Source organism: Virgibacillus sp. NKC19-16, assembly GCF_021560035.1.
GTDB lineage: Bacteria > Bacillota > Bacilli > Bacillales > Amphibacillaceae > Virgibacillus_L > Virgibacillus_L salidurans.
The window spans coordinates 2,133,103-2,190,773 of record NZ_CP074373.1 but is presented as its reverse complement, the minus strand read 5'-3'; the positions used below and the strand labels follow the sequence as shown (position 1 = coordinate 2,190,773).

Sequence of the window (57,671 nt, the reverse complement as noted above, 5' to 3'; positions counted from 1 at the left end):
TCGATGAGGAAGTAGTAGCGGGAGAAGTAAAATCAATGATTGAAGAGGTAGGGGCCCCGCTTGTAAAAAATGTACAGATTTTTGATGTTTATCAAGGGGAGAATGTACCTGAAGGCAAGAAATCGATTGCCTATAGTCTACTTTATCAACATCCCGAAAAAACATTGCAAGATGATGAGGTAGAGCGGTCATATCAAAAAATTGTTGAAAAAGTAAATAATGAATTTGGCGCATATGTGAGATCTTAGGTAAAGTATCTTTTGTGTCAAAAGCAGCAATCTTTTAGAAAACAGCCTAGGTAGAAAAAACGATACGGTGTTGCTCACCGTATCGTTTTTCTATATATATATTCTTGCCTTTTTTGTGTTGGCGAAATGTGTTTTTGCGCATGTATTCAATATTGTTTCACCTTTTGAGCTGATTATTTTTGCTATGGTTTGGTCCACTTTTTTGGAGGCACCTTTTGGTATGGTGATCCCCATTTGTTCTGACAGTTTATCCATTTCGCTTAGAAAACTTGTTCTTGCGATGATGGAGCCAGCAGCAACAGCGATCGAGTAGCTTTCTGCTTTCGTCATAAAATATGTATTTTCAGCCAGTGTTAGATTTTCAGATGAAATATGTTTTTTATAGACTGCCGGCTCACAAAATTGATCAATGATGATGCCGTCCATTGAATTATTACCTATTTTCTTCAGCAGATTATTTATGACATGCTGATGCAGAACTGCTTTCATTTTTCCTTGGGTCCATCCCTGACGCTGCAGCTTATTATATTTTTCATTATGCAAAATGAGTAAGGAATAGGGGATGTTGAGTTTTATGATTTCCTTGGCCAGTTTGCGGATAGTAGTGTCAGTCAGGTTTTTCGAATCCTTTACGCCCATGTTTTTTAATTGTTCGATTTGATGGTCTTCAACAAAAACACCTGCAACTGTAATAGGGCCAAAATAATCCCCTGTGCCAGCCTCATCAGAACCTATATGATTACTTTTGAATAATGTAGGTGGTGGAGCATATATTGTTCCTTCTTTCTTTGGTTGTTGTGCTTTTGCGCCTGGATCCGCTATCCACTTTTGAGCCTCAATCTCTGGTGTACTTCCTTGAAACAGTACTTTTCCGGATTTATAGGCAGTTACAGTGGCATTTTCTGTTTTGGCTCTAAAAATGGCCCCTTGAGGTGTGGACGTCAATGCGCTTCTGTAAAAATATTTCATTTTGTTAATTGTTTCCTGTGGTACTACATCCACACGTTGTGGCATAATGTCCTCTCCAATCTATTCCAATATGTAAACTATAGCAAACTTTAACCTTTATTTAAACGGGTAAAGTGCCAATACATCATGTGCTTCGTAGTTTCCTAATCCCTTCACTTCATGTTACTATAAAGTGAACAATATTTCTCAGGCAGGAGGATTTCTGTGTGGCTCATACTAATAAAGAACGCATAACGGTGGAAATACATAATAAATCATATACAATAATCGGTGAGGAACCTGCATCTCATGTTCGGATGGTCGCGAGCCTGGTAGATCAGAAGATGAGCGAAATTCATGAACAGAATAAGCATCTTGATACGACAAGACTTGCTGTTCTTACTGCTGTAAATACAATGAATGATTATTTGAAACTGAAAGAAGACTACGCTAAGTTGGTAGGTTCACTTAATAGGAAAGAGGATAAATAAAATATGTTTGACGTCATTTTAATCATATTCTTGATTTTTGGTTTTTTAATTGGTTTAAAAAGAGGATTTATTCTCCAACTTTTTCATTTAGTCGGGTTTATTGCAGCGTTTATAGCTGCAATACTTTACTATGATGATCTTGGAGCAAGGCTTTCCTTATGGATTCCATATCCGGAATTATCAGACGGCGCATGGGCTGACTTTCTTGAATCCTTACCCCTTGAAAACGCGTTCTACAACGCAATTGCATTTGCCATCATTTTCTTTGCTGTAAAAATAATATTACAAATTATTGCCTCCATGCTGGATTTTGTAGCATATTTACCAATTTTAAAATCAGTTAATAAGATACTGGGAGCCGTATTAGGATTTATAGAAATTTACCTGATACTTTTTATTGTGTTGTATATCCTGGCGTTAACACCTATCGACACGATACAATCCTGGATAACGAACTCGTCTATAGCAATGTTTATAATCGAGAACACACCGTATTTTTCAGGTAAAATAACCGAATTATGGTTCGAACATGTAGCTGGTCTATTTAATGGATAGCTGCCATAAAGTAACCCAAATATTTCAAATCGCCTCCATAACAGAGGTGAAAGTCAAGCAGGTGGTAAACAATGAAGCTAAATAAAAAAGATGTTATAAAACAACTGGAAACGATTGCCCTTTACATGGAATTAAAAGGAGAGAATTCGTTTAAAATTTCTGCTTACCGTAAAGCGGCTCAAGCACTTGAGACTGATGATCGGTCGTTAACAGATATTGATGATTTTACAAAGCTAAACGGGATTGGCAAAGGAACGAGTACGGTCATTGAGGAATATATACAAACCGGAAGATCAGAAACATTATTGGAACTAAAAAAGGAAGTGCCAGAAGGCCTGGTGCCATTACTTGATCTTCCTGGTTTAGGTGGAAAAAAATTAGCGAAACTATACAAAGAACTTGGCGTTTCGGATGCGGAATCGTTAAAAATTGCATGTGAAAATAAACAGGTGGAGCGTCTTGCAGGGTTTGGCAAGAAGACAGCAGATAAGATTCTAATCTCACTTGAGGAAATGAATAAGCGACCGGAACGATTACCAATTGCCATAATGCTTCCCATTGCTGAGAGAGTAGAAGCGTATCTTCAGGGGATTGCTGAAGTGGATGACTATTCGCGTGCCGGGAGTCTGCGCAGGATGCGGGAGACGATTAAAGATATTGATTTCATCATCGCAACAGAACAACCGGAAAAAGTTCGTGATTCCTTGTTAGAATTGCCTGATATTAAAGAGGTAATTGCGAAGGGAGATACAAAAGTATCCGTAACATTGCAGGATATTTATGATATTAATGTTGATTTTCGTCTTGTAAAAAGGGAAGAGTTTGCGTCAACATTACATCATTTTACCGGATCAAAAGAGCATAATGTAGCGATGCGTCAGCTTGCAAAATCACGTGGTGAAAAAATCAATGAATATGGAATTGAAAAAGAAGAAACCAATGAGATTTTCACCTTTCCAACGGAGAAGGAATTTTTCAATCATTTTGGATTAACCTATATTCCACCAGAGGTTAGAGAAAATGCGGGAGAAGTCGAAGCTTTTGAAGAAGAGGTTCCCTTGATTGAGTTAGGCGACATTCGAGGCGATTTGCATATGCATACAACCTGGAGTGATGGTGCACAGTCACTGGAAGAGATGGCGAACCAGGCGCGTGCTAAGGGATATGCGTTTATAGCAATTACCGATCACTCCAAATATTTGCGAGTTGCAGGAGGTCTGGATGAAACGAGACTAAGAAAGCAACGCGAGGAAATCGGAAAACTAAATGAAAAATATAGAGATATCCATATATTTTCCGGTGTAGAAATGGATATTTTACCAAACGGGAACTTGGACTTCTCAACAGATTTCTTGCAGGAAATGGACTTTGTAATCGGAGCTATCCATTCGAGTTTTAATCAGGAACAGGATAAAATAATGGATCGGTTATATGCAGCACTTGAAAACCCATATGTCTCTTTGATTGCACATCCTACTGGAAGGTTAATTGGGCGACGAAATGGGTACAAGGTTGATTTGGAAAAATTGATTCATAAGGCTAAGGAAACGAACACAGCACTAGAAATAAATGCAAATCCAAACCGTTTGGATATTTCACCGGAATGGGCACGTAGGGCACATGCTGCTGGTGTTACGCTTTCGATCAACACAGATGCACATAGTTATCCCATGCTGGATCATATGGAATATGGTGTTGCCTCAGCAAGAAAAGGCTGGATCCAAAAAGAAACCGTAATGAACACCTGGTCAACAGAGAAATTAATAAATTACTTTCGGCGTAATAAGTAAACAGATTCACGCGTCCTAAAGGAGTATGAACGTATGAACGATAGAATTCTCCGTACAATGGAATTTGAAAAAATTATCGAACAATTGAATAACCAGGCGGCCACTTCATTGGGAAAAGATCTTGCTTTCGGGCTTCGACCATCTACGGATATAAGTGAAGTGAAGATGTTACAACGTGAAACGGATGAAGCCATGCAAATTATACGCTTAAACCTGTCTATTCCTTTAGGGGGGGTCGCTGACATTCGAGCAAGCCTAAAACGAAGCGTTATTGGAGGCATTCTTTCAACAAGCGAAGCGTTGGATGTTGCAACTACCATTTATGGTGGCCGACAAGTAAAGACTTTTATTGAAAGTCTGGAAGAGGATCTCCCTATTTTAAAAGAGCTTGTGATGCAAATTACACCACTTAGAGATCTGGAAACACATATAAAGAGCTGTATTGACGATCATGGACATGTGATGGATAGTGCTTCTGAGAAATTGCGCGGAATTCGTTCATCTATTCGTACATTTGAAAGCAGGGTGCGTGATAAACTAGATAGCTATACAAAATCAAACAGCAATATGTTGTCTGATTCAATTATCACGATAAGAAATGAACGGTATGTGCTTCCAGTAAAACAAGAACACCGAGGCTCCATTGGGGGGATTGTTCATGATCAATCTGCTTCCGGCCAGACATTATTTATGGAACCAAAGTCTGTCGTCGATCTGAATAATCAATTACAGGAAGCAAGAGTCAAAGAAAAGCAGGAAGTTGAGCGGATCTTACAAGTTATAAGTGAACGCATTTCAGAGCAGGAGGCATTTTTACAGGATAATGTTACTGTTTTAGCTAAAATCGATTTCATGTTTGCCCGTGCTAAACTGGGCAGACAAATGAAAGCAGCAATGCCGATCATGAATGAGCAAGGCATTATCAAAATGTCTCAGGCACGTCATCCGCTCATATCAAGCGATGAGGTAGTCGCAAATGATGTGGAGATTGGTGAAACATATACGGCAATTGTCATTACAGGACCGAATACAGGCGGAAAAACAGTTACATTAAAAATGGTCGGCTTATGTACATTAATGGCCCAATCCGGCTTGCAAATCCCGGCACTGGACGGCTGTGAAATGGCAGTATTTGAAGATGTTTTTGCAGATATTGGTGATGAACAATCAATTGAACAGGATTTAAGTACTTTTTCTTCCCACATGACGAATATTGTAGAAATTCTAGAAAATGTAGATCATAAAACATTGGTATTATTTGATGAGTTGGGTGCTGGAACAGATCCACAGGAAGGTGCGGCATTAGCCATGTCTATTCTGGATGACGTTGTATCCAGAGGCGCCCGCATTATTGCTACGACCCATTACCCGGAACTTAAAGCATATGGCTATAACAGAAACAATGTAGTTAACGCATCTGTGGAATTTGATATGGAGACACTTCAACCAACCTATCGTTTACTGATAGGTGTGCCCGGCAGGAGTAATGCGTTTGATATATCCAAACGTTTAGGTTTAAGTGATTCTGTTATTGAACAAGCTAGGAGTCATATTGGCGTAGACTCTACAAGTGTTGAAAATATGATTGCTTCATTGGAGAAGTCTCAATTGAATGCAGAGAAGGATTATCAGGAGGCTCATCAGATTTTACTTGAAAGTGAAAAGCTTCGGGAGGATATGGAGAAGCAGTGGAAGCAATTTGATCAAAAACGGGAAACATTATATAAAAAAGCGGAAGAAAAAGCAGAGAAGGCATTAAATAAAGCGCGGGAAGAAGCAGAATTAATCGTAGATGAAGTCCGTTCGATGAAAAACAACACCCAAATAAAAGAACACGAGTGGATTGAAGCGAAGAAAATGCTCGAGGAAGCCAGACCCAATCTTTCACAGAAACAAGATACAAAAAAAGAATCACCATCTGTCCGAAACAATACAGCATTACACCCAGGTGATGAAATTAAGTTAACCACTATAAACCAGCAAGGTACTGTGCTGGAAAAAGTGAATGAGCACGAATATCTTGTACAAGTAGGAATCATGAAGGTAAAGGTAAAACGCGAGGACCTTCAATTAATCGGTAAACAAAAAGAAACGGTCGAGGAGCCGGTAGCAACGATCAAAGGATCGAACTACCATGTGAAAACAGAGCTGGACCTACGGGGAGAGCGTTTTGAAGATGCAATGTCAAAACTGGAAAAATATATGGATGACGCATTGCTCGCGGGCTATTCCAAGGTATCCATAATCCACGGAAAGGGTACAGGCGCGCTTCGTAAGGGTGTACAGGAATTTGCACGAAATCATACAAGTATTGCCTCATCAAGACCCGGTTCCTCCGGTGAGGGAGGCAGTGGTGTTACGGTAATTGAATTTCGTTAAATGCCGGTCTTTTTAAGTATAATGATGCCCTGTTTTAGAATATTTCAGGGTATCATTGCAATGCGTATTCAGGGAGTATAAAAATTTTATAGAAGGGGAGAAGATGTTGGAAACATTAGCTAAAGTATGTATCATTGTGGCAGTTATTTTTGTAATTGTAGGGGTCGTATATTTAATTTGAAAAAAATACAAGCTCAAATTTCAAAAAATAGAAATTTATCGGTATAATGAGTTATAATATAGTAGTATAGGAGGAGATATCATGGACCAAGAGAAAAAATGGCAAAAGCATTATCCATCAGAAATACCGACCACGATTGGGTATGATGAAAAGCCCTTGCATGCATTTCTGGCTGAGAGTGCTCAGCGCTACCCAGAAAAGAAAGCGCTTCATTTTATGGGGAAGGAGATAACATACAACGATCTTTACACCCAAACAAGGAAAATGGCAAATTACATGCAGTCCTTAGGGTTAAAAAAAGGGGATAAAGTTGCTGTGATGCTGCCAAATTCACCTCAGGCAGTTATTAGTTATTATGCTACACTCATGGCAGGAGGAATTGTTGTACAAACAAATCCCTTATATAAAGAGAGGGAACTGGAACACCAATTGAAAGATTCAGGTGCAACATTTATTGTTTGTCTGGATATTTTACTGCCAAGGGTCACAAATGTACACGCTAACACAAATTTGAAACATACCATTGTTACAGGGATTAAAGATTACTTGCCGTTTCCGAAAAATCGCTTGTATCCATTTATTCAAAAAAAGCAATATAATATGGTTGTGAAGGTGGAGCAAAGCGAAGAAACGCATGTGTGGCAGTTAATGATGGATACATCCGCTGCCCGCTATAAAGAAGTGGAGGTCGACCCGGTAAATGATTTGGCATTATTGCAATACACTGGTGGAACAACAGGAAATCCAAAAGGGGTTATGCTGACACACTATAATTTAGTAGCAAATGTACAAATGTGCAGGTCTTGGTTATATAAAACAAAAGAAGGGAAGGAAGTCGTTTTAGGTGTATTACCATTCTTCCATGTATATGGTATGACAACAGTAATGAATATGTCCGTTATGCAAGGGTCAAAAATGATTCTGTTACCTAATTTTGATGCTGAAAAGGTTTTAAAAACGATTCAAAAGCAAAAACCAACGTTATTTCCAGGAGCTCCAACTATTTATGTTGGTCTTTTAAATCATCCGGACATAAATAAATATGATTTGTCTTCCATTCAGGCTTGTATAAGTGGTTCAGCCCCATTGCCTATTGAAGTACAGGAACAATTTGAAAAAATTACAAATGGAAGTTTGGTAGAAGGATATGGACTGACGGAATCCTCTCCGGTTACACATGCTAATTTTATTTGGGGAAATCGGGTGAATGGCAGTATTGGTGTACCTTGGCCTGATACAGATTCTAAAATTTTTCGTCTGGAATCCGATGAGGAAGCGGATATAGGTGAAGTTGGAGAAATTGCTGTAAAGGGTCCGCAAATTATGAAAGGTTACTGGAATAATCAGGAGGAAACAGATAATGTATTGAAAGATGGCTGGTTATACACAGGTGATCTCGGGTTTATGGATGATGAGGGTTATTTTTATGTCGTGGATCGCAAAAAAGATGTCATCATCGCTGGTGGATTCAATATTTATCCAAGAGAAGTAGAAGAAGTTCTTTATGAGCATGAAGGAATTCAAGAAGCAGTTGTGGCAGGTATACCGGATGCCTATCGTGGGGAAACAGTGAAGGCCTATATCGTATTAAAGGACGGATACGAGATTAGAGAAGAAGAATTAAACACCTATTGCAGAGAGCATCTAGCCACGTTTAAAGTGCCAAGAGCCTATGATTTTCGAGAAGAATTACCAAAAACAGCTGTAGGCAAGATTCTAAAGCGCCAATTAGTTGAAGAAGAAAAAGGAAATCAACAAAAAGAAAGCACCCTTTGAGCTTAGGCTCTTTTTTCGAAAATAATCGAACAAGCTTCTCTTGACATAATGAAATTGGCTCGTTACAATAAAATTATGAATGATTATTCATTCACTTTGTAATAGGTTCAAGGAGAATATTATGAAAAAAACGAAGCCAAAGTATAACCAAATTATTGAAGCAGCAGTAGAGGTGATTGCAGAAAATGGATATCACGGGTCACAGGTTTCCAAGATTGCTAAAAAAGCAGGTGTAGCTGATGGCACAATCTACCTTTATTTTAAAAATAAGGAAGACATCCTGATTTCTGTTTTTGAAGAAAAAATGGGGCAATTCATTGAGCGAATTATTGAAAGTATTCATGACAAGCAAAGTGCAAGTAGTAAATTACTAACATTAATTGAAATGCATTTCAGGCAGCTTTCTGAGAATTATCATTTAGCAATTGTTACTCAGTTGGAATTAAGGCAGTCAAATGCAGCCTTACGTTTGCAAATTAATAAAGTTTTAAAGCCATATTTAGCCGTCATGGACGATATTGTTAAAGAAGGTATGAGTGAGCATATATTCAGGGATAACTTGAACGTTCGTCTTGTACGCCAGATGATGTTTGGAACGTTAGATGAAATTGTTACAAACTGGGTAATGAAAGAGGGAAGGTATGATTTAGTTAGTCAGGCGCCTGTTGTTCATGATTTACTAACGAATGGTCTTACAGCAAAAAGTTAAGTTAGTTTTCAAAATTTGAATTTTAATTTATACTTATGCAAAGGAGGTTTATTATTTTGGCTATAGCATATGAATCTAAAAACAATGTTGCTTATTTAACGATCCAAACCCCCCCGGCAAATGCATTATCTAGTACACTATTAAACGAACTTGCTGAACAACTTGATGGTATTGAGCAGGATACTACTATTAAAGCGGTTGTTGTACAGGGCGAAGGAAAATTCTTCTCTGCTGGTGCAGATATTAAGGAATTTACATCATTGCAAAATACGTCAGATTTGGAATCGCTATCAAGTAGGGGACAACAGCTATTTGATCGGATTGAAAACTTTTCCATTCCAGTTATTGCGTCGATTCATGGCGCTGCTTTAGGCGGGGGACTAGAGCTTGCAATGGCGTGTCATATCAGAATTGTTACCGAAAACGCCAAACTGGGTCTGCCGGAGGTTACGCTGGGGATTATTCCAGGATTTGCGGGAACACAGCGATTACCTCAATATGTTGGGGCGGCGAAAGGTTATGAAATGATTCTAACCGGAGAGCCGATTCTTGGCACCGAGGCGCAAGCTTTTGGTCTCGCTAACCAAGTAGTAACAGAAGAAGAGCTTGGATCTGAAACTAGTAAACTGGCAGAGAAAATTGCTGCTAAAAGTAAGCTTACAATAAATAGTGTTATGCGCCTCATTCCATATGCAAAAACAGAACGATTCTCAGAAGGAGTGCAAGCAGAAGCCAAGGATTTTGGGAAGATATTCGGTTCTGAGGATGCAAAAGAAGGTATACAGGCTTTTATTGATAAGCGTAAACCCAGCTTCCGGGATAAATAACATATTTCTAAGGAGGATACGTCCCATGAATATTTATGTATTATTAAAGAAAACGTTTGATACAGAAGAGAAAATCAATGTATCAGATGGTCAAATTGAAGATGATGGCGCAGAATTCATCATAAATCCATATGATGAATATGCAGTTGAAGAAGCAATTACGCAACGAGACGTGCATGGTGGAGAAGTTACCGTGGTAACAGTTGGAGACGAGGAATCGGAGAAACAATTACGTACAGCCTTGGCTATGGGCGCAGATAAAGCAGTTCTAATCAATACAGAAGATGATCTCGAAGAAGGAGATCAATATACAACCGCGAAAATCTTAGAAGCTTTCTTTGAAGAGAAAGAAGCGGATTTAATTCTTGCAGGTAATGTCGCTATCGATGAAGCGAGTGGTCAAGTTGGTCCAAGATTAGCGGAGAGCTTAGGGTTCTCATATGTCACTACGATCACAAGCTTGAAAATCGATGGAGGGACAGCTCATATTGAAAAAGATGTTGAAGGTGATGTAGAAATTTTAGAAACCAGTCTTCCTGTACTTGTCACTTGTCAACAAGGCTTAAATGAACCTAGGTATCCTTCATTGCCTGGTATCATGAAGGCTAAAAAGAAACCGTTGGAAGAACTCGAAATTGATGACCTTGATTTAGATGAAGATGATGTAGAAGCAAAAACGAAAACAGTTGAAGTATTTCTACCACCAGAGAAAGAGGCAGGCAGAATGCTGGAAGGTGATGTAGAGGATCAAGTCAAAGAATTAGTATCCCTGCTGAAAAATGAAGATAAGGTACTGTAAACATTCCAAACAGAAAGGAGAAATGTTACGTGAGCGATAAATTACTAGTTATTGGTGAAAATAAAGAGGCTTCATTGCGTAATGTAACGTTTGAAGCAATTGCAGCTGCAAAAAAAATAGCTGCTGATGGAGAAATTGTTGGAGTCATACTTGGTGATGAAGATTTAAATAATCAAGCGCAAGAAATGATTTATTATGGTGCAGATCGTGTGGTTACAGTTAAACATGACAACTTGAAAACATATACATCGGAAGGTTACGGACAAGCATTAATGACTGTTATTAATGAGGAGTCTCCGGATGGAATTGTGATGGGTCATACATCTATAGGTAAGGATTTAACACCGAAGCTTGCGAGTAAATTAGAATCCGGGTTGATATCAGATGCAGTGGAAATCAAAGCGGATGGGGATAAGGCAGCGTTCATCAGACCTATTTATTCCGGTAAAGCGTTTGAAGAAAAAATAATTACAGATGGCTTAACTTTTGTAACAATAAGACCTAATAATATTTCTGCTCTTGAACGTGATGGAGGTCGTACAGGAGATATAGCTGAAAAGGATGTTGATGTTACAGACATCCGGACTGTTATTAAGGATGTAATCCGTAAAGCTTCTGAGGGGGTAGATTTATCTGAAGCAAATGTGATTGTTGCGGGTGGACGTGGAGTGAAAAGTGAAGAAGGCTTTAAGCCACTATATGAATTAGCTGATGTATTAGGAGGAGCAGTTGGAGCCTCACGTGGTGCGTGTGATGCGGAATATTGTGATTACTCACTGCAAATTGGTCAAACAGGTAAAGTTGTAACACCTGATCTTTACATTGCCGTTGGAATCTCCGGAGCCATTCAACACCTGGCTGGAATGTCCAATTCGAAAGTCATTGTAGCCATTAATAAAGATGCCGAATCAAACATCTTTAATGTAGCTGACTATGGCATTGTAGGTGATCTGTTTGAAATTATTCCTACGTTAACAGAAGAAATTAAAAGCCTGAAGCAGTCAGTAAGCTAGAGGTGGAGGCCTGATCATTATATGGTCAGGTCTTTTAATTTGCGTATAAGCATTGTATTAGCATGGATAGAATATCGATGATATACTCATTATAAGATTTAAGATGAATAAGGAGGAATAATGAATGGCTATAGTACATGTGTCAGATCAAGATTTCACGAAGGAAACTTCTGAGGGGTTAGTGCTAGCTGACTTTTGGGCACCATGGTGTGGACCTTGCAAAATGATTGCACCAGTATTGGAAGAAATCGATGGCGAAATGGAAGAAAAAGTTCAGATCGTTAAACTGGATGTAGATGAAAATCAGGAAACAGCTGGTAAATACGGTGTGATGAGTATTCCAACATTATTATTATTCAAAGATGGTGAAGTTGTAGATCAGGTCATCGGCTTCCAACCGAAAGAAGCACTTGTTGATTTAATTAACAAACATGCATAAAATATAATTAGATAGTAAAATACGACTGAATCCCTTGTTGCGCCATGTAGCAAGGGATTATCTTTAGTTAATCAGAATTAAAGCCGTTCTCTTTTACTAGTTGAACCTGAAGGAATGGAGATACAATGAACCAAATTATAAAAGAAAAATTAGCCGTACTCCCCACGCAGCCGGGCTGTTACTTAATGAAAGATAAACATCAAACAATCATATATGTGGGAAAGTCTAAGCTGCTAAAGAATCGTGTGCGTTCTTATTTTACGGGTGCACATGATCGTAAGACGCAACGTTTAGTACAGGAAATAGAGGACTTTGAATATATTGTGACAACATCGGAAATTGAAGCACTGATTTTAGAGATGAATTTAATAAAAAAATATGATCCAAAGTATAATGTGATGTTAAAGGATGATAAAACATATCCATATTTAAAAATAACTTCTGAGCGGCATCCTAGATTATTAATTACCCGAAATGTTAAGAGGGACAAGGGGAAATACTTTGGTCCATATCCAAATGTGATCGCCGCAAGAGAAACGAAAAGACTACTCGATCGATTATATCCATTAAAGAAATGTAATAATCAACCGGGCCGCCACTGTCTTTATTATCACATGGGTCAGTGTTTAGCATGCAGTGAAAATCCACCTTCCGTGGGGGAGTATAAAGCTATTTCCCAGCAGATCACCTCATTTTTAAATGGTGGTTATAAAGAAATTAAGAAAAAATTAAACACGAAAATGCATGAAGCCAGTGAACAGCTCAATTTCGAAAGAGCAAAGGAATTACGAGATCAAGTGCAGCATATTGAAGTAGTCATGGAACAGCAGAAGATGACGTTAAATGACCGTTCAGACAGGGATATTTTCGGCTATAGCTATGATAAAGGATGGATGTGTATCCAAACATTTTTTATCAGACAAGGAAATCTGATCGAGCGAGATGTAGCCATTTTCCCGTTTTTTGATGAACCGGAAGAATCTTTTATTAGTTATATTGGCAGGTTCTATCTCCATCAGCATCATCCAAAGCCAAAGCAAATTTTACTCCCGATCGGAGCAGATAATGAGCTGGTAAAAGAACTGCTCGAGGTTGATGTTCATACGCCATTCCGTGGACGCAAAAAAGAATTGGTTGAGCTGGCAATGAAAAATGCAAAAATCGCTTTGGAAGAAAAATTCTCCTTAATAGAGCGGGATGAGGCGAAAACGGTTTTAGCAGTGGAACAGCTTGGTGATGTGCTTCATATTGAGACACCAAACCGCATTGAGGCTTTCGATAACTCAAATATCCAGGGGGTTGACCCTGTTTCGGCTATGGTTGTTTTTATTGACGGCAGGCCGAATAAAAAGGAGTATCGTAAATTTAAAATAAAAGACGTACAAGGTCCTGATGATTATGAGACAATGCGGGAGGTCATCCGAAGAAGGTATAAAAGGGTGTTAAAGGAAAATTTACCACTACCTGATCTTATCATGGTCGATGGCGGTAAAGGACAAATGAGCGCTGCTTTAGATGTATTGGAAAATGAATTAGGTTTGGATATACCTTTATGCGGATTGGCAAAAGATGATAAACATCGAACCAGTGAATTATTATATGGTGTTCCGCCAACAGTGATTCCCTTATCAAGAAAATCTCAGGAATTTTATCTAGTTCAGCGAATACAGGATGAGGTTCATAGATTCGCAATTTCTTTTCACCGTCAGTTACGTGGTAAGAATTTATTTCAGTCTGAATTAGACAAAATTCCAGGCGTTGGCCAGAAACGAAGAAGATTATTACTATCGCATTTTAAATCCATCAATGAAATAAAAAATGCCTCGTTAACAGAGTTAACCAGGCTGGGGATTCCCGCAGACACAGCGGAAGCTATTCGGGTGCATTTGAATGAAGAAAAATAGCTGCAGTTCTACACGAGAGAGCTGCAGCTATTTTTTCATCCATTATAAACTACTGTAAATTCAATTTGATGAATTTTGTGATTGACTGCTTCCACACATTCACATTCCCTTTCATTGATCATTTGAATGGATTCTGCCAGGAACCCCGATTCCAAACGGAATTCTGTATCGAACGAGGCATTTAGTCGTTGTACTACTGCATCTGCCATGAGATGGAAAACGAGCTCTTTTCTTTTTTCTTTAATCAGTTCCAAATTTCCCCAGCCTAGTTTATCGAAAATATAATAGATGTCTTCGAGTGCTTTTATATCAAGCTTTCTAGCAAGGTTTCTTCCCATGAAATATAAGAGTGTATTGGACTCTCTGCCTAATACTTCAGGTAAGCTTATGTACCTGAGTACATCGTAGCCAGCCCCGGCTGTATGTAATTCATCAAGTTGAGACACGGAAAATGTTTCCTGTTTTTGTGCCATGAACGCCACCCCTTCTTTATGTAAACAATTAAAATTTATTACGTTATATTAGTAGTCTACTAATATTATTATCTATATAATTAGGCGATTACGCAAGTGTTCTAGCTATTTTTTTATTCTCATGAATATAGTAAATCTCTAATTATCAAAATTTAATGCCTGCTTTTCTTGACGCTAATTGGAGTTAGAAGTACAATATATATGTCACAATTCGTACAATATCCGACAGTAAAAGAGATGAAATTGGTTTACTTTTATCTTAATTGTGTTTGATATATGTACAAAAGAAATGGATATTCTAACTTAATAAGCTAAGGGGGGTAACACATGGCGGGACAACGTGAGTTTTATTACAGAAGGTTACACTCGCTATTGGGCGTGGTTCCAATTGGGATATTTCTGGTTCAACATTTAATTGTGAATCACTTTGCTGTGTATGGGGAAGAAAGCTTCAACCAAGCAGCAGGTTTTATGGCAGGGCTTCCATTTGTACTGTTGCTAGAAATATTTGTAATCTATCTGCCGATTCTGTTCCATGCAATATTAGGGGTTTATATTGTATTTGTAACACGAAATAATACGAGAAGGTATGGCTATATCCGTAACTGGTTATTCTACCTGCAACGTTTTACGGGAATTGTTACATTAGTATTTATTGTATGGCATGTTTGGGAAACACGTATACAAATCGGTATGGGTAATGTGGAATTGAACTATAGTCTTATGGAAAATATTTTAACCAATCCGTTTATGTTTTGGTTTTATGTTATTGGGGTTCTCTCAACAACATTCCATTTTGCAAACGGATTATGGAGCTTTTTAGTAACATGGGGTATTACGCAATCGCCAAAATCACAGCAAATAGCTACATACGCAACATTAATTCTATTTCTTGGAATCAGCTATCTTGGGATTAGAACGCTAATCACATTTGCATACGGCGTATAATAAAAAAAGGAGTGAGTAAATACCATGAGTAATCGTAAAATCGCTGTCGTTGGTGGCGGACTTGCCGGTTTAATGGCAACAATTAAAGCAGCCGAGGCAGGCGTAAATGTAGACCTCTTTTCTATTGTACCTGTAAAACGTTCTCACTCTGTATGTGCGCAAGGCGGAATAAATGGTGCAGTTGATACAAAAGGGGAAGGTGATTCACCTGAAATTCACTTAGATGATACTATTTATGGTGGGGACTTTCTCGCAAACCAGCCACCGGTCAAAGCGATGGCTGACGCAGCACCGAGTATTATAAATATGCTTGATCGAATGGGAGTTATGTTTAATCGTACACCGGAAGGATTGCTAGATTTTCGTCGTTTCGGTGGGACACAACATCATCGTACAGCCTATGCCGGTGCAACTACAGGACAGCAACTTTTATACGCATTGGATGAACAGGTCCGCCGTTATGAGGTAGAGGGCTTGGTAACAAAATATGAAGGCTGGGAATTCCTCGAGGCGGTCATAGATGAAGAAGGTGTGGGAAAAGGGATTGTAGCTCAGGATATTACATCGCATGAAATAAAATCCTTCCCTTCAGATGCTACTATTTTTGCAACAGGTGGTCCCGGAATCATTTTTGGAAAGTCAACAAACTCGATGATCAACACAGGCGCTGCTGCTAGTACTTTGTATCAGCAAGGCGCAGCATATGCAAATGGTGAGTTTATTCAAATTCATCCGACAGCAATACCTGGTGATGATAAATTACGACTCATGAGTGAATCAGCTCGTGGTGAAGGTGGACGTATCTGGACATATAAAGACGGGGAACCTTGGTATTTCCTGGAAGAAAAATATCCAGCATATGGCAACCTTGTACCGCGTGATATTGCAACAAGAGAAATATTTGATGTTTGTGTGAATCAGAAACTCGGAATTAATGGCGAAAATATGGTTTATCTTGATTTATCACATAAAGATCCAAAAGAATTGGATATTAAGCTTGGTGGAATCATCGAAATTTATGAAAAATTTGTTGGAGAAGATCCACGCAAAGTACCAATGAAAATTTTCCCGGCTGTTCATTACTCGATGGGCGGGTTATGGGTAGACTATGACCAAATGACAAGTATCCCGGGAATATTTGCAGCCGGAGAATGTGACTATTCACAACATGGAGGAAATCGTTTAGGTGCTAACTCCTTACTATCTGCTATTCATGGTGGTAATGTTGCAGGCCCTAGTGCGATTAAATATATTGACGGATTAGAGACACATGTTGAAGATCTCCCGCCTGAACTCTTTGAAGCAAAAGAGAAAGAAGAACAAGATAAGTTCGAAGCGCTTTTGAAAATGGAAGGCAAAGAAAACGCCTACCGTCTTCACAAAGAGCTTGGGGAATGGATGACTGACAATGTCACAGTAGTACGTGACAATGAAAAACTCCTGCAAACAGATGAAAAAATTGTTGAGCTCTTAGAGCGCTGGGAGAACATTGGTATAAATGATACAGCACGTTGGAGCAACCAGGGTGTCATGTTTATGCGTCAATTAAAAAACATGCTTCATTTAGCTCGAGTAATTACCATGGGTGCTTATAACCGTAATGAAAGTCGTGGAGCACATTACAAACCTGAATTCCCTGAACGAAATGATGAGGAATGGTTGAAAACGACAATTGCGAATTTTGACCATGAGACTGAGTCGCCTGTAATAAGCTACGAGGAAGTTGATACATCATTGATTAAACCTCGTAAGCGTGATTATTCTAAACAAAAGTGAAGGGAGTAATTAAAAATGGCTGAAGAACAAACAGTAACATTTATCATAACAAGACAAGATGACCCGGAATCAGCCCCATATGAGGAAACGTTTAATGTCCCTTATCGTAAAAATATGAATGTTATTTCCGGATTAATGGCAATTCGAGAAAATCCGGTAAACGCAAATGGGGAAGACACGGCACCGGTTTATTGGGATATGAATTGCCTCGAAGAAGTCTGCGGTGCTTGTTCCATGGTCATTAATGGTACTGCCGCGCAATCCTGTGCAGCTTTAGTTGATGATTTAGAACAGCCGATTCGTCTAGCACCGATGGACACGTTTCCGGTTGTCCGTGATTTGATTGTGGATCGTGAGGGCATGTTCGACGCTCTGAAACAAATCAAAGCATGGATTCCAATTGATGGTACGTATGATCTTGGGCCAGGACCCCGTATGCCGGAGAAAAAACGTCAATGGGCATATGAGCTGTCAAAATGTATGACATGCGGTGTTTGCCTGGAAGCTTGTCCAAATGTGAATGATAAGTCAAACTTTATTGGACCAGCTGCTCTGTCACAGGTTCGTTTATTTAACTCTCATCCAACAGGTGAAATGAATGCTAGTGAGAGATTAGAAGGTTTAATGGAAGATGGAGGAATTGATGGTTGCGGAAATGCCCAAAACTGTGTACAGGTTTGTCCTAAAGGTATTCCATTAACAACTTCCATTGCTGCAATGAATCGTTCAACGAATATTCAAGCATTCAAGAGTTTCTTTGGCAGTGATAATGCACACTAATTCTTTTAAGATGAAGAATACAAAAACCGACTTCCAATTAAGGGAAGTCGGTTTTTTCTAAAGCTTTAGTTCCCCCATGCGAAGGAGCTCAACTACTGCCTGAGAACGCCCCTTGACTCCTAACTTCTGCATAGCATTTGAAATGTGGTTACGGACAGTTTTTTCAGATATAAACAGATCCTGGGCAATTTCCTTTGTTGTTTTATCCTGAACTAAGAGTTCGAATACTTCTTTCTCACGCTTCGTTAATAATTGCTTCGGTTTATACGAATTGTCCTTCAAATGTTAACCCCTCCTTGCTGTCATAGAGCTGCAACTGAAGGGAAATTATTTAGTCTCTATAGCTTATGAAAACATGTAAAAATAGTGCGTGAATTTTAGTGGTGAAGTTGTTTTACTTTTTACAGTCGTATTTTATATAATATAGGGGTTTTTTTGATATAATTATAAAATAACGATATGTAGGTAATATTCGACCTGCTAAGGCTTAGCCTGAGGAAAGTTATAGGGGGGATCTTTTGGATAACGATATATCAACAGAAGCAATTGTAGATGTAGAAAAAAGACTTAGATATATTGCTGGTATTATAAAACAAAATGGACGTAAAATATTAAACAATTATCCTATTACCTCACCACAATTTGTCGCCATACAATGGTTGATGGATGAAGGCGATTTAACAATTGGCGAGTTATCAAAACGAATAAGTCTGGCTTTTAGTACAACAACAGACTTAGTGGATCGAATGGAGAAAAACAGCCTTGTTGAACGAGTTCGCGATTCTAATGACAGGCGTGTCGTTCGCATTCATGTATTAGATAAGGGGAAGACCATCGTTCACGAAGTAATTGCTAAACGTCAGGAATACTTAGGTGAGGTATTAGATAAGTTCTCTGACGGGCAAACACAGACGTTAAGCGAGCTATTAGCGTTTCTATATGATGAAATGAAAAGTGTAAATGAAAAATAATAGATAGAAGAGGGATATGTTTGGAGAGAGCAATTGGAGTTATCGATTCCGGTGTTGGCGGCTTAACTGTAGCACATGAGCTTATGCGTCAACTGCCCAAAGAGAAACTAATTTACCTTGGAGATACAGCAAGATGCCCTTATGGTCCAAGATCAAAAGCAGAAGTGCAAAAATTCACATGGGAAATGGTAGAATTTTTGCTGGAAAAAGATATTAAAATGCTTGTTGTCGCATGCAATACGGCAACAGCTTTTACGTTAAAAGATCTGCAGGATAATTTAAATATTCCAGTTATAGGTGTGATTCAGCCTGGCGCTCGTGCTGCAATTAAATTCACAAAAAACAACCATGTTGGTGTGATCGGAACGGAAGGTACAATCAGAAGTGAAGCATACACAAATGCGCTGAAACATATTAAATCAGAGATTCATGTAAATGCATTAGCCTGTCCTTTGTTTGTACCAATGATTGAACAAGGTATATTGTATGGAGATCAGGCTGACAAAATTGTGGCAGATACTTTAGAACCAATGAAAGTAAAGAATCATATGGATACATTAATTCTTGGGTGTACCCATTATCCATTGATAAAAAATACGATACAGGCAGTAATCGGCGATAAGGTGACTGTAATTTCATCAAGCGAAGAGACGGCTAGAGAAACAAGTACGATGTTAGAGGTTCATCAGTTATTAAATAAGAGTAATCAGATTCCGGTGCATCAATTCTTCACAACTGGTGATATGGATATTTTTATGAAAATATCAGAAAGCATTTTCCAACATCCAACTTCCCACATGGTAACAATTAAAAAAGCGGCCATTGGCTAAATGCAGAATGCCGGACCTTAGATTTTCCCTGAAAATTCTTAGCTCTCGCCAGCACGCAGTTATTCTCATAAAATTTTGTTTTGGTTGGTCTATTTTTGTGATGGAGCTCGTATATATACTAGTACAACCATCATAGGGGGGAATGACATGCTGAAACGCGGGATTCTTTTGACAGGAACGTTAACCTTCTCCATCATACTAACAGGATGTTTGCAAGGGGAACAATCAATTGAGGAAATGGATCCACCTCAAGATGCAGAAGAAGTGAATAACTTGGAAGATACGCCATCATCGGGTGATGAGACGGCTGAAGACGAAGATACTGCAGCAGAGGAAGAAGATGCAGAAGAAAATGTATCTGAAACGGTGCCAAGAGAGTTGTATTTACTCGATTCAAATGGGATGGTTGCTTCCCAGACCTTGGAATTACCAAACCCTGATTCAAAGGAAGTGGCAACACAAGTACTTGAGTATTTAGTGAAAGGTGGTCCAGTGACCTCGATGTTGCCAAATGGCTTTCAAGCTGTTTTACCTGAAGGAACCGAGGTGTTAAGTTTGAATTTACAGGAGGATGGAACACTGATCGTTGATGTTTCCAGTGATTTTCAAAACTATGAAGCTGAAAATGAAGTAAAAATACTGGAATCCATGACACATACGTTAACTCAATTTGAAAACGTGGAGAAAATGCAATTAAGGATCGAAGGCGAAGCACAAGAAGAGATGCCTGTAAATGGTACACCAATTGGAGAGGGATATTCCAGGGCGAATGGAATAAACATTACTAAAACAGATACACTCGACTTGCTGGACAGCCAAGCTGTAACGATGTATTATCCGGCAGAACATAATGAGAATCGTTATTATGTACCTGTTACACAGTATGTTGAAGGAGAAAGTGAAGAAATGTTTGGATCCATTGTTGAAGAAATGATTCAGGGCCCGGGTTTAAATACGAATGTAACGCATGTTTTTAATCCTGAGACTGTATTAACAGATACCCCTACACTAGAAAACGGGGTGCTTGAATTAGTCTTTAACGAAGGAATACTTGCAGATGCTGATCAGCCGATGATTTCCGATGAAGTAATGGAGACAATCGTTCGAACATTAACAGAACAACAGGCTGTTGAAGCTGTTGACATAAAGGTAGAAAATGTAGAGCAATTGGTTAACGAAAACGGGGAAATGTATGATGAACCTGTTACAAAACAATCATTTTTACCAACGGAAAAGCTTTAATCTAAGGGGCTATACAGCTTAGCCTCTTTTTTGTTTTGTACATATTTTTATGTGGGTTTGGTGAAATTATGTTAAGCTAATGAGTGTAATAAGGAGGATTTACGAATGAGAAACGATGACCGTAAAACAAATGATTTACGACCAATAACCATTACATCAAATTACATTACCCATCCAGAAGGGTCTGTTTTAATTGAGGTAGGAGACACGAAGGTGATTTGTAATGCAAGCATAGAAGATAGGGTCCCTCCATTTATGCGTGGCCAAGGAAAGGGATGGATTACGGCAGAGTACGCGATGCTCCCACGTGCTACCACGCAGCGAAATATTAGAGAGTCATCCAAGGGTAAAGTCAGTGGAAGAACAATGGAAATACAACGATTAATCGGCAGAGCACTACGCTCGATTGTTGATTTAGATAAAATTGGAGAACGAACAGTTTGGGTTGATTGTGATGTTATCCAGGCAGATGGTGGTACAAGAACGGCATCGATTACTGGTGCTTTCGTAGCTGTAGTTCTAGCGTTTGGAAATTTATTGGACAAGGGAACAATCAAAAAAATGCCTGTAACAGACTTTTTAAGTGCAATATCTGTAGGGGTTTTACCTGAGGGATTAGAAATTCTGGATTTAAATTATGAAGAAGATTCCCGTGCTCACGTTGATATGAATATTGTTATGACAGGGTCCGGGGAGTTCGTTGAAATTCAGGGGACTGGTGAAGAAGCGACGTTTTCAGGTAAGCAGTTGCAGACCATGCTCCAGCTTGCAAATGAGGGATTAGATCAAATTACTGAAAAGCAAAAAGAAACAATAGGTGATTTGTCTGAACGTATAGGTGAAACCGTGATATAGGAGAATGAAAATGAAACAAATAATTATAGCAACAAAAAATAGCGGGAAAGCGACAGAGTTTAAAGATTTCTTTGCAGCCTATGGCATAGAAGCTGTTTCTTTGTTGGATTTAACAGAAGACTTACCCGATGTCGAAGAAACTGGTACAACATTTGAAGGAAATGCATTATTAAAAGCAGAAGAAATTGCAGCTAGGTTATCCACGCCTGTTCTGGCAGATGACTCAGGCTTAATGGTTGATGCATTAAATGGAAGGCCAGGTGTCTATTCGGCAAGATATGCAGGTGAGCCAAAAGATGATCAGGCAAATATTCAGAAATTACTGGATGAATTAAATACAGTACCAGTTGCGGAACGTTCAGCAAGATTCATTTGCCTCTTAGCAATTGCTATACCCAGTGAAAAGCCGATCATTCGTAAAGGTTATTGTGAAGGTAGCATAGCTTTTTACAAAAAAGGGGAAAACGGTTTTGGATATGATCCCATTTTTATTCCAGAAAACTACATAAAAACAATGGCGCAGCTTCCAAAAGATGTTAAAAACAGTATAAGTCATCGAAAAAAAGCGATAAATCAACTGGAAGAATGGATAAAAACGATTGCAGGGAGGGCTTTCAAATGACCAAGGTTTTAATACTAAGTGATAGTCATGGATTACGTGATGAAATTATAGAAATCAAAGAGCGTCATCAACTAAAACACATGATTCATTGTGGTGACTCTGAATTAGATATGGATGCACTGGAGTTAGATGGTTTAATAAAGGTTGGGGGAAATACGGACCATGATGCCAGGCTCCCTGAAGAACAAAAGATAACGATTAATGGGCTCACTTTTTTTGTCATACATGGCCATCTTCATAATGTGAAAGCAAATCTTATGACAGCAGGATACCGAGCAGAAGAAGCAGGCGCCCAGGTTATTTGTTTTGGGCACACGCATATAGCTGGTGCAGAACAAATAGGTGAGCAACTTTTTATCAATCCGGGGAGTATACGACTGCCAAGAAACCGTCCGGAAAAGACATATGCAATCATGGAATTCGACAGTACAGATGACATTACAGTTACATTTTATACGGTTGATGGAGAAGTAGTGGATGAGCTAACATATCATGCATCATTATAAAGTCATAAGCTTGTCGCTATTGTTCGACAAGCTATGCTTTTGCCAAAATATTTTTTCGGGTAATCTATTGACAAAAAAATGTTCAGTGCATATAATGAATCTTGTCCGTTAAAATTATCGATGCAAACATCCTTATTACGGTGCGGGTGTAGTTTAGTGGTAAAACCTCAGCCTTCCAAGCTGATGACGAGGGTTCGATTCCCTTCACCCGCTTAATTTTACATAACATACGTCCCAGTAGCTCAGCTGGATAGAGCAACAGCCTTCTAAGCTGTGGGTCGCAGGTTCGAATCCTGCCTGGGACATCAGCAGGAGAAACCTATATAGTTGAATAGGTTTCTCTTTTTTAAGTTTAATTTAGCAGTAAGTTGGGAAAACAAACACATATATAGATTGCTTACAACTTAAATGGGGGGTGAATAAATGCTAAATGAATCCGAACAAGATAATGTTATTTTATTTCCAAAGTGGAAATCATTATTGGAAGAAGAAAGTTTAGAAGCGCTTAAGGAAAAAAGATTTGAGGAAGCATTGTCCAAATTAAATAAATTACTAAGCTATCAGGTTAATAACCACGAAATAATTATTGGTAAGATAATTTGTTTAATGGAATTAGGACGGTACGGGGAAGCTCAAGATATATGTGAAGAGTTATTGCAATATAAAGAAGAAAACTATTATCATTATGTACATATTTATTTAACATTATTATTTCAAACAAGCCAATATGAACTGTTGATGGAACAAGTAGCCTATGAATGTGAAAATGAAGCTATACCACTTGTTATGAAAGAACAATTTCAGCAGCTTTATGATATGAGTGAGAAAATGCAAAACGACCTGTCCATTGAAAAATCCAACGCATATTTAGATGATCTCATATCTGCCTTTTATGAAAACGATCATAGAGAACAATGGCGCCTAGTCGAAAACTTAAGAAAGGCGGAATCCAGCCCAACCAGTACCGTTATAAAATTATTAGTAAACGAAAACGTTCATCCTGTTTCGAAAACAGCCATTTTTCACTGGTTAAAAGATCATGAAGTTTCATATGAGGTGGAAATACATAAATTAGGATTACAGTTACGCGTTAATCCTACTGATGTTACAGAAATAACATCACATCCAACATTTAAACAACTAGTATTGCTGATTAGCGGGCTGGAACAAAAAGATCCATCTTTATTTCACTTATTAGGCCAACTTCTTTATCGATATACATATGTGCGTTATCCTATCATGCCGCCAATTGATGATGTTAAGCTAATAGCAGAAGCCTTGAAAATCACAGGGGAAGCGTATTTAAATATACATACAAATACCGGTGAGGAACGAAACAATGATGTAGATCGATATATGGAGGAAATTAAATTATGTGAATCCCTATATCTGAGTATAATTGAAGAATAAAAAGGTATATAGCTATAAATTCTTGAAAGGCCTAGCAATTATGTTATAATGAGATGGTTGAAAATGTGATCATTATATGTCCAATAATGAACGTTAAAAAATGAATGGAATCAATAGATTTTGGAGGGAATTTTTATGGTAGCAAAATGGGAACAGCAAGAAGGAAATACAGGTTTATTAACATTTGGAATTACTGCAGATGAATTTGAAACTGCATTGGATCAGGCGTTTAAAAAAGTTAGGAAAGATATTGAACTCCCTGGATTTCGTAAAGGGAAAATACCGCGTAAACTTTTTGAAAGCCGCTTTGGTGTGGAATCCTTATATCAGGATGCAGTAGATCTTATTCTTCAAGATGCTTACCGGAAGGCAATTGACGAAACTGGAATCCAGCCAATTGAACAGCCGGAAGTGGATATTGAAACAATTGAAAGAGGCAAAGATGTCGTTTTTACAGCTAATGTAAATGTAAAACCGGAAGCTACTCTTGGCGAATATAAAGGATTGGAAGTGGAAGAACAGTCCTTAGAAGTAACGGATGAAGAAGTCGATGAAGCAATTGAGAGACTTCAGCAAGAGCATGTTGAGCTAGTTGTAAAAGAAGAAGGTTCCATTGAAGAAGGCGATACGGTTGTCATGGATTTTGAAGGTTTCACCGACGGCGTAGCATTTGACGGGGGTAAAGCCGAAAATCATTCCTTGGAAATTGGCTCAGGTCAATTCATTCCTGGATTTGAAGAGCAACTAATCGGTAAAGATCTTGATGCAGAAACTAGTATCAATTTGACATTCCCAGAAGACTATCATGCAGAGGAATTAGCAGGTAAAGAAGCTACATTTCAAGTTAAGGTTCATGAAGTTAAATATAAGGAATTTCCGGAACTGGATGATGAATTCGCGAAAGATGTTGACGAAGAAGCAGAATCTCTTGATGAATTAAAGCAAAAGAAAAGAGAAGAGCTTGAGTCACAAAAAGAACAGGAAGCTGAAAGACAAAAACGTGATACATTGCTGGAAAAAGCATCAGACAATACGCAAGTAGAAATACCTGATGCTATGGTGGATACAGAGTTGGATCAAATGATTAGAGAATTTGAACAACAGTTGCAGCAACAGGGTATGACGATGGAAATGTATACACAATTCTCCGGACAAGATGAAAGTGCCATGAAAGAGCAAATGAGAGAAGATGCTAAAAAACGGGTTAAAACAAATCTTACGTTAGAAGCAATTGTTAATGCAGAAGGTCTGGAAGCAACTGATGAAGATGTGGATGCAGAACTAGATAACATGGCTGGTATGTATGGCATCGAGAAAGAACAATTAAAACAAATACTTGGTGGGAATGCCGATGCGATTAAAGAAGATCTGAAATTCAAAAAGGCACTTGACTTCCTAGTAGAACAAAGTAAAACTGTAGAATAGATAAAAATACGTTTATTTACAGGTGAATACGGTAAATACTAACAAGATGCGAGACATTTGCATCTTGTTTCCGTTTAATTAGAAGCGGTTAAAAATTACACGAAGGCTGTTTTCTAAAAGATTGGGACTGAACCAATGGTTCGTCCCACCGAAAACATTTGTTGCTATGAAACAAAAGATATAAAAGACGACGTAATTACTGTTTACTATACGTATTTGCTATAATTGCCGTTCGGGTCAGCGAAGGGCGGACGCACATCCTTAGGGTACGGCCTCTTCCTTAGAATAGTCCTGTGGGGCCTTCAGACACGTTATTCTGAGCAGGAATCAACGGTTCTCCACTCACCCGACTGGTGAGGTGGTTCAATGTTTTGGATGCTGACTACTAATGCAATTTAGCGGAGTAACCGGAGCGAATCCCTACTCTCAACCAGCAAAGGATTGTCACTACGCCATCTTTTATATCAACTACAAAGAATAAAGCTACAATATTTACGAATAGATTCTACACGATTTAACGATTTTATTTTAGAATGTAACATATAGTAAGTATTAAGGTTTGACTTTTTCATGACGTCAGATAATATAAGTTTATGATTACGGATCGATACATCACAGAAGCCTCTTTTTCGTAAATATGAAATATAGGAATGTATTTTGTTTTGTTTTTTAATTTTGATCTGATATGATGACTTTAATGTTGAATGCTAAAGTGAAACTTAGGAGAAGATCTAAACTTTCAGGGGTGAGATTAAATGCGTAAATATAACGAAGAAAAAGGACAATTGAAATGTTCGTTTTGTGGAAAGAGTCAGGATCAGGTTCGTAAGCTAGTGGCCGGTCCAGGCGTTTATATATGCGATGAATGTATTGAACTTTGTACAGAAATCGTTGAAGAAGAACTCGGAACAGAGGAAGAAATAGAATTAAAAGAAATTCCAAAGCCAAGGGAAATCATGGAAACATTGGATGATTACGTGATTGGTCAGGATAAAGCCAAGAAAAATTTATCTGTAGCAGTTTATAACCATTATAAACGCGTTAATAGTCCATCAAATTCCGATGATGTAGAAATTGCTAAGAGTAACATTTCCATGCTTGGTCCGACTGGTAGTGGTAAAACATTGCTGGCACAAACGTTAGCACGTATTATTAATGTACCTTTTGCAATGGCAGACGCAACCTCCTTAACAGAGGCCGGCTATGTTGGTGAGGATGTTGAGAACATTCTTCTAAAATTAATACAAGCAGCGGATTATGATGTTGAAAAAGCTGAAAAGGGTATTATTTACATCGATGAAATTGATAAGGTTGCACGTAAGTCAGAAAACCCTTCAATTACACGCGATGTTTCCGGTGAAGGTGTGCAACAGGCATTGCTTAAAATTATTGAAGGTACTGTAGCAAGTGTTCCTCCACAGGGAGGTCGTAAGCATCCGCATCAGGAATTCATTCAAATCGATACCACAAATATTCTATTCATTGTTGGTGGTGCATTTGATGGTATAGATCAAATTGTGAAACGTCGGCTTGGTCAAACCGTAATTGGCTTTGGCGGTTCCAATGATAAGGGTCAAGATCTAGGAGTAGGAGAATTACTTCAAAGAGTATTGCCGGAGGATCTCCTGAGTTATGGACTTATCCCGGAATTTATTGGAAGAATACCCGTTGTGGGAAGCTTGGAACCGTTGGATGAATATGCATTAGTACAAATTTTAACAAAACCGAAGAATGCGCTTGTAAAACAATATGAGAAGCTATTTGAAATGGATGATGTTGAATTAGAGTTTGAAGAAGATGCGCTTGTAGAAATAGCTAAAAAAGCGATCGAACGTAAAACTGGAGCTCGTGGTTTGCGGTCAATTATTGAAAGCATTATTCTTGATGTTATGTTTGAGTTACCGTCACGAGAAGATATAGAGAAATGTGTGATAACATCTAACACGGTTAAAGAAGAAAATGGCAGCCCTAAGCTTATTTTTAGAGACGGAACTGTACGAGAAGGAAATAAAACACTTCCTAAAGAGAGCGCCTAAATAAAGCTTTCGATTTATATCCGGGACTGACTAGGCATAACTCCTTATTTTACACGTTAGTGCAGGGAGCAATGCATCTAGTCAGTCCTTATTTTTTGGTCCGTACATAAAAAAGGCGATACTTGGTATAATAAAAAGAGTTAAGCGTGTTATATTTTTCCATATATATTTACAAATGAAGTAGTTTTCTTTAAACTTTAAGAACATATGCAAGTATAAATAATAAGACATACAATGGAGGTACATACAATGGCAAAAGAAACTACCCAGGTTCCCCTCCTTCCATTACGCGGATTACTTGTATTTCCATCAATGGTTTTGCACCTTGATGTAGGTAGAGATAAGTCTGTAGCAGCATTGGAACAAGCGATGATGGGTGATCAAACTATATTTCTTGCAGCCCAAAAAAAAGTTAGTCTGGAAGAACCTGACACAAAAGATATTTATCAGATCGGGACGTTAGCGAAAGTAAATCAAATGCTTAAACTCCCGAATGGTACTCTCCGGATTCTAGTAGAAGGAATACACCGTGGAGAAATAGTTCAATACATTGACAATGAAGAAGAATTTGTTGTAGAAATTGAAAAATTGGAAGATGTTCACGGAGAAAAGAACGAAGAAGAAGCTCTAATGCGTACGTTATTACAGCAGTTTGAACAATACATAAAGCTTTCCAAAAAAATTACTACTGAGACACTTGCGACCGTTTCTGATATAGAGGAGCCAGGAAGGCTTGCAGATATTATCACATCCCATCTATCTTTAAAAATAAAAGATAAACAGGAATTGCTGGAAATCCAAGATATCAAACAAAGGCTACAGTATCTAATTAAAATGATTTCCAATGAACAGAAGGTCCTTGATTTAGAACAAAAGATCGGTCAGCGTGTAAAAGGTTCTATGGAAAAGACGCAAAAGGAATATTATTTACGTGAGCAATTAAAGGCAATTCAAAAAGAACTTGGTGAAAAAGAAGGCAAAACAAGTGAAGTTGGTCAATTAGATGAAAAAATTGAACTATCGGATATGCCTGAAGCCATAAAGAAAGTAGCGAAAAAGGAACTGGGAAGGTATGAGAAAGTACCACAAAGTTCTGCGGAGAGCTCTGTTATCCGTAACTATTTAGAATGGCTTCTTGCATTACCATGGACACAAAAAACAAAAGACACGATTGAGATTCAGAGAGCGGAGAAAATACTTGATACAGATCATTATGGTCTGGATAAAGTGAAAGAACGCATCTTAGAATATTTGGCAGTACAAAAGCTCACCAATTCTATAAAGGGTCCCATTCTTTGTCTTGTAGGGCCTCCCGGAGTAGGAAAAACATCACTGGCTAAATCAATTGCACGCTCGATAAACAGAAATTTTGTTAGAATCTCTTTAGGCGGTGTTCGTGATGAGGCCGAAATAAAAGGGCATCGTAGAACGTATATAGGTGCAATGCCTGGTAGAATTATTCAAGGAATGAAAAAGGCGGAAACAATTAATCCGGTGTTTTTATTGGATGAAATTGATAAGATGTCAAATGATTTTCGTGGCGATCCATCATCAGCGATGCTAGAAGTGCTTGATCCGGAACAAAATAGTAACTTCAGTGACCACTTTATTGAAGAGACATATGACCTGTCCAATGTTCTATTTGTTGCAACCGCAAATTATGTAACCAATATACCAGGTCCATTATTAGATCGAATGGAGCTTATTTCCATCGCTGGTTATACAGAATTGGAAAAGCTGCACATTGCTAAAGAACATTTATTTAAAAAACAATTAAAAGAAAATGGATTGAAAAAAACAAATCTGCAAATTCGGGATGACGCCCTGTTAAAACTCATTCGCAAGTACACACGTGAAGCGGGTGTCAGGAACCTGGAACGATCGCTTGCTACATTGTGTAGAAAAGCCGCAAAAATAATTATTTCCGGTGAGAAAAAACGGGTCGTCATAACTGAGAAAAGCCTTGAAGAATTACTTGGCAAGCCGCTTTATCGTTACGGTCTCATGGAGCAAGAAGATCAGGTTGGTGCTGCAACAGGATTGGCCTATACTGCAGCGGGTGGTGATACCTTATCCATTGAGGTTTCCCATTATCCGGGTAAAGGCAAGCTTACCTTAACGGGAAAACTTGGCGATGTCATGCAGGAGTCCGCACAAGCAGCATTTAGCTATATCCGCTCAAGAGCTGGTGAGTTAAATATCGCTCCTGATTTTCACGAAACCTATGATATTCATATTCATGTACCTGAAGGAGCGACACCAAAAGACGGTCCTTCAGCAGGTATAACGATGGCCACAGCTTTAGTATCTGCACTCACAGGCAGAGCAGTGAAAAAAGAGGTAGGTATGACTGGTGAGATTACACTGCGCGGACGAGTGCTTCCAATTGGCGGGTTGAAAGAAAAATCGCTAAGTGCACATCGTGCAGGAATAACTACCATTATCATCCCTGAAGAAAATGAAAAAGATATCGATGATATACCGGAAAGTGTACGTAATAGTTTAACCTTTATTAAGGTGGGACATTTAGATCAAGTCTTGGAACATGCGCTTGTGGAGGAAGAAAATGAAAGTAACTAATGCAGAAATCGTAATTAGTGCCGTTAGTCAGAAGCAATATCCCAATGACCATCTTCCGGAAATTGCATTAGCAGGACGTTCTAATGTAGGCAAATCGTCATTCATTAACAAACTGATCAATCGTAAAAATTTAGCAAGAACGTCATCTACGCCTGGTAAGACACAAACATTAAACTTTTATAAAATAAATGATGCCTTTTACTTTGTTGATGTTCCAGGTTATGGCTATGCCAAAGTTTCGAAAAAGGAACGTGAAAAATGGGGCCAAATGATGGAGGAGTATTTTCAAACTAGAGATACGTTAAAGGCAGCTGTATTAATTACAGATGTCCGTCATGAGCCACCTAGTACTGATGTACAAATGTATGATTTCCTAAAATATTACGAGCTTCCTGTACTTGTTGTTGCTACAAAACTTGACAAGATTGCAAAAAACAAAAGAGGGCAGTATATAAAGCGGACAAAAGAAACATTGCAAATGGAACCGGAAGATGAGATCATTCCTTTCTCTTCCGAAACCGGTGAAGGAAAAGACGAGTCCTGGGGTCTTTTGAAGAAATATCTAAGATAAAGCACAAAGCTCCCTTGTAACGATGTATTGTTCAACAAGGGAGCTTCTCTTTTTTTGGCTCTTATCGTAAGTATTGTTGCTTTTAAATCTTCGCTGTTGATATAAAAGACGACGTAATTACTGTTTGCTATAAACGCCGTTCGGATTAGCGAAGGGCTGATGCGCATCCTTAGGGAACGGCCTCAGCCTCCTCGCGGAAGACCACCGCTGCGGGGTCTTCGGACAGGTTATTCTGAGCAGGAGTCACCGCCCTTCGCTAACCCGAACTGGTGAGACCCGGAGTGCGTAGCACGAGAGGCTCTCCAGCGGCCCTAAGGTGCGCGAAATGTGTTTCCGCAGTGAATCCAAGCACCCAACCATCTAGAACGAGAGACTTCTCACGAGAAGGAATTTTCACTACGTAGCATTTTTAAGCAACAAATGTTTTCGGTGGGACGAACCTTTGGTGCAGTCCCAATCTTTTAGGATATGGGCTTTATTTTTTCTTCCTTAATAAATAAATTCCTATGATAATAAGTGCTATCGGCCAATAATCTTCTATATAATCAATGACAATGTAGATCCAATCAAGCCACTCGGGCACCTCAATGGAAAAGATTAAAATAATAGAAATACCTATAAGCAGAATACCAGCGAATAATCCATCACGCGTCTGCATATAACGAATAATGAATGCAATCCCTATAATAAGGAGATAAACAGCCCAATGGTCGATCCAAAAGCTATAGTGTTGGAGGCCATGTAAGTGGATCCCTATACTTAAAATAATCGTACCCATAAATAAAAGCTGGTATTTCTTTTTTGTATAACTATATAGCAGTAATGAAACTCCAATAATAATCAGCAATGTAGGCAACGAATAAAAATCAGTAAAGATAGGGATTCTTAACTGTCTAAGCAGAAAAAATAATCCAATCCCGATTAATATATATGCCGCAAGTGAGTTTCTCTTCTTCAAGTCATACACCTCAAGTCAGTTATAAATTGATTTCTTGCTAATTGAACACGGTTATGATAAAGTACATCCCGAGTTCAATATCTATACGGTTTATCCTATCATATTGTTTCAGAAACTGTTCACATTTTCAAAAAAAAGTGATCGAATCCTATGATATAATGAAGATATATATGGTTTAACATATGTTCGTCGTGAACATATTGCTAAAGTTTTGGTGGGGGTAGATAAAGTGCATATATTGAAAGTTGGATTTAATTACAAAACAGCCCCTGTAGAAATTAGGGAAAGACTCACATTTTCAGAACAATCTCTTCATGAAGCAATGAAGATGTTAAAAGACAAGAAGAGTATTTTGGAAAATGTGATCGTTTCTACATGTAATCGTACGGAAATTTATGCAGTGGTTGATCAAGTACACACAGGGCGTTATTATATAAAAAAATTCTTGGCCGATTGGTTTCAAATTGATAAAGAAGATTTCTCTACTTATTTACGGATTACCGAAGATGACGGTGCATTTGAGCATTTGTTCCGGGTATCTACAGGGCTTGATTCGATGATTTTAGGTGAAACGCAAATTTTAGGTCAGGTAAAGAAATCATTTTTAACATCACAGAAGATGGAAACGACCGGGACTATCTTCAATGAACTTTTTAAACAGGCAATCACCTTTGGGAAACGAGTACGAAAGGATACAGCAATAGGAGCACACGCAGTTTCAGTAAGTTTTGCGGCTGTTGAACTAGCCAAAAAGATATTTGGAGACCTAAAGAGTAAGCATGTTGTCATCCTTGGTGCTGGAAAAATGGGTGAGCTTGCGGCTAAAAATCTTCAAGGATCAGGTGCAACCGACATTACAGTTGTAAATAGATCTTTTGAAAAAGCAGAAGAGTTGGCTGCCAGATTCGATGCAAAGCCAGAACATACAGATAACTTAGTAGATGTGATGGTAAATGCAGATATCTTAATTAGTTCTACTGGTTCAGAGACTGCTCTATTAACGAAGGAAATGGTAGAATCGATACAAAAGCAACGTAAAGAAAGACCGCTTTTCCTTGTCGATATTGCAGTACCAAGAGATCTGGATCCAGCTATCAGTGAATTGGAAAATGTATTTTTACATGATATAGATGACTTACAGCATATTGTTGATGAGAATCTTGAATCGAGAAAAGAAGCAGCTGAAGAAGTTGAAATAATGCTCGAAGCAGAAATTGTTGCATTTAAAGAATGGTTAAAAACGCTAGGTGTCGTTCCTATTATTTCCGCTTTGCGTCAAAAGGCGCTATCCATTCAAGGGGAAACAATGGAGAGTATTGAAAGAAAAATACCGGATTTAACGGAACGTGAGAAAAAAGTATTAAATAAGCATACGAAAAGTATCATTAACCAATTATTAAAAGAACCGGTTACACAGGCGAAAGAACTTGCTGCTACAGATAGAGCAGATGAAGCACTAGACCTGTTTGTAGACATTTTTGGAATTGAAGAGGAAGTAAAGACCGAAATTGATAAACAAGCAGAAAGCAATGATACCATTTCAAAATTAAAAAAGGAAAAGAAGATAGCCTTTCCTATAATCGAGAAAATAACCAGCATGTAAGCAGAATGATTAACGTTATGTTTTAAACTAACCAGAAGGCGAGTGTTCAGCTTTCTGGTTAGTTCGTATGATTTGGGACAGTCGCCCGTTTTTAATTAGCAAATTTTTAACCTTTAGGAGGATTATGATGCGTAAGATCGTCATTGGATCAAGAAAAAGTAACCTAGCCTTAACACAGACGGAATGGGTAATCGATCAACTAAAGCAAGCTGGACTACAGAATGAATTTGAAGTAAGAAAAATCAGCACAAAAGGTGATCAAATTCTGGATGTTACATTATCAAAAGTAGGTGGCAAGGGTCTGTTTGTGAAAGAAATTGAACAAGCTATGTATAATAAAGAGATTGATTTCGCTGTACATAGTATGAAAGATATGCCATCTGAAATGCCGGAGGGGTTGATGATCACTACCATTCCCGTAAGAGAGGATCATCGTGATGCATATATCGCAAAAAATAATGTTGCATTAAAAGATTTACCTGCTGGAGCAATTGTTGGGACTAGTAGTCTGCGTCGGCAAGCTCAGATTGCAGCAGCAAGACCTGATGTTATGATCAAGTGGATTCGTGGAAATATTGAAACACGTTTGAGGAAATTAGAGGAAGAGGATTTTGATGCGATTATTCTAGCTGTATCCGGATTAAAGCGTGTCGGATTGAGTGAAGAACTCATAACAGAATACCTTGAACCGGATGTTTGTGTTCCAGCTGTTGGGCAAGGTGCATTAGCCATAGAATGCCGCGAAGATGACCATGAGTTGCATCAATTACTGGCTAGGATCAATGATGAACATACAACTAGAACTGTCACAGCGGAAAGAACGTTCCTGCACCTACTTGAAGGTGGTTGTCAGGTGCCCATTGGTGGTTACGCTTATTTAGAAGGTAAGAATATTATTTTAAATGCATTGGTAGGTACACCGGATGGGAAGACGTTGCTTAAAGAAGAGGTTCGTGGTACAGATCCAAAAGCTGTCGGAGAGGAAGCCGCGAACAAACTTATTAACCAAGGCGGAAAAGAGATTATCGATCAGGTGAAAGAGGAGCTTGACCAGTAATGTCGATTTCATTACATGAAAAAAAAGTCCTGATAACAAGAGAAAAAAAGCAGGCAGAAGCGTTCTCTAGTAAAGTTCTAGCATATGGCGGGATACCGATTGAGGTTCCTCTTTTGAAGATCTTATGTAAGGATCTTAGGGAGAACAAACGAATTCTTGAGAATGTAGATCGATACGAATGGATTTTTTTCACGAGCTCTAATGGCGTAAATTGTTTTTTTCAATTAGCTAAACGCTATCAAGTCAATAACGAAATTTTTAAAAACAAGAGATTAGCTGCTGTTGGTCATAAAACAGAAAATGCATTAAAAAATTTTGGTTTCACCGCCGATTTTGTCCCGACAACATATAACGCAGACACGATGGCAAGCGAGTTTTTGTCTAGATATACAGTTTCAGATCCCATTTTACTGGTGCGGGGGAACCGTTCACGAGATGTTCTCCCTATTGAATTTTCCAAACATGGGATTCTGTATGATTCGGCTTGTGTTTATGAAATATCCTATAACTATCAAATGACAGATCGTTTAAATGCCATTTTGAGGGAAAATACATTTGATTTTGTAACATTTACAAGCCCGTCGACAGTCGAGGCGTTTGTTGAAATGACAGCGGTCCCGAGCGATGTAACATGTGTATGCATTGGGACGACGACTCAAAAGCGTGCGTATGAATTAGGCTTCACTTCCATTTTAACAGCGGAAGAATTTACAATAGATGGTATGTTACTGTGTATAAGTAATTATATCGCAGAGGAGGAGTTTTGATAATGACAAAAGATTTCAACCGTCATCGCAGGTTAAGGTCATCCGCCTCGATGCGCGCTTTAGTTCGTGAAACCCATGTACGTACAGAAGATTTCATTTACCCACTATTTGTGGTGGAAGGGGAAAATATTAAAAATGAAGTCCCGTCCATGCCAGGAGTATTTCAAGTCTCGCTTGACCTGTTGCATGATGAAGTGAAAGAGATTGATGAACTTGGAATAAAAGCGTTGATGCTTTTCGGTGTTCCGATGGAGAAGGATGAAGTGGGTACAGGCGCTTTTCATGACCATGGTATTGTACAAGAAGCGACTAGGCTTATTAAACGGGATTTTCTAGAGATGCTCGTCGTTGCAGATACATGTCTATGTGAATATACATCACATGGCCATTGCGGGGTTATCCATAACGGTGATGTTGATAATGATGAGTCACTTAAACTACTAGCTGACACGGCGGTATCCCAGGCTACAGCTGGAGCAGATATTATTGCACCATCAAATATGATGGATGGATTTGTAAAAGTGATTCGACAGGCGCTGGATGAGGCAGGCTTTACAAACATTCCAATTATGTCTTATGCGGTAAAATATTCCTCCGCTTTTTATGGTCCTTTCCGAGATGCAGCTGACAGTACACCACAATTCGGTGATCGAAAAACCTATCAAATGGATCCGGCTAACCGTCTGGAGGCCCTGCGTGAGGCGCAGTCAGATATCGAGGAAGGTGCAGACTTTCTTATCGTCAAACCAGCACTATCCTATCTTGATATCGTACGCGATGTCCGGAATAACCATAACGCTCCCGTTGTTGCTTATAATGTAAGTGGTGAGTATTCCATGGTAAAGGCAGCAGCCCAAAATGGCTGGATTAATGAGCAAGAATTAGTAATGGAAAAATTAACGGCCATGAAACGCGCGGGAGCAGATCTTATCATCACATATTTTGCAAAAGATGCAGCAAAATGGTTGAATGAATAAAGAGCAAAATAAAAAATGCAGTTAGGGTGATTAATTGTGAAAAACTTTAATAACTCGGTAGACGCTTATAAGGAAGCGGTTGATTTAATGCCTGGTGGAGTGAACTCACCAGTTCGGGCATTTAAATCTGTCGGCATGTCACCAATTTTTATGGAGCATGGTAAAGGCTCTCAAATTGTTGATATTGATGGCAATGAATATATTGACTATGTACTAAGCTGGGGGCCCCTAATTCTGGGGCATGCCAACGCGCGTGTGGTGTCCAAGCTACAAGAAGCAGCTGCCAAAGGGACAAGTTTTGGCACATCAACCATTATGGAAAATAAGCTTGCAGAGCTTGTTGTTGATCGTGTTCCTTCGATTGAAATGGTTCGCATGGTAAACTCCGGAACAGAGGCAACGATGAGTGCGCTGCGTGTAGCCAGGGGATACACAGGAAGAGACAAAATCTTGAAATTCGAAGGGAATTATCATGGACATGGTGACTCTCTATTAATTAAGGCAGGCTCTGGTGTCGCAACGTTAGGATTACCTGATAGTCCGGGCGTCCCTGAATCCATTGCAAGAAATACGATAACAGTACCATATAATGATGTTGAAAGTGTCCGTTATGTATTTGAACAATATGGTGAGGATATCGCTGCAGTTATTGTCGAACCTGTTTCAGGGAATATGGGCGTTGTTCCGCCACAAGAGAATTTCCTGCAGGATTTACGCAGAATCACGGAAGATAATGACACGTTATTAATTTTTGATGAAGTAATGACCGGTTTTCGTGTAGGGTATAATTGTGCACAGGGTCACTTTGGTGTAACACCCGATTTAACCTGTCTTGGAAAAGTTATTGGTGGTGGCCTCCCAGTGGGCGCATATGGAGGTAAACGCGAGATTATGGAAAATATTGCCCCAACCGGGTCCATTTATCAAGCTGGGACATTATCCGGGAACCCATTAGCTATGACAGCAGGATATGAAACACTGCGGGCACTAAGTGAATCCTCCTACCAGGAAATTAACCAGAAAGTCGATAAATTGATGGAAGGCTATAAACAAGCTGCAAGTGATTTTCAAATACCACTTCACATTAATCGCGCAGGTTCGATGGTTGGTGTTTTCTTCACAGATGAACCCGTTATTAATTTTGAGACAGCACAAACAGCTAACCTGGATTATTTTGCTCAATACTACAGGGGTATGATTGAAGAAGGTGTTTTCCTGCCACCATCTCAGTTTGAAGGATTATTCCTGTCAACAGCACATACCGATCAAGACATTGATAAAACAATCCAAGCAGTACGTAACGTGTTTTCTAAAATTAAATAATATAAAAGCTATTCCATTTCATATCGGAATAGCTTTTTTCATTATATAAGCATAACACTTAAATTCAACTCATATAATTCTTAAGACATATAAGCTTATGGAATATTTTTTGCCTGAAAGGAGGAAGTCATTTGTCAAACGATCAGTCCGTATTCAGCTTTGAGCTAAATGAATCCCTTTATTTTGAAAAGGGACAGGAAGTTGCAGAAATAAGAGGGATTTCATTAGATCCGGAAATATCCATTCAATCTTTTAATGAGTATATTTCGATAAGAGGCGTCATTGAGTTACGTGGGGAATACCAAAAAGTGGAAAGTACAGAGGAAGAGCATTACTCGAATGATTTTGACGATTTTCATTCCAACCGTTTCATAGAAAGTGTAGTAGATACAGAGGACGGCGGGGCAGCATTTTCTCATCAGTTTCCAGTGGAAATCTCAATACCGTCATATCGTGTAACAGATTTAAACGATGTAACGGTAAATATTGCGTCCTTTGATTACGAAATACCAGATCAAAATCAATTAAAATTATATTCCACGATTGCAATTGACGGCATAAACGGTCCGACAGAAGTTCCTCGCGAAGAAGATGAGGAAGAGGTGGAAGAACAAGTGGGTGAAACTTTCCAATTTGAAATTAAGGAAGAGCCGGAAAAAGAGTCACCTGATGTAATCGAGTCAATAAACCCTGTAGACATTCCTGCATTATCCCCAGAAAAAGGAATAGAAACAGAAGAAGAATCGATAGAGGATGATCGATGGAAAAATAAAAAATCACAAACGCTAAAAGAATTCTTTGATAATTTATCATCTAAGGAGGAAGAGAGTTCACAGGGATCCTCAGAATCAACGGGAGAGAGTTCTCTCTATGATGACGCGGAATCATATGAGGTCTATGAAAGTGTGGATAGTCGCTCGGAATCACTTGAAGATGTAAGCTATCTAGCTGGTATGTTCAGAAATACGGAGGAAGAACAGTTTACAAAAATGAAACTTTGCATCGTGCAGGATAAAGATACGATAGAAACAATCGCAGAGCGTTACCAGATTTCTGCATTACAATTAATAAAACAGAATCAACTAGACGATGAATATACAGTATCAGAAGGACAATTGCTGTATATCCCATATAATAGGAAATAAAATCATACCCCTTGATTTAATGTTTCAAGGGGTACCCTAATTTCTAGTCCAGGTGGTGAATGAAAATGGAAGTGCTTAAAAAAGTGTTAAACTCCTATACTGTATATCCTTTAGCGATAGAAGAAGTAACAGAGAGATTATTTCGAGTGAGTGATGGACAAAGGGAGTACGCGCTGAAAATGAGTTTATTATCCAAGGAATCATTGGTAGATTTTGAAAATGTATACCATACGGCGTTTTCTAAAAATATATCTACCATCTTGCCGGTATATTTGACGAAAAACGGGAATCTTTACATGGAAATGGATCAAACCATCTTCTATTTAACCCCCTGGATAGAAACTCCCAATACGGAGAAGAATAGCCAGTTAATTGAGCACCTTTATAAAAATATGGGTACTGTGCATGCCAAAACAAAGCAGACACAATCGATTTCAACAGAAAGATTGATTCATGAATTCACTACATATAAAGCATTTTGCGAACATACATCGAAAGAATTTCTCGCATTTGTGGAGCAGTTTGAGAAAAATAGATTTATGTCACCATTCGAGTTATTGGTCTGTACACATTATCGCGATTTGGAATTTGCATTAAAGGAAATCACAAAACGGATTGAGCAGCTTATAGATGAACAGGAAGAAGAGACAACCTGGAATTTTAGTTTATGCCACGGTAATTTAAGATTCTCTCACACGCTAGGGGGACATGTAATTAATTGGGAAAATGCCTATTACGAAAATGCTGTTATGGATCTAGCAGCTTTTTTTAAACAAGAAGTAAGTCATTATGATCGACCACGCGTGGCACTCATGGAGCAGTTCTCGACATATAACCATGAAAATGAGTTGAATCAAAATGAGTGGCATCTGCTTATCATTTATTTATTAAACCCAACCAATTATCTAAAAATTGTACAGCAATATGTCGGAGACCCTTCTACGGATACGATGGTGAATCGTGTGAGAAAATTACAGCATGCCCATCGGCAGCTACTATTTGGCCTACAATTCTCTAGTTTTGTGGAGACTGAATATGAAACTTCTATCCTGGATGACCTTGAAAGTTAAATCCATTCCAAGTAAAATGCAATAAACAAACCGACTAAAAGCCCCAATAAAAATACATCTAATGTTGTGGGGAAAAATAATGTCCGGATCAATTGAAAGATTAAAATGGGTAATGTTACTTTTTCTATAACGATAATACAATGCCTTGCCCATGGTGGTAGTTTATAACGATAAAAACGCGCCAATTTAAATCACCTCTTTGTTAGCAGATTCACATCATGGTTTTTATCTTATATAATATGTATATAGGGACCGGTTTTGTGCAAAAATCATGAGTAATAGTTGACGAAATGGTTCCTTATGGATAAAATAAACATTAATATGAAAGTGCAGTGAGAGGGAAGCGTACAAAATAATCACCCACAGAGAGGGAATGGATGCTGAGAAGTTCCCGGAAACGATATTTTGGAAGGTCGCCCTTGATGCAGCATCTCTGAACGATAAGTAGGAGATTGCCGGTAATTTGCCGTTATCAATCAATGAAGTGTACAAATTTATGATGATTTGTAAACAAAGGTGGTACCACGGAATAAACCCTTTTCGTCCTTTTTTAGGATGGAGAGGGTTTTTTATTTATAGGAAAAGTAGGAGGCGTTTTTTATGGATGAAGAGCAAAAAAATTCACTGCCTTCCAAGTATTATCCAAAGGCAGTTGAAAAAGATCGGTATCAATTTTGGTTGAAAGGAAAATATTTTGAAGCAACTGGCGACCCGGAAAAGGAACCATTTACAATTGTTATACCACCACCCAATGTAACTGGAAGATTGCATTTGGGGCATGCATGGGATATGACAATGCAGGATACCATTTCCCGAATGAAACGGATGCAGGGATATGATGTATTATGGCTGCCAGGGATGGATCATGCCGGAATTGCTACACAAGCCAAAGTAGAAGCAAAGCTAAAAGAGCAAGGAAAAAACCGCTATGAATTAGGACGGGAAAAGTTTATGGAGACAGCCTGGGAATGGAAAGAGGAATATGCTGACTTCATCCGTTCACAGTGGGAGAGTCTTGGACTTGGACTGGATTATTCACGGGAAAGATTTACACTTGATGATGGCTTGTCGAATGCGGTAAAAGAGGTTTTTGTAACATTATACGAAAAGGGGCTTATCTATCGAGGGGAATATATTATTAACTGGGATCCCAAGACGCGAACTGCCCTTTCGGATATTGAAGTCATTTACGAAGAGGTTGAGGGTAAATTTTATCATATGCGCTATCCGATAAAAGATAGTGATGAAACGATTGAAATTGCGACAACAAGACCGGAAACCATGCTTGGTGATACAGCAGTGGCCGTTCACCCTAAGGACGAGCGCTACACACATTTAATCGGCAAAACGGTTATTTTACCGATTGTAGGGCGTGAAATAGAAATTGTAGCGGATGAATATGTTGATATGGAATTAGGCTCCGGTGCGGTTAAAATAACCCCAGCACATGATCCAAATGACTTTGAAGTTGGTAATCGCCATGACTTGGAACGCGTACTTGTTATGCATGAGGATGGTTCGATGAATGAAAATACTGGCAAATACGAAAATCTTGATCGCTTTGATTGCCGTAAACAGATTGTCAAAGATCTTCAAGACCAGGGTGTACTGTTTAATATAGAAGATCGCACGCATCAGGTTGGGCATTCCGAGCGAAGCGGTGCCGTTGTTGAACCTTACCTTTCAACACAATGGTTTGTAGATATGCAGCCACTGGCTGATGCAGCAATGGCACTGCAATCAAAGGAAGAAAAAGTAAATTTCGTACCGGAGCGTTTTGAGGGAACGTATTTACATTGGATGGAGAATATTCGCGACTGGGTAATCTCCCGTCAGCTTTGGTGGGGGCATCGTATCCCTGCATGGTATCATAAAGAAACGAAAGAAATATATGTTGGGAAAGAAGCGCCGGCAGATATTGAAAACTGGGAGCAGGATGAAGATGTTCTAGATACGTGGTTCTCTTCAGCGCTATGGCCTTTTTCAACGATGGGTTGGCCAGACGAAAATGCAGCAGATTTCAAACGCTATTTTCCAACAGATGTACTGGTAACCGGATATGATATTATTTTCTTCTGGGTAGCTCGGATGATTTTTCAATCGAAGGAATTTACGGACCAGAGACCGTTTAAAGATGTGCTCATCCATGGATTAATTCGTGATTCTGAAGGACGAAAAATGAGTAAATCACTGGGCAATGGTGTTGATCCAATGGATGTTGTTGAGAAGTATGGTGCAGATTCGCTTCGTTACTTCTTATTAACTGGATCTACACCCGGACAGGATCTACGTTTTCATTGGGAAAAAGTAGAATCCACATGGAATTTTGCCAATAAAGTATGGAATGCTTCCCGTTTTTCATTGATGAATATGGAAGAATTCACTTATGAAGATATCGATTTATCCGGGGAAAAATCCTTGGCTGATAAATGGATCCTAACTAGGTTGAATGAGACGATTGATCATGTTACAAAAAACACGAACAAATACGAATTTGGTGAAGCAGGCCGTCATCTATACAATTTCATCTGGGATGAGTTATGTGACTGGTATATTGAAATGGCAAAATTGCCATTGTACGGAGAAGACGAAGAGAAGAAAAATACAACTCGATCCGTCTTGGCCTATGTACTGGATCACACTATGCGCATGCTGCATCCATTTATGCCATTCATTACAGAAGAAATCTGGCAGCAGCTGCCGCGTTTTGGAGAATCAATTGCTATTGCTCCGTGGCCTGAAGTACGAAGCGAATTCCATGATGAGGTGTCGTCCCAAGAAATGAAACGACTGGTATCAATTATTAAATCTGTACGTAATATCCGAGCAGAAGTAGATACACCGATGTCCAAACAAGTGAAGCTGCTCATACAAGCAGAGGATAACACCATTGTTACGGAACTGGAGAGTAACCGGGAATACTTGGAGCGATTTTGTAATCCAAGTGAATTGATTATTTCAAGTCAATTGGATGTACCGGAGCAAGCGATGTCAGCTGTCGTAACAGGGGCTGAAATTTACCTCCCACTTGAAGGATTAATTGATTTTGACAAAGAAATAAAGCGGCTGGAAAAGGAATTGGATAAATGGAATAAAGAGGTTGAGCGTGTTCAGAAAAAGTTAGCAAACGAAGGCTTTGTGAAAAAAGCGCCACAAGCAGTTGTCGATGAAGAAAAACAAAAAGAACAGGATTATTTGGAAAAGCAAGCAAAAGTGAAAACTCGATTGGAAGAGTTAAAAGGTTAGAAAATAAGCGGAACTTCAGGTTAGCTTCCTGGAATTCCGCTTATTCATTTCTGATTTTATATGGGCTACATATTTTTCTAAAATATTTGCATTACTAACTGCACTCAATGTTCTTGATCCTACCACATCTTCTATTTCATTAAAGAGTAATTCTCCATTTAAGCCGATTAAAAAGTCTATACCTACCATATCAAAATTAAATTGACTTATAATTTTGTTTATTATAGCCAGTTCCTCCTCTTGAAGTTCATACAACCGGGCGGAGCCACCAAGTTTAAAATTGGCCCGGAAATCCTGGCTATTTTCCCGCAAGATCGCACCAATAATTTCTTTTCCCACCACAAACACGCGTAGATCCTTCCCCAGCTGTACGTGAGATGACTGGATAACGTAATCACCACGTATGGTTGACATACAATCGAGCCACACTTGTTCACTTTCTATATAATAAACCTGATTTCCACCCCTGCCAGCTGCTTCTTTTATGACTAACGGATAGGGAATAGGCGGTGAATTCGGTATTACATCTTTTTTGAAAAAAAACGTATCAACCATCGGAACATCAAGATCTATCATATGATGGTGGGTTAATGCTTTATCGTTACTGACGCGAGATACATCAGCTGAATTAAAAACGGTGAGACCACAAGTTTCCAGGTGTAAATTTAATAACGGTTCAATGGTGCGTACAATGGCAAAGGCTGGTTTAGAGACGGTTTTTCCATTTCGTTTAATGATTCGTTGATGATCCTGTACACCAATCGTTATTTCTTCCCGGAGGACTAATTCAAGTGATATATGCTGATACGCAGCTTCTTTGATAAACCAATCAATATAAGCGCTGTTTTGATCAACGTCTTTCCTGCTGTAAATTAACCATGCATGCATGTAAGCACCTCAATTCTTCTTTAGAATATAGTTCATAATATAATCAGCCACATTTATCCCGGTACAGTCATACATATTTCGAATATGCGCATTGGAGTTTATCTCACAGATTAAGGCGGATTGATCAGGTCCGTATAACAGATCCACTCCAGCAAAATCAGCTCCTATTGCTTTCGTGGCTGCAATGGCTAGTTTCTTTTCCTGATCAGTTGGGTGGTATGCTTCCATCGTTCCACCAGCGGAAACGTTTGAACGGAAATCATCAGCTGCATGTCGCTTCATCGCAGCTACAACTTTATCTCCGACAACATGCAGGCGCATATCTTTTCCATAGCTTGAGGCAATAAATTCTTGAAATAGAAAGGCTTTGCCCTGTAAGACCTGAACTTTTGTTTGTAATTCTTCTTTGGTATGTACTAAATAAACCTGCTGGCCAAAAGAACCGAAAGCTTCTTTTACAATCATTGGAAATCCCAGCGTATTAATTGCAGGTTTTATACTGCTTGTATCTAATGTTGCGTTAGAGAAAATCTTTGGTGCAATAATCGTTTTGGGAATTGGCAATTTTTTACTGGCTAAATGCTGATAGGAATCAATCTTATCATCACTGCGCTGAATTGCCACTGCACTGTTAAATACACGAACTCCCAGAGATTCCAGTTGTTTTGCCAAATAGATATCCTTATCAGCAAAAACAACATAATCAGGCAATGTCTGTCCTTGTTGGTGTAGCAGACTGGTTTCACCGGTGCCTAGATAAGAAAGCAGTTCATTGTTTTTATAAATCGTTGCTTGGCTGCCCTTCCTTGCTGCAGCACCTTGTATACATTTAGCAAAATCTAAAAATTTATTACCGGGTAAATTCCCGTTATATATAATCCATCCTTGTAAATTCACCTGAGAACGTCCTTTCTGCTATACTATTTAGTAATTGATGTAAAAGTGGGTGTACATATGTTTGAAAACTTTGAGCAGGTTGAAGCTTTTATTGCAAGTAGGAAATCACTAGGTATGAAACCAGGGTTAGATCGAGTTAAAGCATTACTTTCGTTAGTAAATAACCCTGAGAAGCGTATGCGGGCCATTCATGTTGCCGGAACCAATGGTAAAGGTTCGACCATCCAATTTCTAAAAGATGCCCTAAAAGCAGAGGGCTATCAAGTTGGTGTATTCACTTCACCTAGCATGACAGGAGTGACCGGTCATATCGTTTTGAATGACAGTAATATACCTGAAAAAACTTTTCTAGAATTATTGAACGCTATACATCCTGCCATTATGCAGTTAGATCGCCAATCTCAAGCTCCAACAGAATTTGAAATTATTACAGTACTTGCATTCATGTATTTTTCAAACAACACGGATATTGCTCTTATCGAAGCAGGGATGGGCGGACGCGGGGACACAACCAATGTATTCTCTCCCATTCTCTCCATTATAACAAATGTTGCAAGAGATCATACTGCTTTTTTAGGCGATACAACAGCAGAAATTGCATATCAAAAAGCTGGAATTATAAAAAAACACGCCCCAGTTATTAGTGGTCATATGGATAAGGAAGCATTGCATGTCATTGAAAAAGAAGCACGATTGCACGAGTCACAATTTTATCAGTTGGGAAGGGATTTCAGCTATACAGATCCGGAAAAAAATCAGGCTATACAGAAATTTTCATGGCATAGAGACAATGATTATAGCGCTAGTATTGCCATTCGAATGCAAGGAGAACATCAAATTAAAAACGCGTCAATTGCATATATGGCGTTGATACAATTAAATGATCTCGGGTACGTATTGGACTTGAAACGTGCGACAATAGCAATAGAGAATACACAGGTTCCCGGAAGGTTTGAGGTAATTCAGCGTGATCCTGTAATTATAATTGATGGTGCACATAATCCAGCAGGAATACAGGGCTTTATCGAAACGGTGGAGGAAAATTATCAGGCTAAAGAGCGACATCTTTTATTTGCTGCTTTTAAAGACAAAGAACTTGAAACAATGCTAAACCAGCTTAGTACTCATTTTTCTTCTATAACGCTAACTTCATTTGATCATCCACGCGCAGCACAAGCTGACGCGTTGTATCAAGCAACAAAAGCAGTTGAAAAAAAAATCTGCAATGATTGGGAAGAGGCGATAAAAAAAATGCTTGAACATAAGAATCACTATTATTTTATAACAGGCTCGCTAAATTTTATTGCAAGTGTAAGAAAATACGTTAAGCAGTAAAAAGAAACGTATATTATGTAGAACGATTTTTAAAGTAGGGTGACAATATTCGTCTTACTTTTTCTCTTAGCTGTGCTAGAGTGAAACAAATCAATCTAGCAATGGAGGGAAAAAAGTGGACAAGAAGAAAATAGTTTTATGGAAAGTTGGAAAATCAAAAAAACATAATAGAGAGCAAGCAGCGACGCTTCAGGACTCCGAGGATGATCTTCCTACATTTGCTAGAGGAACTGATCATAAACCATCCAAAAAGCAAAACAAATGGAAGCCTTTTAAACCAATTATACTAACAACTATCTCTGCGATAGCTATTGGTTCTATTTTAGGAGTTATTATGTTGCGAATGTTTGTTGGTATTGATAGTGATTTGGCAGAAAATAATAACCTTCCGGCGGCAACTATCGATAACTCCGAAGAGGAAAATAATAATGCTGAAAATACTGCACCTGCAATTGAACAAATGAATGCTTATGTTTTACAAGGTGGCGTATTTTCGGATCAGGCGAACGCCGAGGAGTGGGTAAGCAGATATGAACAAGCTGGACTTTCGAGCTTCATTTGGGAAAGAGAGGAGCAATATTTTCTTCTGGTAGGTCTAGCGAAGACCGAGGGGCTGGCAGAGCAACTTGCTAATCAGTTAAAAGAATATCAATTTGACATTTATGTAAAAGAATGGAACACAGAGAGGGGAGGAGCTGAATTCACAGACAATGAACATGATTGGCTTCAATCTTTCCACAAAAATTGGCAGGATACTCTAAATGCATTGGAGAATGATGAAGGGTTTACAGCTGATAACTGGGAGGCTTTAATTGAAAATCATCCGGAAGACTCGGAAAATTTGGCTGGTTTAATAGAATCGCTGTTAAACTATCAGGAATCGATACAGGCCCAGGCTGAAGGCTTTGAAGCACAACAAATTCTGCTGCATTTATGGCAGCAATACAGCAACGTAACAAATTAAGACTCCTTTCGTCAGCATTGTTGCTTATAGATCTTCACATTTGATATAAAAGACGACGTAAAATCAACGTAGCAGTAATTACGTCGTCTTTTATATCTTTGATGTCAAAAGCAGCAATCTTTTAGAAAACAGCCTAAATTAAATAAAGCAACTACTACTTTTCTGTTTTGAGCTGTATGTATGTTGTTAAAACGTCATTTTCCTCTAGGGAAAATTATGATTTGCAGGATGATTACCCCATGAAAAAAGTATTTTACGGATTTGTCTCCTTTGGCTTAAGGCTATAAGATAAAGATATCTTAGTTAAGGAGGAGAAAACAATGGCCGTTTCATCAATTATGATTAAGGATGTTCCTAAGGAAGACCGGCCCAGAGAACGTCTATTGCAGCTTGGATCTGCTCATTTATCAAATCAGGAATTGCTGGCAATTCTGCTTGGAAGCGGAACAAAGGAAGAGTCAGTAATGGTCTTATCTAACAGGGTTTTAATGCATTTTGAAGGGTTAAAACTACTTAATGATGCTACAATTGAAGAGTTAATGGCAATAAAGGGAATCGGTGAAGCAAAAGGGGTTTTAATGCTTTCTGCTATTGAGCTTGGTAAAAGAATGAACCAGTACAAGTCAAATGATCGCTATATCGTGCGTTCGCCGGAAGACGGGGCTGATTATGTCATGGAGGAAATGCGCAGCTTGAATCAGGAGCATTTCGTTGTTTTATTTTTAAATACAAAGAATCAGATTATCCACAGGCAAACTATTTTTATTGGCAGTCTGAATGCCTCTATCGTACATCCAAGGGAGGTGTACCGCGAGGCTGTCAAACGTTCTGCAGCTTCCATCATTGTCGCTCATAATCATCCTTCCGGCGACCCATCGCCCTCTCAGGAAGATATTCATGTTACAAGACGTTTAGTTGAATCAGGAAAAATGATCGGTATTGAAGTGTTGGATCATTTAATTATCGGCGATAGAAAATTTATATCTTTAAAAGAAAAAGGATATCTATAACACTATCTATTTTACTATTTTTTTCGTATAATTATATAGACGAGCTATAAAGATTAAGCGCCAATTTCTATTTTTTATTGAAAGTGGCGCTTATTAAGATTGACCTGCAAGGATACCTGTCTGTAGAATTTTACGTATGAGTGATGGTGTTTATTGCATCACATAAAATTTACCGATATAGTAAAACTACATATATACAAATGAATTGTGATTTGGAGAGGGAGATTTTTTTGGGAAGATTCAGTTTTTCACAAGATTTAGGGATAGATTTAGGTACAGCCAACACGTTGGTATTTGTGAAAGGAAAAGGTGTTGTCGTACGTGAGCCTACCGTAGTAGCAAAAAACATTGAAACTGGAGATATAGAAGCAGTAGGCAGTTCAGCACGTAATATGATAGGCCGAACACCGGGGAATATTTCTGTTGTTCGGCCGATGAAAGATGGTGTGATTGCTGATTATGATACAACTGCTGTAATGATGAAGTATTATATTAAAAAGGCAATGCGAAATCGTTCTTTTTTCGCCAAAAAGCCAAGTGTCATGATCTGTGTACCATCAGGGATTACAATGGTAGAAGAACGTGCGGTTATCGATGCAACGAAGCAGGCTGGTGCAAAGGATGCATTTCCCATTGCTGAGCCATTTGCTGCCGCTATTGGTGCAGGATTACCTGTATGGGAGCCTACTGGCAGTATGATCGTTGATATTGGTGGAGGAACGACAGAGGTTGCTGTTATTTCGCTGGGTGGCATTGTGACAAGCAAGTCGATACGCACAGCTGGAGATAATATGGATGATGCTATTATTCAATTTATCCGCAAGCAGTATAACCTTATGATTGGTGAGCGATCTGCAGAATCCATTAAAATGGATGTGGGGACTGCAGGAGAAGTTAAAGAGGATGAGACATTGGACATTCGTGGACGTGATTTGTTAACCGGATTACCAAAAACAATAACGATAACCGCTAAGGAAATAGCGAATTCTTTAAAAGATACAGTAGAGTCAATAGTGGAAGCAGTTAAAAATACATTAGAGCATACTCCACCCGAATTAGCTGCAGATATTATGGATCGTGGTATTGTATTATCCGGGGGAGGATCTCTTTTAAGGAATATAGACCAAGTCATTAGTGATGAGACGAAGATGCCTGTTTTTGTAACAGAAGATCCTTTAGATGGTGTAGCAATTGGAACAGGTAAATCATTAGAATATATTCAACATTTCCGTTCCCATCCGAATGTATCCTCTCGTCCGTCAGTGGATTAAGTAGGTGTTTTGATGTCATTTTTTCGTAAGAGACGATTATTTATACTTTTAATAGGTTTCATTATACTTGTTGCATTAATTGGGTTTTCATTAAGGGACAGAGAGGATTTAACGGTAGTAGAAGAATTTATCAATGATTCGGTCGGATGGGTACAGAGTGTTATTCATGCCCCAGTTAATTTTGTGACAGATATATTTACAAATATCGAGGATATTAGGAATACGTATGGGGAGAACCAGGTGTTAAAAGAAAAGTTATCGGAATATAAAGGGCTTATTTATGATGTACAGGAACTTGAAGAAGAAAACACAACGCTAAGAGATACACTTGAAGTTACAGATTCCATCAGGGATTATAACCCGATTCAAGCAACTGTCATCTCCCGTTCTCCGGAGCGTTGGGTTGAGCAGATTTCAATTGATAAAGGAGAGCAGGATGGTGTTACTGAGAACATGGCTGTTATTACTGCTGAAGGTATGGTAGGTAAAATTCAACAGGCGCATCAGTCGACATCAACCGTTCAATTGCTTACTGGTTTTGATCAGTTCAATCGAATTTCTGCTACGATCTCTCGTGACGAGGAGCAGGATATATTTGGAATGATTGAGGGCTTTCATGAAGAAAGTAATTCACTTTTATTCCGAATTATAGAAGAATCTGATGAGGAATTGGAAGAAGATGAATTGGTTGTGTCATCGGGTATGGGAGGCGTTTTTCCAGCAGGTTTACCAATCGGTACAGTGAAAGAAACTGTTCCGGATCAATATGGATTAACGCAAACGGCACTAATTGAACCAGCTGCAGATATGTATGATATTAATCAGGTGATTGTAGTAGATCGTGTATTGGAAGATAGTGAAAATGAAGAGGAGAATGAGTAATGAAACGTTTATATTTACCGCTCATCCTCTTCCTTCTACTAGTACTAGAAGGTGTGGCACTAGAATTATTACCATCAGGTCTATTCATGAGCGACTTAATAATTGTTTCGCATTGGGTTCTTGTATTTTTAGTACTTATGGCTGTTTTCTATGACAGGGAACATACATATTACTCCGTGCTTTATGCATTGATTTTTGGTTTGTTAATCGACATTGTGTATACAGGAATACTAGGGGTGTACATGTTTTCCTATGCATTGGTAATCTATATTATTCACGGGTTACGCAGAATGCTCCACAGCAACATTTTCGTAACACTATTATTGGGTGTTATTGGAATTGCCTTATCAGATATCTCCGTCCATACTGTTTTTAAAGCTGTTGGTGTTACGGATATAGTTTGGAAGGATTATTTTCTCTATCGGTTATTACCAACCGTTTCAGCTAATCTCTTATTCCTTGCAGCTTTATATCCTATTTTAGTAAATCCCCTCCTCAGGTGGGGACAGGAACAATTATCCAGGAGTAAATCATTATTATGATGTCTTGGTTTTTAGGTGAGGTGATTTGATTGCGAGACAAGAAACAATTAATAACAATTAAAGGTACAAGAGATGGGCTCACAATATTTATCGACGAGTCTTGTTCTTTTACAGATGCTATCACTGAACTTACGGATAAAATTGTGGCAAGTCGCCCAAAAGAAAATGAACCAATTGTATCTGTGACAGTGCAATCAGGTAATCGCTATTTATATGAAGAGCATAAAGACCAATTGAGAAACGTAATAAGTGAAGAAAATCGATTTACCATTCATTCTTTTGAATCAGATGTTATTCTAAAAGAAGATGCTCTATTATGGAAAGAAGACAGTGAAATAAAAGCTATTAAACAGATTGTTAGATCCGGACAGGTTTTAGAAGTTAATGGAGACCTACTATTAATAGGTGATGTAAATCCTGGAGGAAAGGTTGTTTCAACAGGTAATATTTATGTTATGGGGAGATTGTTTGGGATTGCGCATGCAGGTTCAAATGGGGATAGAAATGCATTCATAGCTGCTTCTTTTATGAAACCAAGTCAACTGCGGGTAGCTGATTATATCAGTCGTGCTCCGGATTATGAGTCTGATGGTGTGTATATGGAATGTGGTCTTATTGACGGAAAACAGGATAAAATTATCATTGATAGACTACAAGTTCTTTCACATAAAAGAAAAGAGATTAGTGGATTCGAAAGGAGGATTATTAATGGGTGAGGCAATAGTCATTACTTCCGGAAAAGGTGGTGTTGGTAAAACAACAACAACAGCCAATATTGGTACAGCTCTGGCATTAAAGGAGAAGAAAGTATGTTTAATAGATACAGATATCGGCTTGCGGAATCTTGATGTAGTCATGGGACTTGAAAATCGTATCATTTTTGATATTGTGGACGTCATCGAGGAGCGATGTAACGTAAAACAGGCACTTATTAAGGATAAACGATTCGATTATTTATCACTATTACCTGCCGCGCAAACAAGTGACAAATCTTCTGTGACAACAGAAGGCATGAAAAAAATCATTACCGAATTGAAACAGGAATATGATTATATTATTATTGATTGTCCGGCAGGTATTGAGCAAGGGTTTCAAAACGCGATTGTTGCGGCTGATAAGGCCATCGTTGTAACAACACCCGAGAAGTCCAGTGTCAGGGATGCGGATCGAATTATTGGTTTGCTGGAAAAAGAGGATATGGATCCGCCGAATTTAGCTATCAATCGTATTCGCAGTCACATGATGAAAAATGGTGATATGCTCGAAGTTGATGAAATTGTTCAAGTGCTGTCCATTGACCTTATTGGAATCATTATTGACGATGATGAAGTAATTAAAGCATCCAATAATGGACAACCGGTCGCATTAAATGCAAGTTCTAAGGCTTCTATTGCTTATCGTAATATCGCCAGAAGAATATTGGGTGAAACCGTTCCATTACAATCATTGGAAGATGAAAAAAGTTTATTTCAGAAAGTGAAGAAGTTTATTGGGATGCGGACATAGCAGGTGTTTTCGTTTTCACAGAGGTGCCTGCGGCAAATATTTGAACAACCTCTTCTAGTTGACTCATATACAACCCATCCTTCTCATAGAATGTTATAAATGTATGAGAAGGATTGTGAGGATAATGAATAAAGGGGTTAAGAAAGTTCGCCAATCGATTGAACAACGTAAGAAAACACGTGGATTGACTGGTAAAGAAGGCTCAAAAAAACAATTATTACCACCATTTCCACAAGAGGAAGAAAAGCATGGTTACTTTCCAAGCTTTTCAGATACAGCATTTGAAAGTAATACGGATAGTAAATTTCCTTCGGGATTCATGCTGAAAGGCGTTTTATCAGCCATGCTTTTTTTTGGTGTAGCCTTATTGGGGCAAACGGATGCAGCATTCCTTCAAAAACCTAAAGAATGGACAAGCAATGCATTAACAGAAGAATTTCCTTTTGCTAGCGTAAATGTATGGTATCAGGAAACTTTTGGAAGTCCATTAGCTCTTACACCTCAGGACAACCAGGTTGCTGACAGCTCAAATCAAATGGGACTGCCAGTAAGCGGGGATGTGACAGAAACGTTTCAGGTTAATGGTACTGGGATTATGATTGCTCCACAGGAAACTGCAGATGTATCAGCATTACGTGATGGTGTTGTTATTTTTGCTGGAAATGATCGAGAAACAAATAATACGGTAGTAGTGCAGCATGCGGATGGCAGTAATTCAACCTATGGCCATTTAAGTGCGGTTGATGTGCATTTATATCAATTTGTGACTAGTAATCAGAGGATCGGTCAATTTACACCAACAACTGAAAGTGAAACCGTTTATTTTGCGATTGAACAAGAAAATGATTACATTGATCCGGTTCAGGTGATACAGGTTGACGATGCGCCTTAATTACTTACCTAAAATCCACGTCCATCCCGTATTAATGGTGTTCCTCATTATTGCTTTTGTCACAGGTACATTTATGGAATTGGCTATTATTTTAGCGATTGTTTTATTCCATGAACTAGGTCACTATATCGTCGCTAGTATTTTTAAGTGGCGTATTCAAGGTATTATGCTCTGGGTGTTTGGTGGTGTCATGGATACAGAAGAACATGGAAACAGACCAATCCGAGAAGAGGCACTTGTTACAATTGCGGGTCCATTTCAGCATGTAATTATTTATCTGATCTTATTTTTCTTGGCATCGGCTGATTTAGTTCCAGCTTCTGTTTTGGAGTTAATCTTTTATTATAATACGGTAATTCTTATATTTAACTTACTTCCAATTTGGCCGCTCGATGGTGGGAAGCTTTTATTTTTAGGTTTATCTGCCTTCTCACCATATAAGAAGGCGTATCAGTCCGTTATTATATTTTCCATGGTTATCAGTTTGTTTGTTTTGGTGCTTCAGTTGATTTTTTTTCCATTTACATTAAGTGCTTTTTTTATTATGATTTTTCTATTTATGGAAAATAGATCAGAATGGAATAAACGGTATTATGTATTTATGCGCTTCTTATTAAAGCGTTATGAAGGAAACACGGCTGTTAATGCTGTAAGACCCATCGTTGTGCCGCATGAAGCCACTTTGATGGATGTGTTTGGCCATTTTAGACGTGAGAAGAAGCACCCCATTTATATTACATACCCGGACAACGGGCGAAGGGCAGTAGATGAAAATGATTGCTTGCTCCTGTTTTTTCATGAAAAGCAGTATAATAAAACAATTGGTGAGGCAGTAAGTTATATCCCATAGAAAAGTTCAAGCATATTCTTGACATGTTCTTGCTAAACATGATACTATCAATACGTTATTAATCGTAGCACCAGTGCTACAACCGCACAGATCAGGTCATAAACTTAAGATTTTAGAGTGCCTGTATGGCGAGTCTGAGTTGATTAGGAGGTGCAAGATATGTACGCAATTATTGAAACAGGCGGTAAACAAATGAAAGTTGTTGAAGGCCAGGAGATTTACGTGGAAAAAGTGGAGGCAGACGCGAACGATTCTGTTACATTTGAAAATGTTCTTTTTGTAGGCGGAGACGATGTTAAAGTTGGAGCACCATATGTTGATGGTGCAACTGTAACTGCTAATGTTCAAAAACATGGTCGTCAGAAAAAGATTACTGTTTTCAAATACAAACCAAAGAAAAACTATCATCGTAAACAAGGTCACCGTCAGCCATATACAAAATTGGTCATTGACAAAATTAATGCATAAAGGTATTTGCATATGATTAATGTAACCATATATCGATCAAACAATCAGATTACAGCTTTTGAACTGACAGGACATGCAGGCAGTGGACCGTATGGCTACGACTTAGTATGTGCAGGTGTATCAGCTGTTTCCATTGGAGCTGTAAATGCAGTGATGGAATTATGTCAGACAGAACTGAAAATTGAGCAGGGAAATGATGGTGGATATCTTCATGTCACCTTGCCTGATTCGCTCGATGGTGTGCTAATGGAAAAAGCACAGCTCTTATTTGAAGGTATGCTTATTTCATTAAAGTCGATTGAAATCGAATATAATCAATTTATTACAATACAGAATTAATAAGGAGGTGCAAAACGATGCTACGTCTAGATTTACAATTTTTCTCACAGAAAAAGGGTGCAGGTAGTACGAAAAACGGACGTGACTCCGAATCCAAACGCCTTGGTGCTAAACGTGCTGACGGTCAATTTGTAACCGGTGGTTCTATTCTATTCCGTCAACGCGGAACAAAGATTTATCCAGGTGAAAATGTAGGACGCGGTGGAGATGATACACTTTTTTCCAAAGTTGATGGTGTTGTTCAATACGAACGCTTTGGCCGTGATCGTAAAAAAGTGAGTGTCTATCCCCAAGCGCAGGAAGCATAATGATAGAATATATAACTCCAACCAGCTTTTTGGTTGGGGTTTTCTTATTTCTTGGCAAAAACATTGCCAAGTTTTCAAAACAAGTTAATACCTGCAATGAAGTTTCGCAGTTTTTCTGCTATACTTTAATGGGGTGAGTAAATGAAGCCGGATGAAGTTGTACAAGTCTTACAGCATTACAGGCATGATTTAATGAACCATTTGCAAATTGTCCAAGGTTACTTAAGTATGAAAAAACCAGATAAAGCAGAAGCTAAATTAAAGGAAACGCTTGATTATTATAATGAAGAACGCAAACTAATGGGCTTAAATGCTCCTATGTTTATGTTATGGCTTATTCAATTTAACAGTAGATTTAAAAATTGGCGTATAAATTACCAAATACATACCGAATATAAAGATTTACGAACGATTGATAACCAGCTGACAGAACAATGTAAGCATATCTTAAGTACTTTTAGGCACGCTCTGAATGATACTGAACTATTTGAGGTGAATTTAGAATTAAATGCACGAACAAATCCCTCCCAAATACAGGTTCGTCTTTTTATTGACTCGGGAGATCGTCTAGAAATAAATGGGGATAAATTAAATCTAAGTAATGTAGTAGATATGGATGAAACAACAAGTGGTATAAGCTGTGTATTTTCGATTCCATGGAATTGATGAGGTGAATAATTATGTTTGTAGATCAGGTAAGTGTATATGTGAAAGCCGGGGATGGTGGAAATGGTCTTGTAGCATACCGCCGTGAAAAATATGTGCCAAAAGGCGGCCCTGCCGGGGGTGATGCTGGAAATGGAGCAGACATCATTTTTGAGGTGGATGAAGGACTAAATACATTAATGGATTTTCGTTATAATCGTCATTTTAAAGGGAAGCGTGGAGAAAATGGGCGGAGTCAGAATCAGCATGGGAAAAATGCCTCAGCCTTCATAATTCCAGTGCCTCCTGGTACGACTGTAACGGACGTGGAAACAGAAGAAGTTATAGCAGATTTAACCACTCATGGACAGCAGGCTGTAATTGCGAAGGGGGGTAGAGGAGGACGTGGGAATTCACGTTTCGTGAGTCCAAGAAATCCCGCTCCGGATTTGGCTGAAAATGGTGAACCGGGACAAGAACGAAATATTAAAGTGGAATTGAAATTAATAGCTGATGTAGGCCTTGTTGGATTTCCGAGTGTAGGTAAGTCCACTTTCATTTCTGTCGTTAGTGCAGCAAAGCCTAAAATCGCAGACTACCATTTTACAACATTGACACCAAATCTTGGTGTTGTTGATACAAGCGATCAACGTAGTTTTGTAATCGCTGATTTGCCTGGTTTAATCGAAGGAGCACATGAGGGGACTGGATTAGGCCATCAATTTCTTCGTCATATTGAGCGGACAAGAGTTATTGTTCATGTGGTCGATATGGCGGGCATGGAAGCTAGAGATCCATATGATGATTTCATGAAAATTAACCAGGAACTCAAAGCATATGACAAGGATCTAATGAGGAGACCGCAAATCATTGCAGCAAATAAGATGGATATGCCTGGTGCAGAAGATAATTTAGCAATGTTTAAAGAACAAGTTGGGGAAGATTTACCTATATACAAGATATCAGCCCTGACGAAAGAAGGACTAAGAGAAATTTTATTTGCTATCGCAGATGCGTTAGACAATATCCCGAAAGTACCAGTAGAAGTGGAGACGGAGGAGAAAGTTGTCTATCGTTATCAGAAAGAGGATGCGCCATTTATAATATCCAGGGATCCGGATGGTGCGTATGTCTTATCAGGGGACAAAATTGAAAAGCTATTTAAAATGACTGATTTTAACAGAGATGAGGCGGTACAGAGGTTTTCCAGACAGATTCGCGCGATGGGTGTTGATGAAGAACTGCGAAAACATGGGGCAAAAGATGGGGACACCATTCGTTTACTTAATTTTGAATTTGAATTTATTGAATAACGTAATAGAATTTTAACTATAAAATTTTGGTTACCGTAGAGTAAGGGAGAGAAGTTTGGTGACAACTATAGGATATTTAGGACCAAAAGGAACTTTTACAAAATTAGCAGTAGATACTGCTTTTAATGGGGAGAATAAACAAGGCTTTGATACGATTCCTGAATGTATTGATGCTGTAGAGCAAAATCACATAGATATCGGTGTTGTGCCATTGGAAAATGCGATAGAAGGAACCGTACAGCTAACAGTGGATTACTTGGTTCACCAGGTTCGCCTACCAATTGAGGCTGAAATCGTCGTTCCGATTCAGCAGCATTTACTCGTACACCCC

At 38.6% G+C, this 57,671-nt stretch carries 57 protein-coding genes, 2 tRNA genes and 2 other annotated features (2 of these 61 only partly in view); of the genes, 52 read left to right on the top strand and 7 right to left on the bottom strand.

The window, feature by feature from the left end; all coding sequences use genetic code 11:
* Positions 1–248, top strand: the final stretch of a protein-coding gene (pheT, locus tag KFZ58_RS11330; RefSeq protein ID WP_235791419.1) for a phenylalanine--tRNA ligase subunit beta. The gene continues 2,179 nt to the left of window position 1, outside the view; the window shows 248 of its 2,427 coding nt (coding positions 2,180–2,427); its start codon lies off the left edge, out of view; it ends in the stop codon at positions 246–248.
* Positions 249–338: 90 nt separating this feature from the next.
* Here the strand turns inward: pheT and rnhC are convergent, their stop codons facing one another.
* On the bottom strand, positions 339–1,262 hold the full coding sequence (gene rnhC / locus KFZ58_RS11325) for a ribonuclease HIII (RefSeq protein ID WP_235791418.1): 924 nt from the start codon (positions 1,260–1,262) through the stop codon (positions 339–341).
* A 161-nt stretch (positions 1,263–1,423) separates the two neighbouring features.
* On the opposite strand from rnhC, the gene zapA reads away from it, so the two are divergent.
* From zapA to uvrC, 11 genes are all read left to right on the top strand, one after another.
* The gene (gene zapA / locus KFZ58_RS11320) at positions 1,424–1,687 is read left to right on the top strand and encodes a cell division protein ZapA (RefSeq protein ID WP_235791417.1); all 264 of its coding nucleotides are present in this window, start codon (positions 1,424–1,426) and stop codon (positions 1,685–1,687) included.
* A gap of 3 nt (positions 1,688–1,690) precedes the next feature.
* Positions 1,691–2,242 carry a CvpA family protein gene (locus tag KFZ58_RS11315; RefSeq protein WP_235791416.1) on the top strand — a complete coding sequence of 184 codons (552 nt, stop codon included), beginning with the start codon at positions 1,691–1,693 and terminating at the stop codon, positions 2,240–2,242.
* Positions 2,243–2,313: 71 nt separating this feature from the next.
* Positions 2,314–4,032: a DNA polymerase/3'-5' exonuclease PolX gene (gene polX / locus KFZ58_RS11310; protein ID WP_235791415.1), complete on the top strand. Its 1,719-nt coding sequence runs from the start codon at positions 2,314–2,316 to the stop codon at positions 4,030–4,032.
* Between the two features lie 33 nt (positions 4,033–4,065).
* Positions 4,066–6,411 (top strand): endonuclease MutS2, encoded by a 2,346-nt coding sequence (locus tag KFZ58_RS11305; RefSeq protein ID WP_235791414.1) that lies wholly within the window; start codon positions 4,066–4,068, stop codon positions 6,409–6,411.
* A 262-nt stretch (positions 6,412–6,673) separates the two neighbouring features.
* Positions 6,674–8,368, top strand: coding sequence for a long-chain-fatty-acid--CoA ligase (locus tag KFZ58_RS11300; RefSeq protein WP_235791413.1), 1,695 nt, complete (start codon positions 6,674–6,676; stop codon positions 8,366–8,368).
* Positions 8,369–8,489: 121 nt separating this feature from the next.
* A complete protein-coding gene (gene fadR / locus KFZ58_RS11295; protein ID WP_235791412.1) occupies positions 8,490–9,077 on the top strand; it encodes a fatty acid metabolism transcriptional regulator FadR in 588 nt (195 codons plus the stop codon).
* A gap of 53 nt (positions 9,078–9,130) precedes the next feature.
* The gene (locus KFZ58_RS11290; protein WP_235794731.1) at positions 9,131–9,904 is read left to right on the top strand and encodes an enoyl-CoA hydratase; all 774 of its coding nucleotides are present in this window, start codon (positions 9,131–9,133) and stop codon (positions 9,902–9,904) included.
* Between the two features lie 25 nt (positions 9,905–9,929).
* Positions 9,930–10,703 (top strand): electron transfer flavoprotein subunit beta/FixA family protein, encoded by a 774-nt coding sequence (locus KFZ58_RS11285; protein WP_235791411.1) that lies wholly within the window; start codon positions 9,930–9,932, stop codon positions 10,701–10,703.
* Positions 10,704–10,732: 29 nt separating this feature from the next.
* A complete protein-coding gene (locus tag KFZ58_RS11280) occupies positions 10,733–11,716 on the top strand; it encodes an electron transfer flavoprotein subunit alpha/FixB family protein (protein WP_235791410.1) in 984 nt (327 codons plus the stop codon).
* Between the two features lie 124 nt (positions 11,717–11,840).
* Positions 11,841–12,155, top strand: coding sequence for a thioredoxin (gene trxA, locus KFZ58_RS11275; RefSeq protein WP_235791409.1), 315 nt, complete (start codon positions 11,841–11,843; stop codon positions 12,153–12,155).
* Between the two features lie 125 nt (positions 12,156–12,280).
* The gene (gene uvrC / locus KFZ58_RS11270; protein ID WP_235791408.1) at positions 12,281–14,059 is read left to right on the top strand and encodes an excinuclease ABC subunit UvrC; all 1,779 of its coding nucleotides are present in this window, start codon (positions 12,281–12,283) and stop codon (positions 14,057–14,059) included.
* Positions 14,060–14,094: 35 nt separating this feature from the next.
* Here the strand turns inward: uvrC and KFZ58_RS11265 are convergent, their stop codons facing one another.
* On the bottom strand, positions 14,095–14,532 hold the full coding sequence (locus tag KFZ58_RS11265) for a YslB family protein (protein ID WP_235791407.1): 438 nt from the start codon (positions 14,530–14,532) through the stop codon (positions 14,095–14,097).
* Positions 14,533–14,859: 327 nt separating this feature from the next.
* On the opposite strand from KFZ58_RS11265, the gene KFZ58_RS11260 reads away from it, so the two are divergent.
* The 3 genes from KFZ58_RS11260 to sdhB are packed head-to-tail and all read left to right on the top strand — an operon-like array spanning position 14,860 to position 18,036.
* Positions 14,860–15,480, top strand: a complete 621-nt coding sequence (locus KFZ58_RS11260) for a succinate dehydrogenase cytochrome b558 subunit (protein ID WP_235791406.1) — start codon at positions 14,860–14,862, stop codon at positions 15,478–15,480.
* A gap of 24 nt (positions 15,481–15,504) precedes the next feature.
* Positions 15,505–17,256 carry a succinate dehydrogenase flavoprotein subunit gene (gene sdhA / locus KFZ58_RS11255; protein ID WP_235791405.1) on the top strand — a complete coding sequence of 584 codons (1,752 nt, stop codon included), beginning with the start codon at positions 15,505–15,507 and terminating at the stop codon, positions 17,254–17,256.
* Between the two features lie 15 nt (positions 17,257–17,271).
* Positions 17,272–18,036 (top strand): succinate dehydrogenase iron-sulfur subunit, encoded by a 765-nt coding sequence (gene sdhB, locus KFZ58_RS11250; RefSeq protein WP_235791404.1) that lies wholly within the window; start codon positions 17,272–17,274, stop codon positions 18,034–18,036.
* Between the two features lie 57 nt (positions 18,037–18,093).
* Here the strand turns inward: sdhB and KFZ58_RS11245 are convergent, their stop codons facing one another.
* Complete coding sequence (locus tag KFZ58_RS11245) at positions 18,094–18,318, bottom strand: helix-turn-helix domain-containing protein (protein WP_222641660.1); 225 nt, start codon at positions 18,316–18,318, stop codon at positions 18,094–18,096.
* A 236-nt stretch (positions 18,319–18,554) separates the two neighbouring features.
* Between KFZ58_RS11245 and KFZ58_RS11240 the strand changes: the two genes are divergently transcribed.
* From KFZ58_RS11240 to yihA, 13 genes are all read left to right on the top strand, one after another.
* Entirely contained in the window at positions 18,555–19,007 is a 453-nt protein-coding gene (locus KFZ58_RS11240; RefSeq protein ID WP_235791403.1) for a MarR family winged helix-turn-helix transcriptional regulator, read from the top strand.
* 20 nt (positions 19,008–19,027) lie between these two features.
* Entirely contained in the window at positions 19,028–19,837 is an 810-nt protein-coding gene (racE, locus tag KFZ58_RS11235; RefSeq protein ID WP_235791402.1) for a glutamate racemase, read from the top strand.
* A 147-nt stretch (positions 19,838–19,984) separates the two neighbouring features.
* Positions 19,985–21,079: a GerMN domain-containing protein gene (locus KFZ58_RS11230; protein WP_235791401.1), complete on the top strand. Its 1,095-nt coding sequence runs from the start codon at positions 19,985–19,987 to the stop codon at positions 21,077–21,079.
* A 105-nt stretch (positions 21,080–21,184) separates the two neighbouring features.
* Positions 21,185–21,934: a ribonuclease PH gene (gene rph / locus KFZ58_RS11225; RefSeq protein WP_235791400.1), complete on the top strand. Its 750-nt coding sequence runs from the start codon at positions 21,185–21,187 to the stop codon at positions 21,932–21,934.
* Positions 21,935–21,944: 10 nt separating this feature from the next.
* Positions 21,945–22,556: an XTP/dITP diphosphatase gene (locus KFZ58_RS11220; protein WP_235791399.1), complete on the top strand. Its 612-nt coding sequence runs from the start codon at positions 21,945–21,947 to the stop codon at positions 22,554–22,556.
* Positions 22,553–23,062, top strand: coding sequence for a metallophosphoesterase family protein (locus tag KFZ58_RS11215; RefSeq protein WP_235791398.1), 510 nt, complete (start codon positions 22,553–22,555; stop codon positions 23,060–23,062). The genes KFZ58_RS11220 and KFZ58_RS11215 overlap by 4 nt, the downstream gene beginning before the upstream one ends.
* A 142-nt stretch (positions 23,063–23,204) precedes the next feature.
* Positions 23,205–23,275, top strand: a tRNA-Gly gene (locus tag KFZ58_RS11210).
* A gap of 18 nt (positions 23,276–23,293) precedes the next feature.
* Positions 23,294–23,367: transfer RNA gene (locus KFZ58_RS11205), tRNA-Arg, on the top strand.
* 118 nt (positions 23,368–23,485) lie between these two features.
* Positions 23,486–24,472, top strand: a complete 987-nt coding sequence (locus KFZ58_RS11200) for a tetratricopeptide repeat protein (protein ID WP_235791397.1) — start codon at positions 23,486–23,488, stop codon at positions 24,470–24,472.
* Positions 24,473–24,607: 135 nt separating this feature from the next.
* The gene (tig, locus tag KFZ58_RS11195) at positions 24,608–25,897 is read left to right on the top strand and encodes a trigger factor (protein ID WP_235791396.1); all 1,290 of its coding nucleotides are present in this window, start codon (positions 24,608–24,610) and stop codon (positions 25,895–25,897) included.
* 755 nt (positions 25,898–26,652) lie between these two features.
* Positions 26,653–27,933, top strand: a complete 1,281-nt coding sequence (gene clpX / locus KFZ58_RS11190) for an ATP-dependent protease ATP-binding subunit ClpX (RefSeq protein WP_235791395.1) — start codon at positions 26,653–26,655, stop codon at positions 27,931–27,933.
* A 249-nt stretch (positions 27,934–28,182) separates the two neighbouring features.
* Positions 28,183–30,513 (top strand): endopeptidase La, encoded by a 2,331-nt coding sequence (lon, locus tag KFZ58_RS11185; protein ID WP_235791394.1) that lies wholly within the window; start codon positions 28,183–28,185, stop codon positions 30,511–30,513.
* Positions 30,500–31,084 (top strand): ribosome biogenesis GTP-binding protein YihA/YsxC, encoded by a 585-nt coding sequence (yihA, locus tag KFZ58_RS11180; protein ID WP_235791393.1) that lies wholly within the window; start codon positions 30,500–30,502, stop codon positions 31,082–31,084. The genes lon and yihA overlap by 14 nt, the downstream gene beginning before the upstream one ends.
* Positions 31,085–31,559: 475 nt before the next feature.
* Here the strand turns inward: yihA and KFZ58_RS11175 are convergent, their stop codons facing one another.
* On the bottom strand, positions 31,560–32,051 hold the full coding sequence (locus tag KFZ58_RS11175; protein WP_370642268.1) for a LiaI-LiaF-like domain-containing protein: 492 nt from the start codon (positions 32,049–32,051) through the stop codon (positions 31,560–31,562).
* 220 nt (positions 32,052–32,271) lie between these two features.
* Here KFZ58_RS11175 and hemA point away from each other — a divergent pair, with 220 nt between their 5' ends.
* The 7 genes from hemA to KFZ58_RS11140 all read left to right on the top strand — a co-directional run bounded on the left by hemA (position 32,272) and on the right by KFZ58_RS11140 (position 39,984).
* A complete protein-coding gene (hemA, locus tag KFZ58_RS11170) occupies positions 32,272–33,645 on the top strand; it encodes a glutamyl-tRNA reductase (RefSeq protein ID WP_235791391.1) in 1,374 nt (457 codons plus the stop codon).
* Between the two features lie 127 nt (positions 33,646–33,772).
* Positions 33,773–34,702 carry a hydroxymethylbilane synthase gene (hemC, locus tag KFZ58_RS11165; protein ID WP_235791390.1) on the top strand — a complete coding sequence of 310 codons (930 nt, stop codon included), beginning with the start codon at positions 33,773–33,775 and terminating at the stop codon, positions 34,700–34,702.
* Complete coding sequence (locus KFZ58_RS11160) at positions 34,702–35,469, top strand: uroporphyrinogen-III synthase (protein ID WP_235791389.1); 768 nt, start codon at positions 34,702–34,704, stop codon at positions 35,467–35,469. The genes hemC and KFZ58_RS11160 overlap by 1 nt, the downstream gene beginning before the upstream one ends.
* A gap of 2 nt (positions 35,470–35,471) precedes the next feature.
* The gene (gene hemB, locus KFZ58_RS11155) at positions 35,472–36,446 is read left to right on the top strand and encodes a porphobilinogen synthase (protein WP_235791388.1); all 975 of its coding nucleotides are present in this window, start codon (positions 35,472–35,474) and stop codon (positions 36,444–36,446) included.
* 36 nt (positions 36,447–36,482) lie between these two features.
* Positions 36,483–37,769, top strand: coding sequence for a glutamate-1-semialdehyde 2,1-aminomutase (hemL, locus tag KFZ58_RS11150; RefSeq protein WP_235791387.1), 1,287 nt, complete (start codon positions 36,483–36,485; stop codon positions 37,767–37,769).
* A gap of 131 nt (positions 37,770–37,900) precedes the next feature.
* Positions 37,901–38,914: a stage VI sporulation protein D gene (gene spoVID / locus KFZ58_RS11145; protein ID WP_235791386.1), complete on the top strand. Its 1,014-nt coding sequence runs from the start codon at positions 37,901–37,903 to the stop codon at positions 38,912–38,914.
* A gap of 65 nt (positions 38,915–38,979) precedes the next feature.
* Entirely contained in the window at positions 38,980–39,984 is a 1,005-nt protein-coding gene (locus KFZ58_RS11140; protein ID WP_235791385.1) for a protein kinase family protein, read from the top strand.
* On the opposite strand, the gene KFZ58_RS11135 is transcribed toward KFZ58_RS11140, so the two are convergent.
* Positions 39,981–40,169, bottom strand: a complete 189-nt coding sequence (locus KFZ58_RS11135) for a YszA family small membrane protein (RefSeq protein ID WP_235791384.1) — start codon at positions 40,167–40,169, stop codon at positions 39,981–39,983. The two genes, KFZ58_RS11140 and KFZ58_RS11135, sit on opposite strands and share 4 nt — an antisense overlap.
* 138 nt (positions 40,170–40,307) lie before the next feature.
* Positions 40,308–40,535 (top strand) — a binding site (T-box leader).
* Positions 40,536–40,584: 49 nt separating this feature from the next.
* On the opposite strand from KFZ58_RS11135, the gene KFZ58_RS11130 reads away from it, so the two are divergent.
* Complete coding sequence (locus KFZ58_RS11130) at positions 40,585–43,230, top strand: valine--tRNA ligase (protein ID WP_235791383.1); 2,646 nt, start codon at positions 40,585–40,587, stop codon at positions 43,228–43,230.
* 15 nt (positions 43,231–43,245) lie between these two features.
* On the opposite strand, the gene KFZ58_RS11125 is transcribed toward KFZ58_RS11130, so the two are convergent.
* Both KFZ58_RS11125 and KFZ58_RS11120 read right to left on the bottom strand, forming a co-directional pair.
* Positions 43,246–44,118, bottom strand: a complete 873-nt coding sequence (locus tag KFZ58_RS11125; RefSeq protein ID WP_235791382.1) for an ATP-grasp domain-containing protein — start codon at positions 44,116–44,118, stop codon at positions 43,246–43,248.
* Between the two features lie 9 nt (positions 44,119–44,127).
* Positions 44,128–45,015, bottom strand: a complete 888-nt coding sequence (locus KFZ58_RS11120; protein ID WP_235791381.1) for an ATP-grasp domain-containing protein — start codon at positions 45,013–45,015, stop codon at positions 44,128–44,130.
* Positions 45,016–45,072: 57 nt separating this feature from the next.
* On the opposite strand from KFZ58_RS11120, the gene KFZ58_RS11115 reads away from it, so the two are divergent.
* The 16 genes from KFZ58_RS11115 to pheA form a co-directional block, all read left to right on the top strand.
* On the top strand, positions 45,073–46,350 hold the full coding sequence (locus KFZ58_RS11115; protein WP_235791380.1) for a bifunctional folylpolyglutamate synthase/dihydrofolate synthase: 1,278 nt from the start codon (positions 45,073–45,075) through the stop codon (positions 46,348–46,350).
* Between the two features lie 115 nt (positions 46,351–46,465).
* Positions 46,466–47,314, top strand: a complete 849-nt coding sequence (locus tag KFZ58_RS11110; RefSeq protein WP_235791379.1) for an SPOR domain-containing protein — start codon at positions 46,466–46,468, stop codon at positions 47,312–47,314.
* A gap of 320 nt (positions 47,315–47,634) precedes the next feature.
* On the top strand, positions 47,635–48,324 hold the full coding sequence (gene radC / locus KFZ58_RS11105) for a RadC family protein (RefSeq protein WP_235791378.1): 690 nt from the start codon (positions 47,635–47,637) through the stop codon (positions 48,322–48,324).
* Between the two features lie 230 nt (positions 48,325–48,554).
* The gene (locus KFZ58_RS11100) at positions 48,555–49,595 is read left to right on the top strand and encodes a rod shape-determining protein (protein WP_235791377.1); all 1,041 of its coding nucleotides are present in this window, start codon (positions 48,555–48,557) and stop codon (positions 49,593–49,595) included.
* 12 nt (positions 49,596–49,607) lie between these two features.
* The gene (gene mreC, locus KFZ58_RS11095) at positions 49,608–50,477 is read left to right on the top strand and encodes a rod shape-determining protein MreC (protein ID WP_235791376.1); all 870 of its coding nucleotides are present in this window, start codon (positions 49,608–49,610) and stop codon (positions 50,475–50,477) included.
* Positions 50,477–51,019, top strand: coding sequence for a rod shape-determining protein MreD (mreD, locus tag KFZ58_RS11090; RefSeq protein WP_235791375.1), 543 nt, complete (start codon positions 50,477–50,479; stop codon positions 51,017–51,019). The genes mreC and mreD overlap by 1 nt, the downstream gene beginning before the upstream one ends.
* Before the next feature lie 29 nt (positions 51,020–51,048).
* Positions 51,049–51,735: a septum site-determining protein MinC gene (gene minC / locus KFZ58_RS11085; RefSeq protein WP_235791374.1), complete on the top strand. Its 687-nt coding sequence runs from the start codon at positions 51,049–51,051 to the stop codon at positions 51,733–51,735.
* On the top strand, positions 51,728–52,525 hold the full coding sequence (gene minD, locus KFZ58_RS11080; RefSeq protein ID WP_235791373.1) for a septum site-determining protein MinD: 798 nt from the start codon (positions 51,728–51,730) through the stop codon (positions 52,523–52,525). The genes minC and minD overlap by 8 nt, the downstream gene beginning before the upstream one ends.
* A 124-nt stretch (positions 52,526–52,649) precedes the next feature.
* Positions 52,650–53,417, top strand: a complete 768-nt coding sequence (locus KFZ58_RS11075) for a M23 family metallopeptidase (RefSeq protein WP_235791372.1) — start codon at positions 52,650–52,652, stop codon at positions 53,415–53,417.
* Positions 53,407–54,267: a M50 family metallopeptidase gene (locus tag KFZ58_RS11070; RefSeq protein ID WP_235794730.1), complete on the top strand. Its 861-nt coding sequence runs from the start codon at positions 53,407–53,409 to the stop codon at positions 54,265–54,267. The genes KFZ58_RS11075 and KFZ58_RS11070 overlap by 11 nt, the downstream gene beginning before the upstream one ends.
* A gap of 70 nt (positions 54,268–54,337) precedes the next feature.
* Positions 54,338–54,413: a sequence feature (ribosomal protein L21 leader region), on the top strand.
* A 13-nt stretch (positions 54,414–54,426) separates the two neighbouring features.
* Positions 54,427–54,735 (top strand): 50S ribosomal protein L21, encoded by a 309-nt coding sequence (gene rplU / locus KFZ58_RS11065; protein WP_235791371.1) that lies wholly within the window; start codon positions 54,427–54,429, stop codon positions 54,733–54,735.
* A 12-nt stretch (positions 54,736–54,747) separates the two neighbouring features.
* Complete coding sequence (locus KFZ58_RS11060) at positions 54,748–55,074, top strand: ribosomal-processing cysteine protease Prp (RefSeq protein WP_235791370.1); 327 nt, start codon at positions 54,748–54,750, stop codon at positions 55,072–55,074.
* A 17-nt stretch (positions 55,075–55,091) separates the two neighbouring features.
* The gene (gene rpmA / locus KFZ58_RS11055) at positions 55,092–55,382 is read left to right on the top strand and encodes a 50S ribosomal protein L27 (protein ID WP_222641694.1); all 291 of its coding nucleotides are present in this window, start codon (positions 55,092–55,094) and stop codon (positions 55,380–55,382) included.
* 141 nt (positions 55,383–55,523) lie between these two features.
* Positions 55,524–56,048 carry a Spo0B domain-containing protein gene (locus KFZ58_RS11050; RefSeq protein WP_235791369.1) on the top strand — a complete coding sequence of 175 codons (525 nt, stop codon included), beginning with the start codon at positions 55,524–55,526 and terminating at the stop codon, positions 56,046–56,048.
* 14 nt (positions 56,049–56,062) lie between these two features.
* On the top strand, positions 56,063–57,340 hold the full coding sequence (gene obgE / locus KFZ58_RS11045; RefSeq protein WP_235791368.1) for a GTPase ObgE: 1,278 nt from the start codon (positions 56,063–56,065) through the stop codon (positions 57,338–57,340).
* Positions 57,341–57,398: 58 nt separating this feature from the next.
* On the top strand, positions 57,399–57,671 hold the 5' portion of the coding sequence (gene pheA, locus KFZ58_RS11040; RefSeq protein WP_235791367.1) for a prephenate dehydratase. Its footprint extends 579 nt past the window's final position; only the first 273 of its 852 coding nucleotides appear in the window; its start codon is at positions 57,399–57,401; the stop codon falls past the right edge of the window.

Bases quoted from the DNA above. Each gene is read 5' to 3' on its own strand.
- rnhC (WP_235791418.1), bottom strand. From the start codon at position 1,262: ATGCCACAACGTGTGGATGTAGTACCACAGGAAACAATTAACAAAATG.
- KFZ58_RS11315 (WP_235791416.1), top strand. From the start codon at position 1,691: ATGTTTGACGTCATTTTAATCATATTCTTGATTTTTGGTTTTTTAATT.
- polX (WP_235791415.1), top strand. From the start codon at position 2,314: ATGAAGCTAAATAAAAAAGATGTTATAAAACAACTGGAAACGATTGCC.
- KFZ58_RS11305 (WP_235791414.1), top strand. From the start codon at position 4,066: ATGAACGATAGAATTCTCCGTACAATGGAATTTGAAAAAATTATCGAA.
- KFZ58_RS11300 (WP_235791413.1), top strand. From the start codon at position 6,674: ATGGACCAAGAGAAAAAATGGCAAAAGCATTATCCATCAGAAATACCG.
- fadR (WP_235791412.1), top strand. From the start codon at position 8,490: ATGAAAAAAACGAAGCCAAAGTATAACCAAATTATTGAAGCAGCAGTA.
- KFZ58_RS11285 (WP_235791411.1), top strand. From the start codon at position 9,930: ATGAATATTTATGTATTATTAAAGAAAACGTTTGATACAGAAGAGAAA.
- trxA (WP_235791409.1), top strand. From the start codon at position 11,841: ATGGCTATAGTACATGTGTCAGATCAAGATTTCACGAAGGAAACTTCT.
- uvrC (WP_235791408.1), top strand. From the start codon at position 12,281: ATGAACCAAATTATAAAAGAAAAATTAGCCGTACTCCCCACGCAGCCG.
- KFZ58_RS11265 (WP_235791407.1), bottom strand. From the start codon at position 14,532: ATGGCACAAAAACAGGAAACATTTTCCGTGTCTCAACTTGATGAATTA.
- KFZ58_RS11260 (WP_235791406.1), top strand. From the start codon at position 14,860: ATGGCGGGACAACGTGAGTTTTATTACAGAAGGTTACACTCGCTATTG.
- sdhA (WP_235791405.1), top strand. From the start codon at position 15,505: ATGAGTAATCGTAAAATCGCTGTCGTTGGTGGCGGACTTGCCGGTTTA.
- sdhB (WP_235791404.1), top strand. From the start codon at position 17,272: ATGGCTGAAGAACAAACAGTAACATTTATCATAACAAGACAAGATGAC.
- KFZ58_RS11230 (WP_235791401.1), top strand. From the start codon at position 19,985: ATGCTGAAACGCGGGATTCTTTTGACAGGAACGTTAACCTTCTCCATC.
- rph (WP_235791400.1), top strand. From the start codon at position 21,185: ATGAGAAACGATGACCGTAAAACAAATGATTTACGACCAATAACCATT.
- KFZ58_RS11220 (WP_235791399.1), top strand. From the start codon at position 21,945: ATGAAACAAATAATTATAGCAACAAAAAATAGCGGGAAAGCGACAGAG.
- KFZ58_RS11215 (WP_235791398.1), top strand. From the start codon at position 22,553: ATGACCAAGGTTTTAATACTAAGTGATAGTCATGGATTACGTGATGAA.
- KFZ58_RS11200 (WP_235791397.1), top strand. From the start codon at position 23,486: ATGCTAAATGAATCCGAACAAGATAATGTTATTTTATTTCCAAAGTGG.
- tig (WP_235791396.1), top strand. From the start codon at position 24,608: ATGGTAGCAAAATGGGAACAGCAAGAAGGAAATACAGGTTTATTAACA.
- clpX (WP_235791395.1), top strand. From the start codon at position 26,653: ATGCGTAAATATAACGAAGAAAAAGGACAATTGAAATGTTCGTTTTGT.
- lon (WP_235791394.1), top strand. From the start codon at position 28,183: ATGGCAAAAGAAACTACCCAGGTTCCCCTCCTTCCATTACGCGGATTA.
- yihA (WP_235791393.1), top strand. From the start codon at position 30,500: ATGAAAGTAACTAATGCAGAAATCGTAATTAGTGCCGTTAGTCAGAAG.
- hemC (WP_235791390.1), top strand. From the start codon at position 33,773: ATGCGTAAGATCGTCATTGGATCAAGAAAAAGTAACCTAGCCTTAACA.
- KFZ58_RS11160 (WP_235791389.1), top strand. From the start codon at position 34,702: ATGTCGATTTCATTACATGAAAAAAAAGTCCTGATAACAAGAGAAAAA.
- hemB (WP_235791388.1), top strand. From the start codon at position 35,472: ATGACAAAAGATTTCAACCGTCATCGCAGGTTAAGGTCATCCGCCTCG.
- KFZ58_RS11140 (WP_235791385.1), top strand. From the start codon at position 38,980: ATGGAAGTGCTTAAAAAAGTGTTAAACTCCTATACTGTATATCCTTTA.
- KFZ58_RS11130 (WP_235791383.1), top strand. From the start codon at position 40,585: ATGGATGAAGAGCAAAAAAATTCACTGCCTTCCAAGTATTATCCAAAG.
- KFZ58_RS11125 (WP_235791382.1), bottom strand. From the start codon at position 44,118: ATGCATGCATGGTTAATTTACAGCAGGAAAGACGTTGATCAAAACAGC.
- KFZ58_RS11115 (WP_235791380.1), top strand. From the start codon at position 45,073: ATGTTTGAAAACTTTGAGCAGGTTGAAGCTTTTATTGCAAGTAGGAAA.
- radC (WP_235791378.1), top strand. From the start codon at position 47,635: ATGGCCGTTTCATCAATTATGATTAAGGATGTTCCTAAGGAAGACCGG.
- mreC (WP_235791376.1), top strand. From the start codon at position 49,608: ATGTCATTTTTTCGTAAGAGACGATTATTTATACTTTTAATAGGTTTC.
- mreD (WP_235791375.1), top strand. From the start codon at position 50,477: ATGAAACGTTTATATTTACCGCTCATCCTCTTCCTTCTACTAGTACTA.
- minD (WP_235791373.1), top strand. From the start codon at position 51,728: ATGGGTGAGGCAATAGTCATTACTTCCGGAAAAGGTGGTGTTGGTAAA.
- KFZ58_RS11075 (WP_235791372.1), top strand. From the start codon at position 52,650: ATGAATAAAGGGGTTAAGAAAGTTCGCCAATCGATTGAACAACGTAAG.
- KFZ58_RS11070 (WP_235794730.1), top strand. From the start codon at position 53,407: ATGCGCCTTAATTACTTACCTAAAATCCACGTCCATCCCGTATTAATG.
- rplU (WP_235791371.1), top strand. From the start codon at position 54,427: ATGTACGCAATTATTGAAACAGGCGGTAAACAAATGAAAGTTGTTGAA.
- KFZ58_RS11060 (WP_235791370.1), top strand. From the start codon at position 54,748: ATGATTAATGTAACCATATATCGATCAAACAATCAGATTACAGCTTTT.
- rpmA (WP_222641694.1), top strand. From the start codon at position 55,092: ATGCTACGTCTAGATTTACAATTTTTCTCACAGAAAAAGGGTGCAGGT.
- KFZ58_RS11050 (WP_235791369.1), top strand. From the start codon at position 55,524: ATGAAGCCGGATGAAGTTGTACAAGTCTTACAGCATTACAGGCATGAT.
- obgE (WP_235791368.1), top strand. From the start codon at position 56,063: ATGTTTGTAGATCAGGTAAGTGTATATGTGAAAGCCGGGGATGGTGGA.